51 protein-coding genes (2 of these 51 running past the window's edge) are annotated in these 57145 nt (G+C 71.7%); 22 read left to right on the forward strand and 29 right to left on the reverse strand.

The genetic code is table 11. The features are described 5' to 3' along the window. Positions 1 to 2064, forward strand: partial view of a DUF4132 domain-containing protein gene (locus tag HD596_RS09005; RefSeq protein ID WP_185068820.1) — the 3' portion only. It extends 30 nt beyond the left edge of the window; only the last 2064 of its 2094 coding nucleotides appear in the window; the start codon falls outside the window, past its left edge; the stop codon is at positions 2062 to 2064. Between the two features lie 286 nt (positions 2065 to 2350). Here HD596_RS09005 and HD596_RS09010 read toward each other — a convergent pair whose 3' ends face one another. From HD596_RS09010 to HD596_RS09035, 6 genes are all read right to left on the reverse strand, one after another. After that, positions 2351 to 2731, reverse strand: coding sequence for a hypothetical protein (locus tag HD596_RS09010; protein ID WP_185068821.1), 381 nt, complete (start codon positions 2729 to 2731; stop codon positions 2351 to 2353). Next, positions 2728 to 3978 (reverse strand): DUF8832 domain-containing protein, encoded by a 1251-nt coding sequence (locus HD596_RS09015; RefSeq protein WP_185068822.1) that lies wholly within the window; start codon positions 3976 to 3978, stop codon positions 2728 to 2730. Before HD596_RS09015 ends, HD596_RS09010 begins: the two co-directional genes overlap by 4 nt. After that, entirely contained in the window at positions 3975 to 5063 is a 1089-nt protein-coding gene (locus HD596_RS09020) for a hypothetical protein (RefSeq protein ID WP_221519242.1), read from the reverse strand. The genes HD596_RS09015 and HD596_RS09020 overlap by 4 nt, the downstream gene beginning before the upstream one ends. A gap of 95 nt (positions 5064 to 5158) precedes the next feature. Further along, positions 5159 to 5806, reverse strand: coding sequence for a response regulator transcription factor (locus HD596_RS09025; protein ID WP_185068824.1), 648 nt, complete (start codon positions 5804 to 5806; stop codon positions 5159 to 5161). Next, positions 5797 to 7494: a sensor histidine kinase gene (locus HD596_RS61490; RefSeq protein ID WP_185068825.1), complete on the reverse strand. Its 1698-nt coding sequence runs from the start codon at positions 7492 to 7494 to the stop codon at positions 5797 to 5799. Before HD596_RS61490 ends, HD596_RS09025 begins: the two co-directional genes overlap by 10 nt. Before the next feature lie 59 nt (positions 7495 to 7553). Further along, positions 7554 to 9839 carry a glycosyl hydrolase family 95 catalytic domain-containing protein gene (locus tag HD596_RS09035; RefSeq protein ID WP_221519243.1) on the reverse strand — a complete coding sequence of 762 codons (2286 nt, stop codon included), beginning with the start codon at positions 9837 to 9839 and terminating at the stop codon, positions 7554 to 7556. 156 nt (positions 9840 to 9995) lie between these two features. Here HD596_RS09035 and HD596_RS09040 point away from each other — a divergent pair, with 156 nt between their 5' ends. Further along, entirely contained in the window at positions 9996 to 11255 is a 1260-nt protein-coding gene (locus HD596_RS09040) for an ABC transporter substrate-binding protein (protein WP_185068826.1), read from the forward strand. 13 nt (positions 11256 to 11268) lie between these two features. On the opposite strand, the gene HD596_RS66240 is transcribed toward HD596_RS09040, so the two are convergent. Next, positions 11269 to 11397: a hypothetical protein gene (locus HD596_RS66240; protein WP_512699269.1), complete on the reverse strand. Its 129-nt coding sequence runs from the start codon at positions 11395 to 11397 to the stop codon at positions 11269 to 11271. Between HD596_RS66240 and HD596_RS09045 the strand changes: the two genes are divergently transcribed. After that, a complete protein-coding gene (locus HD596_RS09045; protein ID WP_512699270.1) occupies positions 11384 to 12121 on the forward strand; it encodes a carbohydrate ABC transporter permease in 738 nt (245 codons plus the stop codon). The two genes, HD596_RS66240 and HD596_RS09045, sit on opposite strands and share 14 nt — an antisense overlap. Next, positions 12111 to 12941, forward strand: coding sequence for a carbohydrate ABC transporter permease (locus HD596_RS09050; protein WP_185068827.1), 831 nt, complete (start codon positions 12111 to 12113; stop codon positions 12939 to 12941). Before HD596_RS09045 ends, HD596_RS09050 begins: the two co-directional genes overlap by 11 nt. A 2-nt stretch (positions 12942 to 12943) precedes the next feature. On the opposite strand, the gene HD596_RS09055 is transcribed toward HD596_RS09050, so the two are convergent. The 3 genes from HD596_RS09055 to HD596_RS09065 all read right to left on the reverse strand — a co-directional run bounded on the left by HD596_RS09055 (position 12944) and on the right by HD596_RS09065 (position 15026). After that, on the reverse strand, positions 12944 to 13393 hold the full coding sequence (locus HD596_RS09055) for a nitroreductase family deazaflavin-dependent oxidoreductase (RefSeq protein WP_185068828.1): 450 nt from the start codon (positions 13391 to 13393) through the stop codon (positions 12944 to 12946). An 8-nt stretch (positions 13394 to 13401) separates the two neighbouring features. Continuing rightward, a complete protein-coding gene (locus HD596_RS09060; RefSeq protein WP_185068829.1) occupies positions 13402 to 13812 on the reverse strand; it encodes a VOC family protein in 411 nt (136 codons plus the stop codon). A gap of 62 nt (positions 13813 to 13874) precedes the next feature. Beyond that, positions 13875 to 15026: an ROK family transcriptional regulator gene (locus HD596_RS09065; RefSeq protein ID WP_185068830.1), complete on the reverse strand. Its 1152-nt coding sequence runs from the start codon at positions 15024 to 15026 to the stop codon at positions 13875 to 13877. A 129-nt stretch (positions 15027 to 15155) separates the two neighbouring features. On the opposite strand from HD596_RS09065, the gene HD596_RS09070 reads away from it, so the two are divergent. From HD596_RS09070 to HD596_RS09080, 4 genes are read left to right on the forward strand one after another with little or no spacing between them, the layout of a single operon-like run. Next, the gene (locus HD596_RS09070; protein ID WP_185068831.1) at positions 15156 to 16397 is read left to right on the forward strand and encodes an ABC transporter substrate-binding protein; all 1242 of its coding nucleotides are present in this window, start codon (positions 15156 to 15158) and stop codon (positions 16395 to 16397) included. Positions 16398 to 16410: 13 nt separating this feature from the next. Continuing rightward, entirely contained in the window at positions 16411 to 17349 is a 939-nt protein-coding gene (locus tag HD596_RS09075; RefSeq protein ID WP_221519244.1) for a carbohydrate ABC transporter permease, read from the forward strand. Then, complete coding sequence (locus tag HD596_RS60300) at positions 17342 to 18205, forward strand: carbohydrate ABC transporter permease (protein WP_221519245.1); 864 nt, start codon at positions 17342 to 17344, stop codon at positions 18203 to 18205. Before HD596_RS09075 ends, HD596_RS60300 begins: the two co-directional genes overlap by 8 nt. Positions 18206 to 18228: 23 nt before the next feature. After that, positions 18229 to 19497: an alpha-L-fucosidase gene (locus HD596_RS09080; protein WP_313043347.1), complete on the forward strand. Its 1269-nt coding sequence runs from the start codon at positions 18229 to 18231 to the stop codon at positions 19495 to 19497. Here the strand turns inward: HD596_RS09080 and HD596_RS09085 are convergent. The 11 genes from HD596_RS09085 to HD596_RS09135 all read right to left on the reverse strand — a co-directional run bounded on the left by HD596_RS09085 (position 19487) and on the right by HD596_RS09135 (position 29844). Further along, complete coding sequence (locus tag HD596_RS09085) at positions 19487 to 19918, reverse strand: DoxX family protein (RefSeq protein ID WP_185068833.1); 432 nt, start codon at positions 19916 to 19918, stop codon at positions 19487 to 19489. The genes HD596_RS09080 and HD596_RS09085 overlap by 11 nt on opposite strands. A 276-nt stretch (positions 19919 to 20194) precedes the next feature. Continuing rightward, positions 20195 to 21445, reverse strand: a complete 1251-nt coding sequence (locus tag HD596_RS09090; RefSeq protein ID WP_185068834.1) for a serine hydrolase domain-containing protein — start codon at positions 21443 to 21445, stop codon at positions 20195 to 20197. A 307-nt stretch (positions 21446 to 21752) separates the two neighbouring features. Further along, positions 21753 to 22160 (reverse strand): cellulose binding domain-containing protein, encoded by a 408-nt coding sequence (locus HD596_RS09095; RefSeq protein WP_185068835.1) that lies wholly within the window; start codon positions 22158 to 22160, stop codon positions 21753 to 21755. Positions 22161 to 22323: 163 nt separating this feature from the next. Then, positions 22324 to 22737, reverse strand: coding sequence for a hypothetical protein (locus HD596_RS09100; RefSeq protein WP_185068836.1), 414 nt, complete (start codon positions 22735 to 22737; stop codon positions 22324 to 22326). A 292-nt stretch (positions 22738 to 23029) separates the two neighbouring features. Further along, positions 23030 to 23554 (reverse strand): hypothetical protein, encoded by a 525-nt coding sequence (locus tag HD596_RS09105; RefSeq protein ID WP_185068837.1) that lies wholly within the window; start codon positions 23552 to 23554, stop codon positions 23030 to 23032. Between the two features lie 90 nt (positions 23555 to 23644). Next, positions 23645 to 24331 (reverse strand): response regulator, encoded by a 687-nt coding sequence (locus HD596_RS09110; RefSeq protein ID WP_185068838.1) that lies wholly within the window; start codon positions 24329 to 24331, stop codon positions 23645 to 23647. Then, a complete protein-coding gene (locus tag HD596_RS09115; protein ID WP_313043356.1) occupies positions 24328 to 25509 on the reverse strand; it encodes a sensor histidine kinase in 1182 nt (393 codons plus the stop codon). Before HD596_RS09115 ends, HD596_RS09110 begins: the two co-directional genes overlap by 4 nt. Positions 25510 to 25518: 9 nt before the next feature. Next, the gene (locus HD596_RS09120) at positions 25519 to 26358 is read right to left on the reverse strand and encodes a CPBP family intramembrane glutamic endopeptidase (protein WP_185068839.1); all 840 of its coding nucleotides are present in this window, start codon (positions 26356 to 26358) and stop codon (positions 25519 to 25521) included. 174 nt (positions 26359 to 26532) lie between these two features. Continuing rightward, the gene (locus HD596_RS09125; RefSeq protein WP_185068840.1) at positions 26533 to 27453 is read right to left on the reverse strand and encodes a hypothetical protein; all 921 of its coding nucleotides are present in this window, start codon (positions 27451 to 27453) and stop codon (positions 26533 to 26535) included. Beyond that, positions 27450 to 27983 (reverse strand): RNA polymerase sigma factor, encoded by a 534-nt coding sequence (locus HD596_RS09130; protein ID WP_185068841.1) that lies wholly within the window; start codon positions 27981 to 27983, stop codon positions 27450 to 27452. Before HD596_RS09130 ends, HD596_RS09125 begins: the two co-directional genes overlap by 4 nt. Before the next feature lie 85 nt (positions 27984 to 28068). Continuing rightward, positions 28069 to 29844, reverse strand: a complete 1776-nt coding sequence (locus HD596_RS09135; protein ID WP_185068842.1) for a DJ-1/PfpI family protein — start codon at positions 29842 to 29844, stop codon at positions 28069 to 28071. Between the two features lie 168 nt (positions 29845 to 30012). On the opposite strand from HD596_RS09135, the gene HD596_RS09140 reads away from it, so the two are divergent. After that, positions 30013 to 30519 carry a GNAT family N-acetyltransferase gene (locus HD596_RS09140; RefSeq protein ID WP_185068843.1) on the forward strand — a complete coding sequence of 169 codons (507 nt, stop codon included), beginning with the start codon at positions 30013 to 30015 and terminating at the stop codon, positions 30517 to 30519. Positions 30520 to 30587: 68 nt separating this feature from the next. Continuing rightward, on the forward strand, positions 30588 to 31787 hold the full coding sequence (locus HD596_RS09145; RefSeq protein ID WP_185068844.1) for an FAD-dependent monooxygenase: 1200 nt from the start codon (positions 30588 to 30590) through the stop codon (positions 31785 to 31787). Positions 31788 to 31837: 50 nt separating this feature from the next. Here the strand turns inward: HD596_RS09145 and cydB are convergent, their stop codons facing one another. Genes cydB through HD596_RS61505 form a run of 4 tightly spaced genes read right to left on the reverse strand, consistent with a single transcriptional unit; the run spans position 31838 to position 36035 of the window. Beyond that, positions 31838 to 32821, reverse strand: coding sequence for a cytochrome d ubiquinol oxidase subunit II (gene cydB / locus HD596_RS09150; protein WP_185068845.1), 984 nt, complete (start codon positions 32819 to 32821; stop codon positions 31838 to 31840). 15 nt (positions 32822 to 32836) lie between these two features. Beyond that, entirely contained in the window at positions 32837 to 34213 is a 1377-nt protein-coding gene (locus HD596_RS09155; protein WP_185068846.1) for a cytochrome ubiquinol oxidase subunit I, read from the reverse strand. Positions 34214 to 34248: 35 nt separating this feature from the next. Next, positions 34249 to 35346: a Gfo/Idh/MocA family protein gene (locus HD596_RS61495; protein WP_185068847.1), complete on the reverse strand. Its 1098-nt coding sequence runs from the start codon at positions 35344 to 35346 to the stop codon at positions 34249 to 34251. Beyond that, positions 35331 to 36035 (reverse strand): ThuA domain-containing protein, encoded by a 705-nt coding sequence (locus HD596_RS61505; RefSeq protein WP_185068848.1) that lies wholly within the window; start codon positions 36033 to 36035, stop codon positions 35331 to 35333. The genes HD596_RS61495 and HD596_RS61505 overlap by 16 nt, the downstream gene beginning before the upstream one ends. Positions 36036 to 36232: 197 nt before the next feature. On the opposite strand from HD596_RS61505, the gene HD596_RS09170 reads away from it, so the two are divergent. Then, positions 36233 to 37195, forward strand: coding sequence for a hypothetical protein (locus HD596_RS09170; protein ID WP_185068849.1), 963 nt, complete (start codon positions 36233 to 36235; stop codon positions 37193 to 37195). An 85-nt stretch (positions 37196 to 37280) separates the two neighbouring features. On the opposite strand, the gene asnB is transcribed toward HD596_RS09170, so the two are convergent. Continuing rightward, positions 37281 to 39125, reverse strand: a complete 1845-nt coding sequence (gene asnB / locus HD596_RS09175) for an asparagine synthase (glutamine-hydrolyzing) (RefSeq protein WP_185068850.1) — start codon at positions 39123 to 39125, stop codon at positions 37281 to 37283. 142 nt (positions 39126 to 39267) lie between these two features. On the opposite strand from asnB, the gene HD596_RS09180 reads away from it, so the two are divergent. Further along, positions 39268 to 39735: a PPOX class F420-dependent oxidoreductase gene (locus HD596_RS09180; RefSeq protein ID WP_185068851.1), complete on the forward strand. Its 468-nt coding sequence runs from the start codon at positions 39268 to 39270 to the stop codon at positions 39733 to 39735. 16 nt (positions 39736 to 39751) lie between these two features. On the opposite strand, the gene HD596_RS09185 is transcribed toward HD596_RS09180, so the two are convergent. Then, positions 39752 to 41158, reverse strand: a complete 1407-nt coding sequence (locus HD596_RS09185; protein WP_185078370.1) for an MFS transporter — start codon at positions 41156 to 41158, stop codon at positions 39752 to 39754. 59 nt (positions 41159 to 41217) lie between these two features. Between HD596_RS09185 and HD596_RS09190 the strand changes: the two genes are divergently transcribed. The 5 genes from HD596_RS09190 (at position 41218) to HD596_RS09205 (ending at position 48762) form a co-directional block, all read left to right on the forward strand. Next, positions 41218 to 41862: a TetR/AcrR family transcriptional regulator gene (locus HD596_RS09190; protein WP_185068852.1), complete on the forward strand. Its 645-nt coding sequence runs from the start codon at positions 41218 to 41220 to the stop codon at positions 41860 to 41862. Between the two features lie 124 nt (positions 41863 to 41986). Continuing rightward, on the forward strand, positions 41987 to 42784 hold the full coding sequence (locus tag HD596_RS09195; RefSeq protein WP_185068853.1) for a hypothetical protein: 798 nt from the start codon (positions 41987 to 41989) through the stop codon (positions 42782 to 42784). Between the two features lie 87 nt (positions 42785 to 42871). Next, entirely contained in the window at positions 42872 to 47155 is a 4284-nt protein-coding gene (locus HD596_RS09200) for a cation-translocating P-type ATPase (protein WP_185068854.1), read from the forward strand. Positions 47156 to 47255: 100 nt separating this feature from the next. Further along, positions 47256 to 47381: a hypothetical protein gene (locus HD596_RS63645; protein ID WP_281398188.1), complete on the forward strand. Its 126-nt coding sequence runs from the start codon at positions 47256 to 47258 to the stop codon at positions 47379 to 47381. Between the two features lie 103 nt (positions 47382 to 47484). Further along, positions 47485 to 48762 carry a serine hydrolase domain-containing protein gene (locus HD596_RS09205; RefSeq protein WP_246554232.1) on the forward strand — a complete coding sequence of 426 codons (1278 nt, stop codon included), beginning with the start codon at positions 47485 to 47487 and terminating at the stop codon, positions 48760 to 48762. A gap of 9 nt (positions 48763 to 48771) precedes the next feature. On the opposite strand, the gene HD596_RS09210 is transcribed toward HD596_RS09205, so the two are convergent. Further along, positions 48772 to 50319, reverse strand: coding sequence for a glycoside hydrolase family 140 protein (locus HD596_RS09210; protein WP_185068855.1), 1548 nt, complete (start codon positions 50317 to 50319; stop codon positions 48772 to 48774). Positions 50320 to 50469: 150 nt separating this feature from the next. On the opposite strand from HD596_RS09210, the gene HD596_RS09215 reads away from it, so the two are divergent. Beyond that, positions 50470 to 51444 (forward strand): sugar-binding transcriptional regulator, encoded by a 975-nt coding sequence (locus HD596_RS09215; protein WP_313043370.1) that lies wholly within the window; start codon positions 50470 to 50472, stop codon positions 51442 to 51444. Between the two features lie 37 nt (positions 51445 to 51481). Continuing rightward, the gene (locus HD596_RS09220; RefSeq protein ID WP_185068857.1) at positions 51482 to 51730 is read left to right on the forward strand and encodes a cell division protein CrgA; all 249 of its coding nucleotides are present in this window, start codon (positions 51482 to 51484) and stop codon (positions 51728 to 51730) included. On the opposite strand, the gene HD596_RS09225 is transcribed toward HD596_RS09220, so the two are convergent. Then, entirely contained in the window at positions 51727 to 54450 is a 2724-nt protein-coding gene (locus tag HD596_RS09225; RefSeq protein WP_221519248.1) for a helix-turn-helix transcriptional regulator, read from the reverse strand. The two genes, HD596_RS09220 and HD596_RS09225, sit on opposite strands and share 4 nt — an antisense overlap. 121 nt (positions 54451 to 54571) lie before the next feature. Between HD596_RS09225 and HD596_RS09230 the strand changes: the two genes are divergently transcribed. The 3 genes from HD596_RS09230 to trpB form a co-directional block, all read left to right on the forward strand. Then, a complete protein-coding gene (locus HD596_RS09230) occupies positions 54572 to 55039 on the forward strand; it encodes an SAM-dependent methyltransferase (protein ID WP_185068858.1) in 468 nt (155 codons plus the stop codon). Positions 55040 to 55058: 19 nt separating this feature from the next. Then, complete coding sequence (locus HD596_RS09235; RefSeq protein ID WP_185068859.1) at positions 55059 to 56237, forward strand: FAD-dependent oxidoreductase; 1179 nt, start codon at positions 55059 to 55061, stop codon at positions 56235 to 56237. Between the two features lie 71 nt (positions 56238 to 56308). Further along, positions 56309 to 57145, forward strand: the 5' portion of a protein-coding gene (gene trpB, locus HD596_RS09240) for a tryptophan synthase subunit beta (protein ID WP_221519249.1). The gene runs 357 nt beyond the window's last position; the window shows 837 of its 1194 coding nt (coding positions 1–837); it begins with the start codon at positions 56309 to 56311; the stop codon falls past the right edge of the window.

A 57145-nucleotide genomic window follows, 5' to 3' on the forward strand; every position in this document is an offset into this window, starting at 1 on the left:
CTCAATCTGATCCTCGGGACCGCGAACGATCCCACGCGCTGGCCCGACGCCTCCCAGCTGAACGTCGGGCTGACCGGCGTCGCCGGCTCGGCGCCGGGGCGGTACGCGGTCGACGAGCGCGCCAGGCAGCAACTGGCGGCGCCGGCCCGCGAGCTGGTCGGGTTCCTGCTGCCGGAGGACGGGCCATGGCGGCACGGGCGTTTCCCGGTGCTGGTGGCGGCGGGGCTGGCGGGCATGGACGCCGAGGTGGGCGCCCGGCTCGCCGAGAGGTGCGGGCCGATCGCGGTCGCCGAAACGGAGGTGCTGCTCGGCTGGGACGTGGAGCGCCGGGCGCTGTTCGCCGAGGCGGAGCGGGCACGGGGGGCGGAGCGGGCACAGTGGGACGGGCCGCCGCCCGTCGTGATCGAATGGCTCGGCGGCCTGCCCGGCTACCTCGACTTCGCCCGGACTGCTCTGGAGGCGGCCGGGGCCCGCGTCGCGGCGATCCACGCCGGCGAGATCCCCTACGAGGCGGAGAAGGCGTTCGACGACGAGGAGAAGTCGGCGCTCGGCCGGGCCCTGCGGCTGGCGCTCTTCCTGGACGAGCCCTGGCTGCCCGCCCTGCTCGACCCGCTGGCGCGCGGGATCGCGGTGGCGCCCACCCAGGCCAGGACCCTGCCCTCCCAGGCGCTGCTGTTCGAGATCGCCCGCGCGGTGCGGGACCATCCGACGCCCGAGGCGATCTCCGCGCTGCGCGCCGCCCGCCAGGTCACCCGGCACGCCGGGGTGCCCAAGCAGCTGGATCGCATGTTCAAGCGCATCGAGCCCGCCCTGGGCGAGCGGCTGGAGGTGGCGTTCAGGCTGCCCGACGGGCGCGTACGGCAGGCGTTCGGCGAGCACACGGCGGTGATCTCGACCGACGGGGAGGTCGAGCTGTCGTGGTGGCACGGCGACAGGAAGCTGAAGGCGGTACCGGCGGCGGTCAGGCGGGAGCACCCCGACGAGGTCAAGCGGCTGCGCGAGCTGGCCAAGCAGACCATGCAGCAGCAGGCGACCCTGTTCAGGGCGCTGGAAGCCGGATACACCGGCGAGACGCCCGCGCCCTACCGGCAGCTGGAGGGCCGCTCCGTCGTCGACCGGCTGATCTGGGAGTTCGAGGTCTCGCCCGGCGTGTGGCGCGCCGAGCTGGGGATGAGCGTGCCGGACGTGCCCGTACGGCTGTGGCATCCGGCCCGCGCGTCGGTGGCGGAGGTCCGCGCCTGGCGCGAGGTGGTGCAGGGCAAGGAGCTGCGCCAGCCGTTCAAGCAGGCCTTCCGCGAGGTCTACCTGATCACCCCCGCCGAGGAGGAGAGCGGGAGCGACTCCTTGCGGTTCGACGGGCACGTGGTCGACTACCGCAGGCTCCGGGCGCTGTTCAAACAGCGCGGCTGGCAGTCGCCCTTCCTCGGACAGTGGGACGACGGCTACCAGGGCGAGGCCCACCGGGTGCTGGCGAGCGGACGGTGGCGGGTGTCCCTGGACCACGGCCTGTACGACGAGGTCCACGCGAGCACCGGCCGGATCCACTTCCAACGGCTGACCGAGGGCAGGTGGCGGCACGCGCCGTTGACGGAGGTCCCGGCGCTGGTGTTCAGCGAGGCCATGCGGGACGTGGACCTGTTCGTGGCCGTCGCCTCGATCACGAGCGATCCCCGGTGGGCCGACCAGGGGCCGGACCACCTGCGGGACTACTGGCGGACGGGCTCGTTCGCGGCCCTGCCGCCCTCCGCCGAGGTGCGCCGCGACGCGCTGTCCCGCCTGATCGGGCGTACGGCCATCGCCGACCGCTGCACCGTGACCGACCGTTTCCTGGTGGTACGGGGTGATCTGCGGACGTACAAGATCCACCTGGGGTCGGCGAACATCCTGATGGAGCCCAACGACGCCTACCTGTGCATCGTCGCCGCGAGAGTCCCCCAGGCCGGGCTGTTCCTCCCGTTCGAGGAGGACGGCCGGTTGGCGCTCATCCTCAGCAAGGCCTTCCTGCTGGCGAACGACACCGCCATCACCGACCCCTCCATCACCCGCCAGCTTCAGGCGATATAGACCGATGAAGAGACCGCATCACCGATCAGGGCGCCGGCCTGGCCCGGCGGGCCGACGTCGAATCTTCCGGGCCGTGCCCGAAACGGCCGGCCTCGTCACCGTCCTGCGAGTGCGTCGAGGCGGGTGCGGTGAGGCGGGTGCGTTGAGGCGGCTGTGGCGAGGCGACTGTGGCGAGGCGACTGCGGCGAGGCCGGTGCGGCGAGCCCGAGCTGCGCGCGGCGGCCGAGCGCTACGGACCCTGGCAGGGCGGACCCTGGCAGGGCCACTGGGCCCACTACCTCGAGAGCTAGTCGGTGACGAGAGTGTTGAGCGTGAGGGTCTCCTCGCCGGAGCGGCCGGCCAGGCGGACGGACAGCTCCCACGCCCCGTTCATGAGGAACAGGTCACCCTCGGCGACGAAGTGACCGGGGGCGGCCTTCTTGGCGGTGACCTCGGGCACCGCGTGACCCATCGCCGGCATCACGGCGGCGACGGTGACCGTGTCGGCCTCGCCCCTGTCCACCCGGATGCCGACCGCGCTCCGGTCGGCGGTGACGGTGACGGCGTAACGGGCTCCCGTCGTGGTCACCGGGTCCGGGCCCGAGGTGCGGGCGATGACGAACGCGGCCACCACGACCGCCACGAGCCCGCCCAGCACCAGCAGCCTCAGACTCTTGACCTGCTTCATCGGGGGACCTCCACGGTGAAGGGGACGGTGGTGATGCCGCGGTCCGTCGCGTACTGCGCCCAGGCGAGGTAGCGGCCCGGCGCGGGGAAGCTGAACGTGAAGCGCAACCGGTTGCCGGGCGTCCCCATCTCGTGGACGTGGCCGAGGAACTCGCCGTCCGCGCCGCGCACGATGAGGTGACCCGCCATCCCGAGCCACGGCCGCGGCGTGCCGCTGGTGGCCACCTCGACGGTGGCCGCCCGGCCCGCCTGCGGTGCGGCGGGCATCACCGTGACCGTCCCGGCGGCGGTGTCCTGGATCGCCGGGTCGGGCGAGAGCGTAGGAGACCCGGTGACCGTGAACGAGCCGGTGAGGAGCTGGCCGCCGGAGTCGGTACGTTCGAGCTCGACATAGGTGAGATAGCGGCCGGGACGGTCGGCGCGCAGGCGTACCTCCAGGCGGCCGGGCGCGGTGCGCAGCGGATGGACGTGGCGGAAGTAGCGGCCGTCCTCGCTGGTGACCACCAGGTGGGCCATGGCCTCGTGGTGGATGGTGAGGTCGTCGACGGGACGCCCAGTGGACCCGTCGAACAGCTCGACGCGCGCCACGAACTCCTGGCCCGCGGCCGGGGCGGCGGGGACCGTGGTGACCACCCGCTGCACGTACGGCCGGCCGATCATCGTGTCCGTGGGACGTGGCTCGGCGCCGTCCGGCGACCGGGCGGGCAGCCAGGGGTCGAGGATCACGATCAACGCGGCCACCGCGAGCCCCACCGAGGCGACCGCGGTCACCACGAACGCCGACCGGCCGCGCCGGTTGAACGCGCCGGTCAGCAGGCCGCCCACCAGGAGCAGGCCGGCCACGAACAGGCCCCCGTAGATCAGGAACTCCCACCCGGAACCCCGGTCCACCAGCACGCGGAACGGGATCACCGCGCTCTCGCCCCCGGCGCCGACGGTCAGCTCGTGCGGCCCGGTCTCCTCGACCCGCAACTGGGCGGGGCGGCCCGGCGCCACCGCGCCGGTCACGACCCGCCCGTCGGTCACCGACCGGAGCCGCAGGTCCAGCGTCGGGGCGGACGGGAACCCGATCACCTCGACGCGCAGCGGCCCCGGCACCCGGGTCGTGGCCTTGATCACGAGGGTCAGCTCCGCGCCCGCGATCGTCTGCGCGATCCGCAGGTCCGCCCCCGCCTTGACGTCGTGCGCCGCCGCCGGCGACGCCAGCATCACCACCAGCAGGCCGACCAGGAAGAGAAGCCGGATCATGCCCGCCGGGCGCCGGACTCGCCCGCCTGCGCGGGCATCGCGTTCGGCAGGAACAGTGCGCCGAGGGCCAGGCCGACCAGACCGGCCACGATCGGGGCGCCGGTCCAGAGCTCGGGTACGACGGGCAGCCGCCCGGCGGCCACGGAGGCGACCGCGATGTAGAGGGACCAGGTGGCGAACGCCGACAGGCCGGCGAAGGCCCAGTAGGCGCCCCGGCGCTGCCCCGAGGGCCGCAGCCACCGGATCAGCAGGTCGCTGACCAGCCCGGCGGCGACGAACGTCAGCAGGATCGGCAGGTTGCGGAAGGCCGTCTGCGCGCCCGGCATCAGGATGCCCACCGCGGACAGCACGGTCACGCTCCCGAAGGGCAGCTGCCAGCGCCGCTGGAGGAACAGCACGGGAGCGAGCACCACGATGTTCGTGATGATCATCGAGGCGGCCAGCACGCCCGCGCCGTAGTCCTCCAGGGCGGAGAAGTCCCGGACGATGCCGTCCGCGCTGCGCTGCATGGCGTTGCCGTACGACACGAACAGCGACACCAGCGTGGTGCCGAAGCCCAAGCCGATCAGCGCCGGCAGCAGCCGCGACAGCCGGGGCCGCTCCCCGATGTCCGGGGCGTTCCAGGCCGAGCGGAGCGGCGTCGTGATGATGAGCATCATCGTCACGATCAGCCCCAGGTGGGACGGGCTGAACAGGATGTCGATGGTCTGCTCGATGCCCAGGAACGTGTGCCACATCATGTCGACGAACCCGAACGCGGCGAACCCCGGGATGGCGAGCAACCCCGCGAGGTACCCGTTCGGCACCGCGGCCAGCCCGCTCCGGCCGGCGCGCACGTTGCGGTAGACCTGCCAGATGATCCACGCCGACACCGCGGCGAACCCCGAATAGAACGCCGCGTGCCACGGCGTGAAGAACGTCTCCAGCTGAGCCAGGTTGCTGTGCGCCCAGGCGTCGATCATCAGCCCGACGCCGAACCAGACGCCGAGCAACGCCATGACCAGGTCCGCCCGAGGACTCACCCATGTACGCGCTTCCCCGGAGTCCGCCAGCACCCGCCGCACCCCAGCGTCCACTGCCACCATGAGCATGCTCCTTCCCGTTGATCCGATCCTTCGCGACGGCCGCCGGAAGCGGAACCCGGCTGGCACCCACCGGAAGGTACGGTTATCCGCACCCCTCAGGCGTTCAGGTAGCGCAACACCGCGAGCACCCGCCGGTGGTCGTGCGGGCTGGCCTCCAGGCCGAGCTTGGCGAAGATGCTGGTGCAGTGCTTCTCCACGGTGCGCTCGGCGATGACGAGCAGCTCGGCGATCGCCATGTTCGTGCGCCCCTCGGCCATCAACCGCAGCACGGCGCGTTCCCGCTCGGTGAGCATGCGCAGCGGGTCGCCGGGCTGCCGGTGGCGGCCGACGAGCTGCTCCACCACGACCGGGTCCAGCGCGGATCCGCCCGACCCCACCCGGCGGATGGCCGCGGCGAACTCGGCCAGGTCCGACACCCGGTCCTTCAGCAGGTAGCCCACGCCCTCCGTGTGGCCGCCGAGCAGCTCGACCGCGTAGCTCACCCGTACGTACTGCGACAGCACCAGCACCCCCACCTCCGGATGCCGCTCCCGCAGCGTGACCGCGGCGCGCAGCCCCTCGTCGGTGTGCGTGGGGGGCAAGCGGATGTCGAGCACGGCCACGTCGGGCGGGTCCTTGGCCACATGAGCGAGCAGCTCGTCGGCGTGCTCGACGCACGCCGCCACCGCGAACCCGGCCTCGGTCAGCAGCCGGGCCAGCCCCTCGCGGAACAGCGTGGAGTCCTCGCAGATCGCTACGCGCACGGCAGGATCACCTTCAGCACGGTTCCCTTCCCCGGTGGGCTGTCGATCGTGAGCCTGCCGCCGTTGGCCTCGGCGCGGTCGGCGAGCCCGGCCAGCCCCGAGCCGAGCGCGGGATCGGCCCCGCCCACGCCGTCGTCGCCCACCTCGACCAGCAGGCGGCGGCCGCCCTGGGCGAGCCGGACCCACGCCTTCGACGCGGCGGCGTGCTTGGTCACGTTGGCCAGGGCCTCGTTGACGATGTAGTAGGCCGCGCTCTCCACGGCCTGCGGCAGCGGCTCGTCCAGCGCCAGGTCGCAGGTGACGGCCATGGGGGCGACCGCGGCCAGCTCCTTGACCGCGCCCGACAGGCCGCGCTCGGTCAGCACCGGCGGGTGGATGCCGTGGCTGACCGCGCGCAGGTCGTCCAGCGCGGCCAGCACCGCCGTCTTGGCCTCGCCGATCAGCGGCGCGGCCCGCCCGGGGTCGGTGCCGGCCTCGGCCAGCCCGAGCGTCATCGCCACCGACAGCAGCCGCTGCTGCACGCCGTCGTGCAGGTCGCGTTCGATCCTGCGGCGCTCGGCCTCGCCCCACTGCAACATCCGCCGCCGCGAGGCCGCGAGCTGCCGCAGGCGGGCCCGCAGGTCCGCGGTGAGCCGCTCGTTCTCCAGGGCGAGCGCCGCGGCGGCGCACGCGGCCTCGACGAGAAGGGGCTGTTCGAGGAGGGCGACGTCGTGCACGAGCACGGCGAGCGGCGCCTCGCCCTGGTCGACGCGGGTGACGACCCTGCTCGGCCCCGGGTCGAGGTCGACCGGGCGGCCGTCGGCGTCCACGTACCTGCCCTGCTCGGCCGTCCAGTAGCCGACGGTCAGCCCCGGGTCCCGCAGGGTGGCGGCCAGCTCGTCCCGCAGCTTCCCCGGCCGTTCGCGCCGGCTCAGCCGTACCACGAGGTCGGCCACGCGGCCGTGGTCCATCCGGCTGCGCATCAGACCCGCCAGGTACGCCAGCGGCACCGCCATGAACGCCACCAGCATGACGATCGCGAGGGGCAGCCGCAGCGGGCTCGGATCGACCAGGTCGGCCAGGCGGTCCGCGGCGAAGGTGACCGTGGCGACCATCGACGCGCCGGTGACCGGCGCGACCGCCCGCCGCTGCGCCATGCTCGCCTGGCGCCAGCGCTTGACCGTGAGGGCGAGCACCGCGCCCGCGAAGAGCACGGTCACCTGCCAGGACGAGGCGTCGAGCGCGACGACGAGCTGCCAGAGCGGCGGGGGCAGCGGCAGGTAGGTGAGGGCCTGGGCCGAGGGCAGCACGAGGGAGGCGGCGTACGCCAGGCCGGTCACCACCCGGTACGAGACGAGGCCCAGCCTGCCGGTGGGGAAGGCGAGGAACAGGTGGCAGGCGACCCCCGCCCACGCGCCGCACAACGCCAGCGCCCACAGATTCCTGCCGGGCAGGAACAGCAGCTGCTGGGGAATCCAGGCGATCCCGAGCACGGCCATGAGCGGGCCGACCCGGTTACGCGGATGCTCCCGCCAGGCCACGACCCCGGCCGCGAGAAAGGCCACGCCGACCAGCGCGCCGAGCGTCATGATCGGGCCGTGCCGCCAGATGGCGACCTGACCGGCCCCCAGAACGTCGGCGACCAGCAGCCAAGCCCCTCCCGCCGCGACGGCGAGTAACGCGGTGGTGCCCCTGGAACGTGTCGCCATCGCCCACCCCCGAGGGGGATTGTACGGGCGAACCATCCGGAACGCGGCCGGACCGGATCCTATGCCGGCAGACCCCAGCGGGCCTGGTTCGCCGGGGTCACCGGGCGGATCACGGCGTCGCCCCGGGCCTGGATCAGGACCTCCTCGCCACGGCGCAGGTCGAGCTCGAGGTCCCCGCCGGGCAGCGTCCGCCACGGCACCTTGCGGCCGTTGCTCCGTACGGTGAAGGGGCCGTCGATGCCGGTGCGGACCCGGCACGGCGCCCCGGCCAGGGAGAGCAGCCGGACGAAGTCGGTACGGCCGCCGCGGCGGGCGGCCGACAGCAGGAACGCCCCCTGCGTCAGGAAGTTGTGCACGGTGACGTCGGGCCAGGCGGCCGGCATGGCGGGCAGGACCCTGATGACGCCGTCCCAGCTCTGGCAGATCATGTCGTGCACGGACTGGGCGGCGGACAGCGGCGTCTCGATGACGGGGCCGCTCTCCTTGTACATCGTGTTGGGCTGGACGAAGCGGCGCAGCAGCTCGTCGAGGTAGAAGTGGGCGTCGTCGCCGCGCAGCATCTGGGCGGAGATCGAGGCCGCGCCGGTGAAGCTGTAGCCCTGCAGGGCGCCCTCGAAGCTGATCCAGTGCTTGAGCGACCTCTCGATGAGCGCGCGCTGGTCCTCCTGCTCCCACGTGACCAGGTACAGCGGATAGATCATCAGGAGGTGGGAGTAGTGGCGGTGCGACTTGGCGAAGGGCGCGCCCGCTCCGATCATGAAGCCGTTCGCGTCAACGGGGTAGGCGGCCAGGTTCGCCAGGACCTCCTGCCACTTCGGCAGCAGCGGGTCGCGCACGCGCAGCAGGCGCGCCGACTCGACCAGCGTCCGGCAGCCCCAGCGGATCAGCGCCAGGTCGTAGTTCGTGTCCGGCGCGTCGACCCCGTACTCCGGGGAGAACGTGGCGGGCAGGTGCAGCCTGCCGTCGGGGCCCGGCTCCAGGAAGTGCAGGTAGTAGTTGATCGCCCGGCGCAGCAGCGGGAACAGCACGTCCCGCACGATCCGGACGTCCATCGTGTGCCGGTAGGAGAGCCAGACGTTGTGCAGCGCCCAGGTCAGGTTGCCGACCTCGGGCACGGGGGTGGCCTGGCCGGGGACGCCCACCGGGTAGCCGCTGTTGCCGAGGCCGGCGCCGTTGTCGAGCGTCATGTCCGTGGTACGCGGGACGCCCGCGGAGTCCTCGGGGAACTTCACCTGGTCGACGAGGTTCTGCCGGTACTGCGACAGGCTCCTGGTGACCGCGTCCAGCTCCAGGTGGTTCGAGCCGTGGATCAGCCAGTATTCGAGCTGCACGTTGAGGTTCCACCAGGTGGCCGGCCACGGCGTCGGCTCCAGCCACGGGCCGGTGGTCGCCATCGGCGGCGCGTCCCGGCGCGCGGCGGCGGCGACCTTGTAGAGCTGGATCCAGTAGAAGCTCTGCGTCCGCTGGTCGGGCAGCGACAGGAAGCTCTTGCGGTAGTAGCCGTGCCACCATCGCCGGTGGTCGGCGGCCAGCGCCTCGACGGGCAGCCGGGCCGCGGAACGTACCGATCTGACCGCCTCGTCCCCCGCCGTGTCGCGCGGGAACGACCAGGCGACCGCGGCGTAGAGGGTACGCCGCGCGCCGCGCCGCACCTCCTGCCAGGCCGTCGCGTGCCCGCCGCCGGACAGCAGCGGCTGGGTGACCAGCTCCAGGTCGCCGTGGCGGGTCACGGACGGGGCGGGGTTGGCGGTGTAGCCGGGCGGAGGCGGCCGGTTGAAGATCGGGTCGGCCCGGGGGCTGACGGCCTCCTCGGGGTGGAAGGTCCAGCGGAAGTCGCGCTCGCCCTCGCTGGGCAGGACCTCGACGGCCAGTACGGAGCGGTCGTTGTGGATCAACGCCCTGATCTCCAGGCTGCCGGAGGAGGTGGTGATGGCGCCGGTCAGCTCGGCGTTCCACAGGTCGAGCCGCCAGTCGACGCCGGTGATCGCGCCGACAGGCTCCAGCGTGAGGTGGCCGATGGGCAGCCGGGCGAGGCCGAACAGCGCGCCGTACTCGGGACGGTGGTCCTGGACCTCGCTGTGCTGCACGTTGAAGCGCACGGCGTTGGCGCCCTGCTGCGCGTAGACGCCGGAGCCGAGGAAGCCGTTGCCCAGGAACGGCCCTTCGTACCAGGTCTGCGGCATCCGCTTCCACACCAGGTCGGCGTCGGCCAGGAAGCGCTGCCAGTCGATCTCGTCATGGACCAGCGGACCGCTGCCGCCGAGCGCGGGAGCGGCCAGAGCGGCGCCGAGGAGTTCGCGCCTGGACGGCTCGCTCGCGGCAAATAGATCCGACGTATCAGGCACCAATGCACCGTATTTCGGCACAGCGGGATGGTCAAGAGCTCCAGAGGTCGGGTCGTATCGAAGCTGCAACCGATTGACGAGAGGCGTTGACGTCGTGTTACCAGGCAATTAACGTCCCCAGTTAACTATTTGATAGACGGGATGGACACCCCCCGCATGAGAGATCTCAGCAGACGTGGATTCCTCCAGGCCGGCGTCGCCGCGGCCGCCCTCGCACTGACCGGCTGCGCCGGAGGCGGCGGCTCGGGCGCCGGCCTCCAGTTCGCCTGGTGGGGCAGTACGACGCGGCACACCGCGACGCAGAAGGCCATCGACGCGTTCAAGAAGAAGAAGCCCGGCATCCAGATCAAGACCCAGTTCTCCGGCTGGGAGGGCTACTGGGAGAAGCTGGCCACCCAGACCGCGGGCGGCAACGCCCCCGACGTGATCCAGATGGACTACTCCTACCTCGGCGAGTACGCCAGGCGCGGCAGCCTGCTGGACCTGGGCCCGTACGTCGGCAAGGGCCTGGACCTGTCCGGCTTCGACGCCGACGTGGTGAACGCCGGCAAGATCGACGGCAAGCAGTACGCCGTGACCTTCGGCATCAACTCCATGGCCCTCATCGTCAACAAGACCCTGGCGGCCGAGCGCGGGGTGGAGATCCCCGAGACCTTCACCTGGCCCGAGTACGGCGAGCTCGCCAGGAAGCTGGCCGGCAAGGACGTCTTCGGCACCGAGGACGGCGCCCAGGACGGCGGCGCGCTGGAGAACTGGCTGCTGGAGCGGGGCAAGATGTTCTTCACCGCCGACGGCGGGCTGGCCTACGACGAGGACGACCTCAAGGAGTGGTTCACCTTCTGGGACGGCCTGCGCAAGGCGGGCGCGGCCACGCCGCCGGACGTCCAGGCCACCGCGGCGGGCGACGTGCAGAACAGCCTGGTCGCCACCCGCAAGGCGGTCATGGACTTCGCCTGGTCCAACCAGCTCACCGCCTACATGTCGCTCACCAAGGACGAGGTCGGCGTCCACACCTTCCCGACCGGCGACAAGCCCGGCCAGTACTACAAACCGTCCATGCTGCTGACCGTCAGCTCCGGGAGCAAGGCCAAGGACGACGCGGTGGCCCTGGTCAACGCGCTCGTCGCGGACCCGGACGTGGCCGGTCAGCTCGGCTCGGAGCGCGGCATCCCGCCCGCGACCCCGATCCGCGCCGCGCTGCGGCCCAAGGCGTCGCCGGCGGAGCGGCTGGTCTACGACTACATCGACTCGATCAAGGACCAGGTCGGCCCGCTGCCGCCGGCGCAGCCGCTCGGCGCCGGGGAGCTGCACAACAAGGTGCTCACCAACATCAACCAGCAGATCGGCTTCGGCAAGCTCACGATCGAGCAGGGGGTGTCCCGATTCTTCGAAGAAGCTCGACGAGTGCTCAAGTAGAGGGACGCGCGGCCTACCTGTTCCTGCTGCCGTGGTTCGCCGGGCTGCTCCTGCTGACGGGCGGGCCGATCCTGGCCTCGCTGGCCCTCTCGTTCACCGACTTCGACCTGCTCACCGCCCCGTCCTTCGTGGGGCTGGACAACTACGCCAGGATGCTCACCGACGACCCGCACTTCGTCAACGCCGTACGGGTCACGCTGATCTACGTCGTGTTCTCCGTGCCGCTGTCCGGCGCGTTCGCGCTGCTGGTCGCCGTGCTGCTGAACAGGCCCGTACGGGGCGTCGGGGTCTACCGCGCCGCCTACTACCTGCCGTCACTGCTGGGCGGCAGCGTCGCGGTGGCGATCCTCTGGCGGCAGATCTTCGGCGCGGACGGCCTGATCAACGACGCCCTGCGCTCTTTCGGGATCGTGGGGCCGAGCTGGATCTCCACGCCCCAGTACGCGATCTACACGCTGGTCGTGCTGCACATCTGGCAGTTCGGCTCCCCCATGCTGATCTTCCTGGCGGGGCTGAAGCAGATCCCCGCCGAGCTCTACGACGCCGCCGCGGTGGACGGCGCCGGGAAGGTGCGCGCGTTCTTCCGCATCACGCTGCCCATGCTCAGCCCGATCATCTTCTTCAACCTCGTGCTGCAGACCGTGAACGCCTTCAAGGCCTTCACCCCCGCCTTCATCATCAGCGGCGGCACCGGCGGGCCGGCCGACTCCACGCTCTTCTACACGCTCTTCATCTACCAGGAGGGGTTCGGGAACTTCCGGATGGGCTACGCCTCCGCGCTGGCCTGGGTGCTCCTCCTGGTGACCGCGGCCTTCACCGCGCTGGCCTTCCGCTCCTCGAAGTACTGGGTGCACTATGCCGACTAGCCGCCGCTGGGCCCTCCACCTGCTGGTCGTGGTGGGGGCGCTCGTCATGCTCTATCCGCTGTTCTGGCTGATCAGTTCCTCGTTCAAGCCCAACGACGAGATCTTCACCGATCCCGGGCCGGTGCCGCAGACCGTGGTCGCGGACAACTACGCCACCGGGTGGACCGCGCTGGGCGTGCCCTTCGGCGGGTTCTTCGCGAACTCGTTCATCATCGCCGCGGCGGCCGTGGCCGGGAACGTGATGTCGTGCTCGATGGCGGCCTTCGCCTTCGCCCGGCTGAGCTTCCGGTTCAGGAAGCTCTGGTTCGCGATCATGCTGGTGTCGATCATGCTGCCGATCCACGTGCTGATCGTGCCGCAGTACACGCTGTTCAAGTACCTGGGCTGGGTGGACACGTTCCTGCCGCTCATCGTGCCGAAGTTCCTGGCCGTGGACGGGTTCTTCATCTTCCTGATGGTGCAGTTCATCCGGTCGCTGCCGCGCGAGCTGGACGACGCGGCCCGCATCGACGGGTGCGGGCCCGTCCTGGTGTACTGGCGGATCATCCTGCCGCTGTCGCGGCCCGCGCTGATCACGACCGCGATCTTCACCTTCATCTGGACCTGGGACGACTTCTTCAGCCAGCTCGTCTATCTGAGCGACGTGTCCACGTACACGGTGCCCCTGGCGCTGCGGGCGTTCCTCGACTCCAGCGGCGGCTCCACCTGGGGGCCGATGCTCGCGATGGCGGTGCTGTCGCTGATCCCCATCCTGGGCTTCTTCCTGATCTTCCAGCGACGCATCACCGAGGGCATCTCGACCACCGGCCTCAAGGGGTGACGTCACCGGGGGGTGAGCCGGATCACCGGGTACTCGCGGTCGGATTTGGCCTGGTACTTGGCGTAGCGGGGCTGGGCGGCGGTGATGCGCTGCCAGGCCTGCGCCAGCTCGGCGCCGTCGAGCCGGTGCGGCCTCACCGGCACGGCGTCGCGGCCGGGGAACTCGACCGACGCCCGCTCGGGATGCGCCATCAGATTGGCGTGCCAGTCCGGATGCCGGCTCCCGCCGCCCGACGCGACGATCAGCCAGGCGTCCTCGCCGTCGGCGAACCACGCCAGGGGCGACTGCCGCGGCTGCCCGCTCAGGCGGCCCACCGTGTTCAGGATCAGCACGTCCATGCCCATGAACGAGCCCTGGCCGCGCCGGATCTTGCGGGTCATCCGGGCGTTCATCTTCCGCTGGATCCACCGTGACACCGGCCCGGGGGTGCCGCTCTGGCGCTGCTGTGCCATCGGTGACCTCAGCTCAGCTCGTTGATACGGATCATGTTGCCCGCGGGGTCGCGGAAGGCGCAGTCGCGGATCCCCCACGGCTGCTCGGTCGGCTCCTGGACGACCTCGGCCCCGCCGTCCCTCAGCCGCGCGAAGGCGCCGTCGAGGTCGGGGGTGGCCACGATCATGCGAGCGTAGGTGCCCTTGGCCATCATCTCGAGGATGGTGCGGCGCTCGTCCTCGGTGATGCCGGGCTCGGCACCCGCCGGATGCAGGACGATCGACGTGCCGGGCCGGCCGGCGGGGCCGACCGTGATCCAGCGCATCGTGCCGTCGCCGACGTCGTTGCGGACCTCGAAGCCGAGATTGTCGCGGTAGAAGGCCAGGGAGGCCTCCGGGTCGGTGTGCGGGAGGAAGGTCTGGTGAATGGTGAAGTCCATGGCGACGACGCTAGTTGCGGCCCGGCGACCGGCGCTTCTCCATTCCTGACCGTTCGCCGTGGTCAGCCGAGGGTTTCCGGGGCGGCCAGGGCCAGGCCGGCGGCGCCGAGCGCGTGCTGGACGTCGCTCCACGGGCGGACGATCACCTGAACGCGGTGGGCGGCGGTGACCTGGCTGGTCCGCATCGCGGCGAGGAACCCCGGCTCCAGCCCCGGCCAGAGGACGTGGTTCTCGCCGATGACGGCGATGGTGGGCGTGCCGAGCAGGTTGACGACGCCGGCGACGGCCCGCCCGAGCACGGTGCCGATCCGGGCGAGGACGTCCGCCAGCCCCGGCTCGCCGCCGGAGACCCAGCGTGCGCGGAGCTCCTCGATGGTGGTGCCCGCCCCGGCGAGGCCGGCGCGGCGGGCGGCGCGCAGGATGCCGTCGTCGCTGGTGAGCGTCTCCAGGCAGCCCCGGGCGCCGCAGGAGCAGCGCGGTCCGGTGGCGGCGACCGGCGTGTGGCCGAACTCGCCGGAGAGCCCGCTCGGGCCGCGGTGCACCCGCCGCTGCAGGACCGCGCCAAGCCCCACCCCGTCGCCGATGCCGAGCACCAGGAAGTCGTCGTGCTCGCGGCCCGTCCGGTACAGCAGCTCGGCGGTGGTGCTCGCCCTGAGATCGTTGTCGACCAGTACGGGGATCGGCAGCTCGGCGCGCAGCCGTTCGCCGAGGGGAAGTTCGCTCCAGCCGAATCGGGGACATACACGTATATAGCCGGTGGCCGAATCGACAGAGGACGGAGTGACCACTCCCACGGCCCTCAACCTGGGCGCCAAGGTGGGGTCGGCGAGCCGGTGCTTGATCACCGCGAGCAGCTGAGGGATGGGGTCGGAACGGCAGTCGAAGGCTGATACATCGGATGTGATCACCCGACCGTCCAGACCCGCGACGACGGTGACGACGTGGTCGGTGGCGACCCGTACGCCCATGGTCGCGGCGGCCTCGGGGACGACCTGGAGCGGGATGCGGGGCCTGCCGACGGCCCCGGCCTGCGGAGCGAGAGCCCGCAGGTAACCGCAGGCCAGAAGGCGTCGCGTGTGCTCGTGTACGGTCGCGTCGCCGAGCCGGAGACGGGCCGCGATCTGGCGGCGGTCCAGCGCGCCCGCGGTGCCGAGCAGCGCCAGGATCTCGACGCGGGTCAGATCGCCACGAGGGGCGACTCGACGAGCAGTCATCGGATATTTCCACCTCGATCTCATTGACACTACAGAGGGCGACGCTTAAGTTTCACAATTATTAACTCGGCCCCGAGCTTATTGAGTGGAGCTGCGATGGGCAGGCAGATGCATGGCGGTCGACGATCATTGGCAGTCGTCGTAGCGGTGGTCATCGCGGGGGGATTCACCGCCGGTTGCGGGGACAACGGCGGTCAGCAGTCATCAGGCGGCAGCAAGGCGACCAACGGAGCGGTGACGCTCACCTGGTCGATGTGGGCCTCCGGCACGGAGGACCGCGACGCCTGGCAGAAGGTGGCCGACGAGGTCACCAAGAAATACCCGAACATCAAGATCACGCTGGAGACCTCTCCGTTCAACGACTACTTCACCAAGCTCGGCACCCGCCTGGCCGGCGGCAGCGCGCCGTGCATCGTCTCCATGCAGAGCCTGCGCACCGGCGGCTACGTCAACGGGATGCTCCCGCTGGACGAGCTGATCAAGAAGAACAGCCTGGACACAGGCGACTTCGACGCCTCGATCATGGCCGGGCTGGCCTCCGGCGGCAAGCAGTACGCCCTGCCGTACGACGTCGGCTCGCTGATCGTCACCTACAACAAGAACCTGTTCAAGGCGGCCGGGGTGCCGGCGCCGAAGGTCGGATGGAGCATGGCCGACTTCGAGGCGACGGCCAAGAAGCTGACCACCGGCGGCAAGTACGGCTTCGTGGCCTACCCCATCGACCTGCCGATGTTCTCGATGATCCTGTCGCAGACCGGCGCGGAGCCGGTGGACGCGGCCGGCAAGCTCACCCTCACCTCCGAGCCGATGAAGACCGGCTTCCAGTGGTACGCGGACCTGGTCGCCAAGGCCGGGGTCGCGCCCAAGCTGCCCGGCGTGGACAACAACTTCCCCGACACCCAGTTCCTCAACGGCAACGTGGCGATGCAGGTGAACGGCCCCTGGGCCGTCCTGTCGCTCAAGCAGCAGGCCAAGTTCGACGTGGGCCTGGCCACCATCCCCGCCGGTCCCGGCGGGTCCAAGACCTACTCGGCCGGCTCCGGCTTCGGCATCTCCCAGTCGTGCCCGTACCCGGACGAGGCGTTCAAGGCGATCAGCGTGATGACCAGCGCCGACGTGCTGGGCCAGCTCGCCACCATCGGGCGCGCCTACCCGGCGCGCAAGTCCGTCCAGAACAAGTGGTACGAGAACGCCTTCGAGGGCGCCAAGGAGGTCCTCGACGCCGCCAACGCCTCGGCGACGCCGTTCCGGGCGACCGCCGGCTGGGACCAGGTGTCCAAGCTGCTGGCCCAGTACGGCGTGCCGGTCTTCAACGGGCAGGGCACGGCGACGAGCGTCCTCGACCAGGTGCAACAGCAGGCACCGGCGTAGGGAAGGGAATCACGTGCCGGGCTCCACCATCGACGCCATGCCCCGGCGGGCGGCGCCGGCCCGCGGACAGCGTGCCCGCCGCCTGCGCGGCGACGGAAGAGTCGCCGCCCTGTTCGCCGCGCCCAGCCTGATCGGATTGACGCTGTTCACGCTCTTTCCGATCGTGATGTCCCTGGTGATCGCCTTCTTCCGGTGGCCCGCGGTGGGCGAGCAGGTCTTCACCGGGCTGGGGAACTTCACGCAGCTGTTCGGCGATCCGGTGTTCCGGCGGACGCTGTTCAACACGCTGCTGTTCGTGGTGCTCTACCTGCCGCTCAACCTCATCGTGTCGGTGGGGCTGGCGGTGTGGATCTCGCCGCGCATCAAGGGCCGCCAGGCGCTGCGGGTCGTGTTCTTCCTGCCCGTGGTCACGCCCATGGTGGCCAACGCGATCGTCTGGCGGATGATCTACCAGCCCAACGGCTTCATCGACGGCACGCTGCACGCCGCCACCGGCGTGCACGCGCCGAACTTCCTCGGCGAGCAGGGCTGGGCCATGTTCGCCGTCGTCGCGATGAGCGTGTGGCAGGGGTTCGGGTACAACATGCTGGTCTTCTCGGCCGCCCTGGACGCCATCCCGCGGCAGCTCGTGGAGGCGGCGCAGATCGACGGGGCGGGGCCGTGGCGGCTGTTCTTCCGCATCACGCTGCCGATGATCTCCCCGGCGATGTTCTTCGCCACGACCATGACGCTCATCACGTCGTTCCAGGTCTTCACCCAGCCGTTCCTGATGACCGGCGGCGGGCCCGGCATCGACACCGAGACCCTCATGATGTTCGTCTACAACCAGGGCTTCTCCGTCTACCAGTTCGGACTGGCGTCCGCCGCGGCCTGGATCCTGTTCGTGCTGATCCTGGGCGTGACCGCGATGCAGTTCGCCGGCCAGCGCAGATGGGTCACCTACGATGTCTGAGCACGTGCACGCCGCCCCGGTCTCCCCATGGGCGCGCAGGGTCCGGCTGGTCGTCTCGCATGCCGCGCTCTACCTGGTGGCCGCCGCCTTCGTCTCACCGCTGGTCTACATGGTGGCCACGTCGCTGAAGCGCGCCGACGAGGTGTTCGGGTCGCCGCCGAGCCTGTTCGGATCGGTGATCCGGTGGGAGAACTACAGCGAGGCGTTCGAGTTCCTGCCGTTCGCGCGGTTCATCGTCAACGGGCTCGCCGTCGCCGTCTGCGGCACCGTCGTGGTGCTGGTGGCGTCGAGCATGTCGGCGTACGCCTTCTCGCGGCTGCGCTGGCGCGGTCGCGACGGCGTCTTCCTGGTCTTCCTGGCCACCCTGATGATCCCCCAGGAAGTGCTGGTCGTGCCGATGTTCATGCTGATGCGCTGGTTCGGGTGGGTGGACTCGTTCCAGGCGCTGATCTTCCCCTGGGCGTTCACCGCCTTCGGGACGTTCATGCTGCGCCAGTTCTTCCTGACCATCCCCGAGGAGCTCGCCGAGAGCGCCCGCCTCGACGGCGCCGGAGCGGTGCGCGTCTTCACCAGCATCATGCTGCCGCTGATCAGGCCCGCGCTGGCGGTGCTGGCGGTCTTCACGTTCATCAACTACTGGAACAGCTTCCTGTGGCCGCTGATCATCATCAACTCGGTGGACGAGAAGGCCACGGTCCCGCTGGGTCTGCAGCTGTTCTTCGGGCAGCAGGGCACCCAGTGGAACCTCATCATGGCCGCGGCCGTGATCTCCATGGCGCCGACCACGGCGCTGCTCATCATCCTGCAGAAACATCTCGTACGCGGGATCGCCACCAGCGGTCTCGGCGGACGCTGAATCATACGAAGAAGAGGGACATCGTGCAGCACCACGCCTGGTTCGCCGAATCCCGGTTCGGCATGTTCGTGCACTGGGGTCTGTACTCTCTGGCGGCCCGGCACGAGTGGGTGAAGAACCGCGAGCGCCTGACCGACGAGGACTACCAGCGCTACTTCGACCACTTCGATCCCGACCTGTACGACCCGGCGCAATGGGCGCGGCTGGCCAAGGAGGCCGGCATGCGCTACATCGTCCTCACGACCAAGCACCACGACGGCTTCTGCCTGTGGGACTCGGCGCAGACCGACTACAAGGCGACGCGCACCCCCTGGGGCAAGGACCTGATCGCGCCGTTCGTGGAGGCCGTCCGCGCCGAAGGGCTGAAGGTCGGGTTCTACCACTCGCTGATCGACTGGCACCATCCCGAGTTCCCGGTCGACTCGTTCCACCCCCAGCGCGACGACGAGGCGTACAAGGCGGCCGCCGCCGGCCGTGACGTCTCCAAGTACGCCGACTACCTGCACGCCCAGGTGCGCGAGCTGCTCACCGGTTACGGCAGGATCGACTACCTGTTCTTCGACTTCTCCTACCGGGGCAGGCCGGGGACCTGGAGCGGCAAGGGCGCCGACGACTGGCGCTCGGAGGAGCTGCTCGCGATGGTCAGGGAGCTCCAGCCGGAGGTCATCGTCAACGACCGGCTCGACATCCCCGGCGACTTCGTCACCCCCGAGCAGTACCAGCCCGCCGGGCCGATGGTCGTCGACGGCCGCGAGGTGCCGTGGGAGGCGTGCCAGACGCTCAACGGCAGCTGGGGGTACGACCGGGACAACCTCGACTACAAGTCTCCGGACCTGCTCGTACGGATGCTGGTCGACAGCGTCGCCAAGGGCGGCAACCTGCTGCTCAACGTGGGCCCGGACGGGCGCGGCCAGATCGATCCCCGCGCGCGGGGGACGCTCGCCGACATCGGCGCCTGGATGCGGGTCAACTCCCGCTCGATCTACGGCTGCGGGCCCAGCGGCTTCGCGGCGCCTCCCGACTGCCGCTACACCCAGCGCGGCGACCGGCTCTACCTGCACCTGTTCGCCTGGCCGTTCGGCCACCTGCACCTGCCGGGGCTGGCCGGGCGGGTGAAGTACGCCCAGTTCCTGCACGACGCGTCGGAGATCCGCACCCGGGTCATCGACCCCGGCCAGCAGGCCGGCCTCACCACGATGGGCGCCGTGGCACCGGACGTCCTGACCCTCGACCTGCCCGTACAGCGTCCCGACGTCGCCGTGCCCGTCGTCGAGCTGTTCCTTACCGAGTGACCTCAGCCCCGTCGTGGGCGAGCTGCCGCGAAGGCGTCAGCAGGGTGGACAGCGCCCAGCGGCCGGGTCCGAGGACGGCGACGAGCAGGAAGCCCCAGCAGAAGAGGACGGCCTTCTCGCCGCCGTTCTCGATCGGGAACAACGCCTGGGGCTGGTGGACGACGAAGTAGGCATAGGCCATGGTGCCCGAGCAGAGGACGGCGGCGGCGCGGGCACCCAGGCCGAGCAGGACGAGGATGCCGCCGACCAGTTCGATGGCCGCGGCCCACCAGCCGGGCCACTGTCCGAAGCTCGGCGCCGGGCCCTGTGGCCCGCCCAGCACGTTGAAGAGCGTCGCCGCGCCGTGGCAGGCGAACAGCAGTCCCAGCACGAACCGGTAGAGGGCCAGAAAGAGCCCCTGATTCTTGTCCAACAGATCCACGGCAAACGGCCTTTCCCGCTGTTGAAAAATATGGGAGCGCTCCCAAACAGATTCTTCAAGTCACGCTCATATGTCAATGTCGCATCACTTGTAGGATCGGTCCAAAACGCGCTGTACACGCATAACCTGCCCGGACATCGAGGGTATAAAGTTTCGCATTCGTGAAATTTTCATCAGTGCCCGACGAGAAAATTGACACGAATGACTGAAGCACGGTAAATCTCGACATACGAAAGCCGCCCGGATCCTGCTCCGGGCGGCCCTCTCAGGAATCGGCTACCGCTTGGCGCACAGCGCGGTGTCCATGGCCTCGATCACGTGCTGGTGGGCCTCCTCGCCGGGAGGCAGCGCCGTGACGGCGACGGTGGCGGCGCGGCCGTCCTCGGTCACCCCGTTGCGGGTCTCGTAGCCGTCGATGTCACCGCCGTGGCCCCAGATGACGCCGCCGCAGCTCAGCGGCATCTTCATCAGGCCCAGCCCGTACTCCCAGCCGGCCGGGAAGCCGGGCGCCTTCATCGTGTGCTTCATCGCCGCCAGCTGCTCCGGCTCGAGCAGCTTGCCGCCCATCAGGGCGGTCATGAAGCGGTTGAGGTCGCTCGGGGTGCCGATCAGCTGGCCGGCCGCCCATCCCCACGACGGGTCCAGGTTCGTGATGTCCTTCAGCTTGCCGCCGGGCTTCTCCGAGCCGTACCCCTGCGGGTGACGCCCGCGGATCGTCCTGTCCCCCTTGCCCGGCCAGTACGTGTCACGCAGCCCGATCGGCTCGATGATGCGATCGGTGATCACCTCGGCCACCGGACGACCGGTGACCTTCTCGATCAGCAGGCCCGCCAGCACGTAGTTGGTGTTGCTGTACTCCCAGCTCGTGCCCGGCGCGAACGACGCCTTGTGCGCGAACGCCATCTCCAGGAGGTCCTGAGGCGAGCGGTAGACATTGCGGCTCTTGAAGATGCTCGGCATCCAGCGGGTGTAGTTCGGCAGGCCGCTGGTGTGCTGCAGCAGCTGCCGCACCGTGATCCTCCTGCCGTCGATGCCCTTGCCGCGCACCACCTTCGGCAGGTACGTCTCGATCGGCTCGTCCAGATCGACCTTGCCCTCGCCGACCAGCTGCAGCACCGCCACCGCGGTGAACATCTTGGTGTTGCTCGCGATCCGCACCCGGCCGTCGACCGGGACCTCCTCCTTGGTCGTCAGGTCCGCGACCCCGGCGGTGTAGTGGCGGGTCCGGCCCCTGCCGTCCCGCACCGCGGCCAGCGCCGCCGGGAACCTGTCCTTCTCCACCAGCCCGTCCAGCTTGCGCTGCAGGGCGTCGGGCCGGTGGTTGCGCTTGAGCTCGTCCCGTACCTCGGCCAGTTCGGCGGACAGGCTCTCGTCGGGGCTCTGCCGCACGACGTTCGCGGCGCGGCCGGGCCCGGTGGCCGCGGCGGCCGGCGTCCCCGCCACGACCAGCCCCGACAACGCCGCCAGCGCCGCCGCGAGAACCCGCACGCGCCGGGAGGACTTCGACTCGGAAGAGGTAGGCGACATGGGAAACGCTCCTGATTTCTGGGTGGGGGTCGTCCGCTTCGGACATCACCCAGCATGTCGGCGAACGGCATCCCTGATCGATCCCGTGCGCTGGAGCGTCCGGGTACAGCCAGCTGTACCGGGGGCAGGACGGGCAGGTCCCGTCCAGGGCGCTGATCACCCCGTCGATGACGTCATTGCGCGTCTCGTCGAGTGAGCTCGCCAGGAGCGTGTACCCGACGGTGCCGGGCGTCGGGTCCTACGCCCGCACGCTGGAGCACGACCTGACCTGCGGCCTGCCCTGACAGCCGCGTCGAGGTGCCCGCATTCAGGACACGGTGCAGGGGACGCCGTTGAGCGTGAAGCCGGTGGGCTGGTCGTTCGAGCCGCTCGCGTTGAAGCCGACCCCGAAGCTCGTACCGGGGTCGATGCTCTTGTGGAAGCTCGGGCCGGTGGCCTGGACGCTCGGCGGGGTCGCGGACCAGGTGGCGTTCCAGCCGGTGGTGAAGGTCTGGGCCCCGGGGAAGACGAACTGCAGGATCCAGGGGCTGAACGTACGCGTACCGGTGTTGCTGATGGTCACGTCGGCCGTGAACCCGGTGCCCCACCCGGTGCTGGCGTAGGTCACCGCGCAGGCGTAGCCGGGGGGCGCGTCCGCCTGGGCCGTTCCGGCGGGCAGGGCGGCCAGGAGGAGCCCGGCGATGAGGATCCCTGACGAGCGCCGCAGAAAACGCATCGATCCCCCTTGTGTCATGGAACGACATTCCGAGGTGATCGTCAGCCGTGCGGCACCTGTTGTCAAACATTTGTCGGCCCGGTGGCTGAAAGTTTCACCGGCGGGCGTTTGTGACGCATTTCCGGCGCCGATCATCGCCCGCCGGAAACAGCCGGTCGCAGGTTCAGCACGTGTCGATGTAGCGCTGTTTCTGGATGTTCTCGCGGACGCGGTCGCGGGCGGTCCGGGCCGCGCTCGAGTCGTTGGACATGGCGGTCACGGTGAAGTGGACCCTCGCGAACTGGTTCGGGTGGTAACTGGTCTGCGCGGGCGCGTAGGACACCTCCACCAGGGTGCTGTCGTCGCTGCCCAGAACGGCGTTGGGCGGGGTGGCGACGGTCTTGTAGCCGTTGCGGCTGAGCGCGCTCTGGGCGAACGAGCGGGTGTCCTTGTAACACATGGTCTTGACGAACCAGCCCGAGTGCCAGGAGAGCGCGGCCCGGGTCGTGGCGGCTTCGGTGGCGGCGCCGGTGACGGTCGCGACGACCGTGGCGGCCAGTACCAGCCCCAGGCGGGCCTTCCGCTGGATGTCCATCATCGTTTCGTCCTTTCGGTGTCCCGTACGGACTGAGGGGTGACAATTCATGGGATCCGGGAAGGGCGCGGACGAGCCTCTGCGGCGCCTACTCCTTCATTACGCACGCGGGCACCTAAAGCCGAAAAGACGGAAAGGGTAAAGGCACGCCCCGCCGGCCGGCACGCCCGGGACGGGGGCCGACCGCAGGGCTCCGTTCGGGGAGTCATGGCGGCGCTCGCCGCGGAGGTGCGCGGTGGTCGCGGCGAGGTCGAGGGAGAGGGCCGCTGATGACGGCCGGGGACGGTGTCAGCGCTCACCTGGAGGTGAGGCGCAGGACGGCGTGGTCGGCGGAGGCGTAGGGCAGCTCCAGCCGCAGGTTGTTGATGCGGGCGGACCTGCCGGGAGCCAGGGACAGCTTGCCCTCGTCGCGGCAGCGCCCGTTGACGCAGCTGCTGGAGATGCTGACGTTCGCCCCCTCGGCCCGCAGCCCGCCGGTGAAGCCCAGGAGCGCGATCGTGACCTCGTCCGGGTCGAGCGCGCTGATGGTGAGCCGCTGCACGCCGAACCGCTTGTCGATCCGGAGCCGGTCGCCTGCCCGGACCTCGACCTCGCAGTCGGCGTCCCTGCAGGAGGCCAGGCTGCTCCCGTCGGCCGGGCGATGCCCGGTGGACGAGGGCCGGACGGAGACGGTCGGCATGGGTGACAGCGGGTCCGCCGCGGACGGCAGCGGGTCCGTCGCCACCGACTGAGGCGTCGACGGCGCGGTACGCGAGTCGGCGCAGGCGGCGGCGAGCACGGCCAGCAGAGCGGCGGCGGTGAACCGGACGAGGGTCGGCATTGGGCTCCTCCAGGCGGACACTCCTCACGTTGTGCCCGCCCGAACTACGAAAATAACCCTGCGTAATCGCCCGACCTCGGAGCCCGCAGCTCAGTCCGTGCCGGACACCAGCCCGACCCGGTAGGCGAGGACGACGGCCTGCACGCGGTCGCGCAGCTCCAGTTTGGCCAGGATCCGCGACACGTAGGTCTTCACGGTCTCGGCGGTGATGAACAGCTTTTCGGCGATCTCCGCGTTCGACAGGCCGCCCGCGATCTGTTCGAGGACCTCGAGCTCGCGGCGGGTCAGCGCGCGCACGATCTCGTCCCTGGCCGGACGGGACGTGTCGGAGGGACGGAGCCGTTCGGCGAAGTGGCCGATGAGCGTGCGGGTGACGGCGGGCGCCAGGAGGGAGTCGCCGCGGGCGATGGTCCGCACGCCGTTGACCAGCTCCGCCGGTGGGGCGTCCTTCAGCAGGAAACCGGCGGCGCCGGCCTTGAGCGCTTCGTAGACGTACTCGTCGACGTTGAAGGTGGTGACGACCAGCACTTTCGCCGGGGTCTCGGTGCCGGGGCCGGACAGTAGCCGGGTGGCCTCGATGCCGTCCACGATGGGCATCCGGATGTCCATCACGATGACGTCCGGGCGCAGCCGCCGGGCCGCCTCGACGGCCGCGCGGCCGTCCGCGGCCTCCCCGACGACCTCCATGTCCGGCTGGGCGGAGAAGATGGTGATGTAGCCGGCGCGTACCAGTGCCTGGTCCTCGCAGATGAGCACCCGGATCGGCGTGTCGGTCATGGAGTGCTCCTGTACGGGATGAGGGCCCGGACGCCGAACCCGCCGCCCGGGCGGGGGCCGGCCGCCAGTTCGCCGTCGAGCATGCGTACGCGTTCGCGCAGCCCGTCCAGACCTCGCCCGCCCGACGGCACGGCGGGCGCGGCGTCGGCGGGCCCGTCGGTGATCACCTCGATCTCCAGGTGATCGTCGTGGTGGTGGACCGTGACCGCGGTGAGCTGCCCTGTCGCGTATTTGATCGCGTTGGTGAGCGCCTCCTGCACGACCCGGTAGGCGGCCAGCTCCACGTCCACGGGCTGCGGCCGCTGTTCGCCGCGCTCGGCCAGCTCGACGGGCTGGCCTGCCAGCCGGGCCTGTTCGACCAGGTCGCCGACCTTGCCCAGGGTGGGCGCGCGGCCCGCGACCGCCGAATCGCCGGTGGCCTCCAGCACGCCGAGCAGGTACCGCAGCTCCGTCAGCGCCCGCCGGCCGGTGTCGCTGATGGCGGCGAGCCCGGCCCCGGCGCGCTCCGGCGCGCTGCCGACCAGGAACTGCGCCGCGTCGGCCTGGACGACCATGGCGGTCACATGGTGGGTGACCACGTCATGCAGCTCGCGGGCGATCCGCGCCCGTTCGGCGGCCGCGGCCACCTCCGCGCCCAGGCGCCGTCGCTCGGCCTCGTCAGCCCGCCACCGGCGCATCCCGGCCCCAGCCATCCAGATCACCGCCAACGTCAGGTAGAACGCCACGAACTCCGGGACTCCGTTGGGCGACCCCAGGCTGTGCAGCACGACGGCCAGCAGGACATAGCCCGCGGTCGACACCGCGACGAGGCCGCGGCGGAAGCGGGCCTGATAGGCGCCGGCGGCGTACAGGGCCAGGTAGAGCCCGACGCCGGCGAACGTCTGCGGACAGCTCAGCGCCTGATGGAGGGCGAAGGCGGCGCCGATGATCGCGAGACAGGCCGCCGGCCATCGGCTGCGTACCACCAGCGGCGCGGACTGGGCCGCGGCCAGCGCCACGGCCAGCGCGTCCGGCGGGCGCTTGGGCAGGTCGCCGAGCTGCACCCCGATGGCGGACATCGTCGGTACGGACGCCAGCAGCATGAGCGCCGCCGCGAGCGCGGCGTCCTTCACGGACAGGGGGCGGGCTCGCCACCAGTCTGACCAGATGCGGGCGGAACGGGCGGCGTTCGCGAACACCGGGCAAGCCTAACGACCCCCACGGCGCGCGGGGAGCAGTCCACCGCGCCGGTGCGCCCTGACGAGCATCGGCACGGCGAGCAGCAGGCTCAGCAGGACGGGCACGATCGACGCCTCCAGCCCGAACTCGCCCCCGGTCAGCACCGCCGGCCCCGAGACCTCGGCGGTCAGCAGACCGGGCGACACGTGGCCGGAGACCGGGATGCCCAGCAGGTTCTCGGTGGCGTTCCAGGCGAAGTGGAGTCCGGCGACGAACCAGATGCTGCGCCGCCAGAGGTAGGCGGCCCCGAGCAGGACGCCGGCCTCGATGGCGATCGCCAGCGAGCTCCACACGGTGGCTCCCGGGTTGCCCAGGTGCATGCCGCCGAACAGCAACGCGGTGACCGCCAGCGCCACCCGGCTGCCCCACAGCGCCTCCAGGGCCTGCAACGCCAGGCCCCGGAACATCAGCTCCTCGGTGACCGCCGCGCCGACCGCCGTGGCGGCCGCCGCGAGCACGACCGGCAGGAGGTTCCCGGACGACCAGGAGAACGAATAGCCGCCGGCCGCCGCGATCAGGAGCGCGGAGCCGAGCACGAACCCCAGGCCGATCCCGGCGCCGGACAGCGCCTCCCTTCCGGCCCCGGCTCTGGCGATCTCCGGGGTGGGCCGCCCCGCGACGAAGCGCATGACCGCCCGGTAGACGACCACCGCGGCGACCGCGCCCACCACGGCGAGCACCGGCGCTCCGCCCCCGGTGAGCGCCGACACCACGCTGAGGCCGAGCAGCCCGACCAGCATCCAGGTGAGGGGGAAGCGGGCGATCCTGCGCATCCGGCCGTCGCCGGGGATTGCGGCTGGCGTGCTCATGGTGACCTCCGTTGACGTCGGCCGCGCGTTCGGCGGCCCGGCGACGACGCTACGAGGGCGGCGGTGTCCGGCGAATCACCAATGAGCGGACGATTCAGGTAGCTCTCACGGGGGATGGCCCGACCCGAGCGCCGCCCATGACGCAGATTCCGGTCTGAACCGATATCACCGTGGCTACTCGTCCACGATCTTCGTGTCGCCGTAGACGGGGTTCTTCGGCAGCCGCTCCTTGGTCACCATCAGGCGCACGACGCCGGCCTCCTCCGACTGGACCTCCCAGACCATCCAGTCGTCACCGACCTCGGCCGACTGCCGCTTCGACTCCACACCGTAGCCGCCGTTGTCCGGCGCGGGGGTGATGATCTGGAAGACCGCCTTGAGGCCGCGCCGGCGGACCTCGGCCATGACCTCGCCCACGGTCTTCCCGTCGGCGCGGTAGCCCTCCAGCATCTCGCCCTTCTTCATGGCCGAGCGCCAGTTCTGGTACTTCTCCCCCGGCCGCGCCGCCCGCCCCAGCTGGACCGAGGCCCAGCCGGTCCAGCCGCGGGCCACCTCGACGGTCATCGCGCAGCCCTCGCTGCCGAGCCTGCAGCCCTCGGGCGTCGTGCCGTTGGCGATGGACTGGCCGTTGGGGGCCAGCCGGCCGCTCAGGCGCATGCCCGTGAGCTGACCCACCTGGGTCGGGGGCACCGGCACGACCTCCAGGTTCACGTTCAGGCCCACGGCCTTGAAGCCCTCGGTGTACCTGGCGTGGTCGGCGAGCGGGTCCTTGATGGTGGCCACGTACGTGTCGCCGCGCAGCTCGATGTCGATGGCGGAGTTGGCGTAGGAGGAGGCGGGGCCGCGCGGGCCGAGGACGGCGGGGGCGATCACGGCGGCCGCGGCGAGCCCGGCGACGGCCACGCCGCCCACGGCCAGGCGGGCACGCCACCGGGAGCTCCGGCGGCGGGCGCGCCCGGCGATGGGCTCGACGGCGGGCTCGACGGCGGGCTCCTCGGAGGTGATCGAGGCGAGGAGCGCCCGCGCCCCCGCGCCGGACGCCTGGCCCGTCAGGTCCTCGTCGCGGACCCTGGCGAGGTGCTGCAACTCGTTCACGCGGACTCCATGATCAGATGGTTGACGGTCACACCTGCCGCGGCCAGCGCCTTGGAGAGGCGCTTGCGCGCCCGGTGGAGGCGGATGCGGACGGCGTTGCGGGAGCAGCCGAGGACTGTGGCGATCTCGGCGCGCTCCAGGCCCTCCCAGGCCACCAGCGCGATCAGCTCCCGGTCGTCCTCGGGCAGCGCGTCGAACGCCCGCGCTATCGCGCTCAGTTCGAGGCTGGTCTCGGGCGCGTGGGCGTACAGGTCGGCGAGATCGGTGTCGAGCTCCACGCTTCTGTGCCGGTGCCTGGCCTGGCCCCGGCGGTGGTTGGCCAGCACGTTCCTGGCCACTCCGTACAGCCAGAGCCTGGCCTCGCCGCCCGCCGGCAGCGCGTCCATGCGGCGCCAGGCGATCGCGAACGTCTCGGCGACCACGTCCGCCGCGTCCTCCGGCGAGTCGCAGCGGCGCGTGGCGTAGCCGAGTATGTGCTCGTACGTCTGCTGGTAAACGGCCTCGAACCGGGTCTTCCGGTCGTCATCCACAGGCGGTCCCCATGGTCGGCCTCCTCGGGTCTCAGGGCAGGACACCCCGTACATGTCGGAGGCACCATGAGCATTTCAGGTGTTTTCACCCGAGCGTGGCCGGCTCCGTCATGACCGGCGGTCCCAGTCGCCGGGCGCGGATCCGCCGGAACACCAGACTGGTCGCGACGGCGGCGGCGCCACCCAGCAGGGCGAGCAGCACGGGGACGAGGGTGGCGGACCACGGCCAGGCGCTGCCGGTCAGCTTGACGTCGAGCACCGGGTACTCCAGCGTCTTGGCGGCGAACCGGGCGGTCTGCACGTCGTAGGTGCGGGCGAGGTCGCGCAGCACCGGGTCGAACGCGAACTCCGGATTGACGTGGAGGTACTCGGGCCGCGGCCCGCCGGTGGCCGCCGGGTGGCGGCGCGCCGCGTCCAGCCCCGGCACGAGGAGGCGGTCCAGGCCGGCCGCCGCGACCGTCGAACGCGGGACGAACGTCAGGCCGTGCCTGGAGTGGATCGGGCCGTCGCCGACCGCGACGGTGCGCCCGACCATGGAGTACTCGGTGTAGGAGACGAACGCGGAGGCGAGCTCCAGCTCCCCGACGCCCTCCGTGAGCTGGACGCCGATGGTCGACGGCCCGGTCTGGTAGGAGGCGTTGAGGGCGACGACCACGTCCGACGGCTCCAGAACCGACTCGGGGATCCGCGCGGGGGTGCCGGGCACGTAGTGGCGCCAGTGGACCCGCTGCGCCGCCGCACGAGCCGTCTCGGGGTCGAGCAGCCGCTCGATGATCCGCAGGCCGCCTTCTATTCCGGACAGCACGCCGGCGGCGGTGATCACGTTTCCGTCGTCGACGTACCGCGTGCCCCTCGTCCACCTGACATTGGGGAAGTCCTTCCGCAGCCCGGACAGCCGCAGCCAGTGGGAGGTGGCGGGCCTGCCGTCCAGCAGCCCGCTCGCGGCGAGCGTACGGGCCCCGACGCAGACGCTGACGGTCAGCGCGCCGGCGGCCGACTGCTGCCGCAGCCAGGCGCTGATCGAGGCGGACTCGGCCGGGTCGGGTGGCTGCAGGGCGGGGATCACCACGGCGTCGAGGCGGTCGCCCCGCTCGCTCATCAGCCGCGTCAGCTCGTCGAACGTGAGGTCCGGCACGATGTCCAGGCCGCCGGTCAGGGGCACGAGCCGGGGCCCCGCCGAGACGACGTAGGTGTTCACCCGGCCGGTGCCGGCCAGCACCTCGTACGGCCCGAGCAGGTCGGCCGCGTTGGTGCCCTTGCCGCCGACCAGGAAGGCCACCGTGGGCTTGGCCGGGTCATGGGTCCTGGCCACCGGCCGGGCCGAGACCGCGTCCGCGCGCGCCCGGTACTGGTCGCCGAACTTGCCGATGGTGTTCACCGCGGAGACCGAAGCGGGGATCAGCAGCACGGCCAGCACCACGGCCGCCCTCCTGACCCACGTCCACGGGACGCGCAGGCGGTGGTGACGGTGGAGGTACTCCTCGCGCCGCCACAGCATGGCCACGGCCATGAGGACGAACATCAGCGTGTGCCCGATCGACATCACCAGGTGGCCCGGCAGCGCCCCGAACCAGTACGGGACGAGCAGCACGAGGAACGGCGCGAACATGGCCAGGCTCATCTCTCCGATGGCGGCCCAGCCGTGGCGGCGCACCCGCATCCAGACCGCCATGCCGACGGTCATGTCGGCGGCCATGATCAACGTGCTGACGTCGAACCGGGTGTCCCCCGGCAGGACCGCGCTCCACACCAGGCCGAGCAGCAGCATCCCGAGGATCATGGCGATGACCATCTCGAGGTAGTGCCAGATGAAGCGCCCGGCCAGGCGCGCTCTTCCCGTGTGTGGCCCGTGAACAGTCATTGCCGGATTCCTGAACGTCGTTGATGGGGGTGTGCCGCCCTGGCTGACCGGTGCCAGTTCAGCCCGGCGGCCGGAGGCCGGGCAAGCGGTGACCGGCCGGCTCGTCCGAATAGCCGGGCATCGTGTCGCTTTTGCCTGGCGTGCCCGCCGCATCGATACCGTTCTTCCATGAACGGTGCATTCAACGTGTTCCCAGCCACACGCGACGATGGGGACGCGGTGGGCGAGATCCACGCCGAGTCCTGGAAGGCGGCCTATGCCGGGTTCTTCCCTACGGAGTTCTTCGACGCGGCGGTGAGCCACCGGCGTGGCAAGTGGCACGGCGTGCTCGCCGAGGGCAAGGACACCATCCTGCTGGCCACGCTGGACGGGCGACCGCTGGGGTTCTCCTACTTCGGCACCTCGCCGGCGCACCCCGGCTCGGCGGAGATCTTCGGCTTCTACGGCCACCCCGACGGCTGGGGCACCGGCATCGCGGGCGCCCTGATGGCCGCGTCCCTGGACAGGATCCGCGAGGAGGGCTTCGGGCGGATCCACCTGTGGACGCTGCGTGACACGCCCCAGTCCCGGCGCTTCTACGCCAAGAGCGGGTTCACGGAGTCCGGCGCGGTCCGCGGCCACGACTTCGGCGACGGCAACCCGATCGAGCAGATCGAGTACGAGCTGATCCTCTGAGGTGTCCCGCTCCCCGTCTGTTACACTTAGTGAGCAATAGGTTACCTTGTGTAAATTCGGGGGCTGTTGTGAAGGTCGCCTGCGTCGGTGGCGGACCCGCCAATCTGTACTTCTCCATCCTGATGAAGCGGGTGGACCCGTCCCACGACATCACCGTCTATGAGCGAAACCCGGCCGGATCGACGTACGGCTGGGGCGTGACCTACTGGGACGAGCTGCTCGGCTACCTCCTCGCCGCCGACCCCGAGTCCGCGAGCGCCATCCGTGCGAACTCGGTCCACTGGGACAGCTGGGTCGCGCACATCCGCGACCGCGCGACGGTGACGGTGGACCACGGGGACGAGGGCTTCGGCATCGGCCGGCACCTGCTGCTCGACATCCTCGTCGAACGGGCCCGCGCGCTCGGCGTACGCGTCGAGTTCGAGCGCGAGATCACCGGCGAGCACGAGCTGCCCGAGGCCGAGCTCATCGTCGCCGGCGACGGCGTCAAGAGCACGCTGCGCCAGCGCCACGCCGACCACTTCGGCCCCGAGTTCGCGGTCGGGGACAACTACTACACCTGGCTCGGCACCACCCAGATCTTCAAGGCCTTCACCTTCGCGTTCGCCGAGACGCCGCACGGCTGGATCTGGTGCTACGGCTACGGATTCAGCCGGACGCACAGCACCTGCGTCGTCGAGTGCTCCCCGGCGACCTGGCGAGGGCTCGGGCTCCACGAGGCCAACGAGGCCGACAGCCTGGCCCTCCTGGAGAAGCTCTTCTCCGAGATCCTGGACGGGCACCCGCTGATCGGCCGGGCGCACCCCGACGGCAGCTCGCACTGGCTGAAGTTCCGCACCCTGACCTGCCGCACGTGGCACCGCGACAACGTCGTCCTGATCGGGGACGCCGCGCACACCACGCACTACTCCGTCGGCGCGGGCACCGCCCTCGCGCTCGGGGACGCCGCCGGCCTGGTCAACGCGCTGCACGAGGAGACGACGCTGCCGGCCGCCCTGGCCCGCTATGAGCGCGACCGCCGAGCCGCGATCCTCGGCACCCAGAAGGCGGCCCGCCGCAGCGCCCAGTGGTACGAGAGCCTGCCGCGCTACATCGACCTGTCGCCGCGGCAGATGTTCACGCTGCTCGGCCACCGGCACTCGCCGCTGCTCCCGTACGTGCCGCCGAGGCTGTTCTATGTGATCAGCCAGGTGGTCGAGTCGGTGCCCGGGCTCGTGTCCTGGCTGGGCTCGAAGGTCACGCGCACCCCGGACGCGCCCGCGAAGTGATCGCGGGGCTCTGGTCAGGCGAGCAGCGACCGCCGGCAGGTGGACGCACGTCAGCCGGCGCTGATCCGGTGGCGGAAGACCCAGTACGTCCAGCCCTGGTAGAGCAGCACCAGCGGCAGGAAGATCACCGCGACCCAGGTCATGACGACGAGCGTCTTCGGGGTCGCGGCCGCGTTGCCGACGGTCAGGCTGTAGGCGGGGTCGACGGTCGAGGGCAGGACGTTCGGATAGAGGACCGCGAACAGGCTGATCACGGCCAAGCCGATGGCGACCGCCGACAGCAGGAACGCCCAGCCCTGGCGCCCCTTGCCCACGGCGGGCAGCGAGCAGGCGAGGGCGAGGACGGCCAGGGCCGCCAGGACGACCGTGGCGAGGCTCCCGCCCTGGAGCTGCGTCCAGGCCAGGAAGGCCACCGCGAGCACCACCGCGACGACGCCCGCTCGCACCGCCACCGCGACCGCGCGCCGGCTGATCTCCCCGGTGCTCTTCAGCGCCAGGAACATGGCCCCGTGCGTGGCGAACAGCGCCAGCGTCGTCAGCCCGCCGAACAGCGCGTACGGGTTGAGCAGGTCCGCCACCGTGCCCACGTACTCGTGGCGGGAGTCGAGCCGCACGCCCCGCACGATGTTCGCGAAGGCGACGCCCCACAACAGCGCGGGCACGAACGAGCCCACCGCGAGGCCCGTGTCCCACCGCCGCCGCCAGGTCGGGGAGTCGCGCTTGCCGCGGTACTCGAAGGCCACCCCGCGCACGATCAGCGTCACCAGGATCACCAGCAGCGGCAGGTAGAACGTGCTGAACAGCGAGGCGTACCACTCGGGAAAGGCGGCGAACGTGGCCGCCGCCGCGGTGATCAGCCACACCTCGTTGCCGTCCCAGACGGGTTCGATCGTCTCGATCATCGCCCGGCGTTCCGCGTCGTTCCCGGCGACGACGGGCAGCAGCAGGCCGACGCCGAAGTCGAACCCCTCCAGGACGAAATAGCCGAGCCAGAGCACGGCGATCGCCACGAACCAGACGTCGGTGAGCTCCATGCCGCGATCTCTCCACTAGTAGGCGGGCGACGGCTCGCCTGGCTCGGTGCCGGTGCTGTCGCCGGACGGCGGGGCCATCCGGCCGTACTTGATCATGAGGCCCGCCTCCACCACGGCCAGCACGCCGTACAGGAGGGTGAAGACGATCAGCGAGGTGAGCACGGTGCCCACGCCGACGCTGGGCGAGACGCCCTGAACGGTCTTCATCTGGCTGAAGACGACCCACGGCTGCCTGGCCGTCTCGGTGAAGATCCAGCCGAAGCTGTGCGCGAGGAAGGGCAGCACGACGGACCACACGGCGGCCCGCCAGATCCAGCCCTTGCCGCGTACGCGTCCGCCGCGGGTCAGCCAGAGCAGGACGAGCGCCACCAGCCCCGCCAGCATGCCGAAGCCGATCATCAGCCGGAAGGACCAGTAGGCCAGCGGGATGTAGGGACGGTAGTCCCCCGGTCCGAACCTGCGCTGGTACTCCCTCTGGACGTCGTTGACGCCGTGCACCTTGCCGTCGAACGAGCCGGTGGCCAGCTGTGACAGCAGGCCCGGGACCTCCAGCGCGAAGATCGGCCGCGTGCCGTCGAGCGTCCCGATGGTGAACAGGGAGAACGGCGCCGGCTGCCGGGTGTCGTAGAGCGCCTCGGCGGCGGCCATCTTCATCGGCTGCGTCTGCGTCATGATCTTGCCGAGGACGTCGCCGGAGACGAGGGTGCCGGCGGCGCCCACCAGCACCGCGACCGCGCCGAGCCGGAGGGACGGGCCGAAGACGTCGGCGTCCCGCTTCCTGGCCAGGTGCCAGGCGGAGACGGCCATGAGGATCACGCCGCCGGACAGCCAGCAGCCCAGGACGGTGTGCGGGAAGGTGGCCAGCAGGACCTTGTTGGTCAGCACGGCCCCGAAGTCGGCCAGCTCCGCCCGCCGGCCGACGGTGACGCCCACCGGCCACTGCATGAACGAGTTGGCGGCCAGGATGAAGTAGGCGGACACCATGCTGCCGATCGCGACCGTCCAGATGCACGCGAGGTGCACCAGCTTGGGCAGCCGGTCCCAGCCGAACATCCACAGCGCCAGGAACGTCGACTCCAGGAAGAACGCCAGCAACGCCTCCAGCGCGAGCGGGGCGCCGAAGACGTCACCGACGAACCTGGAGTAGGAGCTCCAGTTCATCCCGAACTGGAACTCCTGCACGATCCCCGTCACCACGCCCATGGCGAAGTTGATCAGGAAGAGCGTGCCCCAGAACTTGGTGGCGCGCAGGTAGGCCGGGTTGCCGGTGCGTACCCAGGCCGTGTTCAGGACCGCCACCAGCACCGACAGCCCGATCGTGACCGGCACGAACAGGAAGTGGTACACCGTGGTGATCCCGAACTGCCAGCGCGCGAGATCCACGGTGTCCATGCTCCAACGGTAAGTGCCCGATCGGGCACCCTTGGTTACGACACGCTCGGATGGAGAGCCACGGGACGAGGCCGTTCGCAGGTGCTCGTGACGGTCACCGCCGTGCCCGAGCCCGCCGCGGCCAGCAGCGACTCCATGACGTCGAGCACGTGGAAGGCCAGCGAGCCCCCCGCGCGGAGCTGCTGGCCCACGTTCTGGTCCACCGGGGTCGCCGCGAAGTCGAGCAGCCCCACCCCGCGCCCGGCCCCCACGTAGCCGGCCGACTCGGGAAGCTCGCGCCAGCCGTCCGGGCCAGAGATCAGGACCGGGCCGTCGAAGCGGTTCGGGTCGGGTACGACGAGCGAGCCCTTCTCCCCGTGCACCTCGATGTTGGGCGCCTTGGTCGCCACCCCGTCGAAGCTCATCACCAGCGTGGACAGCGCTCCCGAGGCGTGCACGAGCACCCCGGTGACGTGGGTGTCGACCAGGACCGGGATCTCCTCCCCCTGGCGGGGGCCCGAGCCGATGGTGCGCTTGGGACGCGTACGGCTGGCCGCGCCGATGACGCTGGCCACCGGCCCGAGCAGCGTCACCAGGCTGCTGATGTAGTACGGCCCCATGTCCAGGAGCGGGCCGCCGCCGGGGACGTAGTAGAAGTCGGGGTTCGGATGCCAGCGTTCGTGGCCGGGCGTCATCATCGTCGCGGTCGCCGCGATCGGACTGCCGATCAGGCCGTCGTCGATCGCGTTGCGCGCGGTCTGCGTACCCGTGCCCAGCACCGTGTCGGGCGCGCACCCCACGCGCACGCGAGCGGCGGCGGCCGCCTCCAGCACGCGGGCGGCGTCCGCGGCCGTCGCGGCGAGGGGCTTCTCGCAGTAGACGTCCTTGCCGGCCGCGATGGCCTGCAGCGCCACCTCGGCGTGGGCGGCGGGAACGGTGAGGTTGAGCACGACGTCCACGCGCGGGTCCGCCATCAGCTCCGCCACGCTCAGCACGTCGACCCCCGCGTACGGACGCACCGCCTCCCGGGCCCGGTCGAGGTCCAGATCGGCCACGGCCACCAGCCGCAGCTGCGGCAACCGGTCGATGGTCTGGAAGTACTGGGCCGAGATCGCCCCGCACCCCACGACGCCGACGTTCACCGGCTGGCCCACAACATTCCCCTTTCGATGATGGTGCGCACGCTGTCGTCCTGCAGGACGTCGAGGCTGTGCCCGGGGGTGGTGACGAAGATCTTCCCGTTCCCCCACCGGCGGGTCCAGATCGCCGGCGAGGTGACCTCCCGGTGCCAGGGATCCCACGGACGGACCTGCTGCGTCGTCGTCGCCAGCACGTCGATGTAGTCGTCGGTCAGGACCCAGTACTGCTCGGTGACGAGGTCGAAGTCGGCGATGCCCTCGGTGATGGGGTGCGTGGCCGCCTCGGGCAGCATGTTGACGGTGTACGGCACGAAGTTGTCGGCCTGCGAGCCTTCCCGCTCGGCCGGGTCCTTGCCGGGATGGCAGGCGAACTGCCCGCCGATGAGATGCAGGTAGTCGGAGGAGTTGCGGTAGGAGTCGGCGATGCCGCCGTGCCAGCCGGCCATCCCGGTGCCCGCGCGGATCGCGGCCTCCAGCCCGCTCAGCTCCTCCCTCTCGATCGTGCCCATCGTGTAGCACTGCACGATGAGGTCGATGCCGGACATGAACTCGGAGTCCGCGTACGGCGCCGGAGACTCCGCCCGATGCACCTCGAACCCCTGCTTCTCGAGGAAGGGCACGAAGAGCTCGGTGGCCTCGACCGGGGCGTGCCCTTCCCAGCCACCGCGCACCACCAGAGCCTTCCTGCCGTGTTCGTCTGTCATGCTCCCGCCTATCGCTTAAGGGACAAACGACTCTGATAGTCGCATTTCATGCCTAACTATCTGAAGGGGTGTCCACCATCTGGCGCATGAAGGCAACGGATGTGGGCAGCGCTGTGCGGGCGGATCCCCCGACGCCGGCTTACACGTGGCTTAGTCCGTCGGGGTTGTAATCGGACGAACCCGATGTGGAGGACAAGGTGCCACCAACTGACCAACCACACGAGGAACTGTCATTCGAACCGGACCGTCCGCGCAGGCGCGTCCCCCGACCGCTGATCGTCGCCGCCGCCGTCGTGCTGGCGACGACGGGCGGGGTCGGAGCCGCCTCGGCGGCGTCGGGAACGACGCCGACGGGCACGCCGACCCCCACGCCGACGATCAGCGAGACACCCACGGAGACACCGACCGAAACACCAACCGAAACGCCGACCGACCCGCCGGCCGAAACACCTACGGATACGCCCACCACGGCCCCTCCGGACATAGCGCCGATCAACCCGTGGGGGTTCGTCGGAACCATGCACGGCGAGTTCGCGGTGGCGACGAAGGACGGCTGCGGCACCGTGACCCTGTTCGCCCAGACCGGGCAGGCGACCGCCGTCGCGGAGGACTCGATCACCGTGCGCAGCCAGGACGGCTTCGAGCGCACGTACGCGATCGACGACAACACGCACACCATCGCCGGACGGCGCGGCAACAGCGCGGTCAAGCAGGACGACTGGGTGTCGGTGACCGCGATCGGCGCCGACCAGACGTCCACGCCCACGCCCACGCCCACAGCCACGGCCACGCTTCCGTCCACGCCCACAGCTACAGCCACGACCACAGCTACAGCCACGACCACGGCCACAGCCACGGCCACGGCCACGGCCACGGCTGCCACCGTCTACGACCTGTCGCGGCCCATCAAGCGGATCTGGTCGTACAAGGGCTGGAAGCAGGCATGGCAGTGGTGGCAGGGCCCGCCCGCGTGGCAGACCCCGACCGCGTGCCCGACCCCGACCGAAACCCCGACCGAAACCCCGACCGAGACCCCGACCGACACTCCGACCGACACTCCGACCGACACTCCGACGGAAACGCCCACCGAGACCCCGACCCCCGATCCGTCGTCATCGGTCTCGGAGACCCCGACCCCGACGCCCACGCCGACCTCGTGATCGGCAGGTAGCGCCGTCCTCGTCCCGAGCGGCTCCCCTCTCACTCGGGAATCGAACGGCGTGCCGCCCCGCGTCCGGCCGGCGGTCAGAGAGCGAGATGGACCCGGTACTCCCTGAGCCACGCGTCGAGCTGCAGCAGCCGCTCCAGCGAGGCGCGGGCCGCGAGGGAGCTGGAGTCGCCCACAGGGCGGTCGATGAGCGCACGCGCCTTGCCCAGGTCGAGCAACTGGGCACAGGGCGTGTCGCGCTCGACCAGGGCGCGGGCCTCCTCGCGCAGGGCCTGCTCGTAGGCGGGGTCCTGGGTGGCCGGGTAGGGGCTCTTGACGCGCTGGAGCACGGACTCCGGCAGCAGGTCGGCGGCGGCCGCGCGCAGCAGGCTCTTCTCCCGCCCGTCGAAGGTCTTCATCGCCCAGGGGGCGTTGAAGACGTACTCCACCAGCCGGTGGTCGCAGAACGGCACCCGGACCTCCAGCCCGACGGCCATGCTCATCCGGTCCTTGCGGTCGAGCAGGATCTGCACGAACCGGGTGAGGTGCAGGTAGCTGATCTGGCGCATGCGCCGCTCGTGCCCCTCCTCGCCGGGCAGCTCGGGCACCTCGGCGATGGCCTGGCGGTAGCCGGCGTCCTGGTAGCCGGAGACGTCGAGCGTGCGCTCCAGGTCCTCCTTGAACAGCTGCTCCACCCCCAGGCGGTCGGTGAGGCCGCCGATGAACCACGGGAAGGTGTCGGCCGCCACCGCCGCCGGGTCGTGGAACCACCGGTAGCCGCCGAACACCTCGTCGGCCGACTCCCCGGACAGCGCCACCGTGGAGCGCCCCCTGATCGCCTCGAACAGCAGGTAGAGCGAGCTGTCCATGTCGCCGATGCCGATCGGCAGGTCGCGGGCGCGCAGCACGGCGGCCCGCACGGCCGGGTTCATCAGCTCCCGCGAGTCGAGCACGATGTCGGTGTGCTCGGCGTCGACGTGCCGGGCCACCTCATGGACGTACGGCGCGTCGGGCGTCGAACGGGTCTGATCGGGCTTGAAGTGCTCGGTGTAGCCGGCGAAGTCCACCGCGAACGAGCGGACCCTCCCCAGGTCCTGCTCCGCCAGGCCCCTGGCGGCGAGCGCGGTGATCGTGCTGGAGTCGAGCCCGCCCGACAGCAGCGCGCACAGCGGCACGTCGCTGATGAGCTGGCGGTGGACGATGTCCTCCAGCAGGCCGCGCACCGTCTTGACCGTGGAGTCGACGTTGTCCCGGTGCTCGTGGGACTCCAGCTGCCAGTAGCGGCGCTTGCGGCACCCGTCGCGGTTCACCCGGACGAGCTGGCCGGGGCGCACCTCGTACATGCCCTTGAAGATCCCGTGCTCCGGCGTCTTGACGTACGCCACCAGCTCGCGCAGCCCGTCGGCGTCGAGCACCGGGTGGGCGAGCGGGTTGGCGAGGATCGCCTTGGGCTCGGAGCCGAACAGCACGCCGTGGGCGGTCGGGTAGTAGTACAGCGGCTTGATCCCCATGCGGTCGCGGACCAGCAGCAGCTCCTCGCGCTCGGCGTCCCAGATGGCGAAGGCGTACATGCCGTTGAGGCGGGCGGCCAGGTCCTCACCCCACTCGACGTAGGCGCGCAGGACGACCTCGGTGTCGCTCTGGGTGCGGAAGCGGTGCCCGCGGGCGGCCAGCTCCGCGCGCAGCTCGCGGTAGTTGTAGACCTCGCCGCTGTAGGTGAGGACGGCCGGCTCCAGCCCGTCCCCGTCGGCGACCATGGGCTGCCGGCCGCCGGGGAGGTCGATGATGGCCAGCCTGCGGTGGCCGATGGCGGCGTGCGGCGCCATCCAGAGCCCTTGGTCGTCGGGGCCGCGGCAGGCCATCGTGTCCGTCATGGCCTGCGCGGTGGCCCTCTCGCCCAGCAGGTCCCGCTCGAAGTCAACCCACCCGCAGATGCCACACATGCCCGACTCCTCCCGATTTCCCCGACGCCCCCCTGATGCCCCGACCTGGGGGGTTATCACGCCGGGGCGCGCCTCCCGCCCGGCAGCCGCCGCTCCGGATGAAAGGATCGAAGCGTTTTCGTATGACCGAAAGGCACATGAGATGGCTCCGAACATCGCCACCGCCCGCCACGTCGACCTGCCCGAGCTGCTCGAGTTCCTGCGCCCCAGGCACCACGGCCTGCTCTCGACCACCCGCAAGGACGGCCGCCCGCAGCTCTCACCCGTCAGCTGCGGGGTCGACGCGGACGGCCGGATCGTGGTCTCCACCTATCCCGACCGGGTCAAGGCCCGCAACGCCCGCCGCGACCAGCGGGTGTCCATCTGCGTGCTGTCCGACGACTGGAACGGCCCGTACGTCCAGGTCGACGGGCACGCCGAGGTGCTGGACATGCCCGAGGCCCTCGAAGCCCTGGTCGAGTACTACCGGTGCATCGCCGGCGAGCACCCCGACTGGGACGAGTACCGGGCCGCCATGCGGCGCCAGGACAAGTCGCTGATCCGCATCCACATCGACCGCTGGGGGCCCATCGCGACCGGTGGCTTCCCCGCCCGCCTGCTGTCGGAGTGACGCCTTTCGCCGCCGGTCAGCCCTTCCGGGCGGGCAGCAGGTACACCAGCACCGCCGCCACGGTCGCGACGGCGAAGGTGAACACCGACGACATCCCCAGGCCGTGGGCCGCCGCGGCGGCCCGGCCTGCGGTGGCGGGATCGAAGGCGTGGAAGAACACGACTCCGATGAGCGCGACGCCGAGCGCGTTGCCGACCTGCTGGGCGGTGGACAGCACGCCGGAGGCCATGCCCGCGTCGGCGGGGTCCGTCCGGGCCAGCACCGCGTTGAGCGACGGCGTGATGAGCAGCCCTCCCCCGACGCTCTGCAGCATGAGCGTCGGGATGACGGCCGCCGGCGTGAACGGCAGGCCGCCGAGCAGCACGGCCGCGGTGAGCGCGTACCCGATGGCCAGCACGACGGCCCCGGACTCCAGGACGCGGCGGCCGTACCGGGGCACGAGCCGGCTCGCGACCATGCTGAAGACGAAGAAGGTGAGGGCGGCCGGGGCATAGACCAGCCCCGCCCCGAGGGCCGGCAGGCCCAGCCCGTCCTGCAGGGAGATCGACAGCACGAGGTAGTACGACGAGAGCAGCGCGTAGATCGTCGCCACGAGGGGAATGCCGACGGCGAACGGCCGCGCGCGGAACAGCGAGATCCGCACCAGCGGATCGGCGGTCCTGCGCTCGACGAGGACGAACAGGGCGAAGGCGGGGACGGCCGCGGCCAGGCAGGCCCAGGTCCACCAGGGCCATCCCGCCTGCCGGCCCTGGATGAGCGGGAAGGCCAGGAGGAACAGCGCGACGCTGAGCACGACGACCCCCGGCAGGTCGAGCCGGCGCGCCAGCGGCGCCCGTGACTCCGGCAGGAGCCTGGCCGCGAGCAGGATCGCGACCAGCCCGATGGGGACGTTGATCCAGAACACGGGGCGCCAGCCGGAGCCCAGCAGGTCGGCGCCGATCAGCAGGCCGCCGACGAGCTGCCCGCCGACCGTGGCGAGCCCCATGACGGCGCCGAGCACCCCGTACGCGCGGTGCCTGCCCTGCTCCGGGACCAGCACGGTGATGACCGCGTAGACCTGCGGGAGCATCAGCGCGGCGCCCAGGCCCTGCAGGAGACGGGCCGCGATGAGGGCGAGCGCGGCCGGGGCGAGCGCGCACGCGACGGACGCCAGCGTGAAGAGGGCCATGCCGGCGACGAAGGTGCGCTTGCGGCCGTACAGGTCACCGAGGCGGCCGCCGGTGACGAGGAACACCGCGTAGGTGAGCTGGTAGCCGACCAGGATCCACTGCAGCTCGCCGCCGGAGGCGCCCAGGTCGGCCTGGATCGCGGGTCCCGCGACGATGACGATGTACGAGTCCAGAAGCGCCATGAACGCGCCGACCAGCACGATCGACACTGCGCTCCACGGCGTGGCGGCCTCGGTGCGAGGCGTTGTTGTCATAGTCACGAACAAAACGTACGATCGTTCGTACTTATTGGCAAGTGACATGATGAGGGCTCATGAGCGAGCTAGAGCGACCCGCCCCGGCGACGGCCGGGATCTCCGACCAGCGCCTGCTGCGCGGCGCGCGGGCCAGGCAGACGATCACGCGCCACGCCGTGGACGTCGCGTCGCTGGAAGGGCTCAACGGGCTCAGCATCGGCCGGCTGGCCACCGACCTCGGGATCAGCAAGAGCGGGGTCGCGACGCTCTTCGGGACGAAGGAGAAGCTGCAGCTCGCCACCGTCGCCTCGGCGCGCGAGGCGTTCCGCGAGGCCGTCATCCGGCCCGTTTCGGACGTGCCGCACGGCGTGGCCCGGCTGCGCGCGCTCACCGAGCGCTGGATCTCCTACGCCGAGACGCCCCTGTTCGCGGGCGGCTGCTTCTGGGCGGCGAACCTGCCCGACTTCGACAGCCGGCCAGGGCCGGTGCGCGACGCGCTCGTGGGCCACCACCGCGACTGGCTCGCGCTCATCGCCGGCGAGCTGCGCGGCGCCGCGGACGCCGGCGAGATCGCCGACCTGGACGCCGAGCTCGCCGCCTTCCAGATCGACGCGGTGCTCATGGCGGCGAACACCGCGCTGCGCCTCGGCGACCACGAGGCCGTGGGCAAGGTCCGCCGCGTCGTCGAGGCGTTCGCGGGCACACGATCGCCCTCGTCCTGACCTGGGCTTTGCCAAAGGAACGGATAAGGGACAGCAAAAATCCCCAAATCTCTCCCGCCCGGAATATAGAGCCCACGCCGTGGATAGGGACATATAAGGAATTAGCGTCCTGCTAGGAGGGATCATGGCCGTCACCCAGCCGCGAGGGCGCACGACCGCCGGACACGACGGGAATGGCGCCAAGCGGTTCAGCCTGGACCTGCCGATGCTCGGCATCCAGGTCCGGCAGCCCGAAATGCGGATGCCACACATAGAAATGCCAAACATCGAGATGCCGCGCATGCAGATGCCGAACATCCCGATGCCACGGATCAGCAGGCAGGAGCTGGGCCACTACGTCGACGTCGCCCGGACGTTCCTCCCTCCGCCCGAACGCATGGCCTATTACGGAGCCCTCGGCGCGCTCGCCGCGGTAGGGGTGCTCGAATGGCCCGTCGCGGCCGCCATCGGCGCCGGGACGATGCTCGCGCGGCGAGGACTGCCGCGGACCGCGTTCGGCCAGCCACGCGCGACCACCACGCCGGCCAGGGAGCCCGCGGCGCGGGAGACCACGACCCCGAGCAGGCGGACCACGGCCGGGACGACCAAGCGGGCCACGGCCGCCACCCGGCGCGGCACGGCCGGGACCACGACCACCGGCACGACCACCGGCAGGCGCAGGGCCGCCACGACCGGCGCCGCCAAGAGCACGACCGAAGGCACCGCCGCCAAGAGCACGACCGGAGGCGCCGCCGCCAAGCCGTCGACCAGCGGCACGACCAGAGGCGCCGCCCGAGGCACCAGCAGGGGCACCAGCAGAGGCACGGCCGCCAAGTCGTCCGCGACGACCGGCCGCACCACCGGCAGGAGCACCGGCACCACGAGAAGCACCACGAGAAGCACCACGAGCAAGCCGGCCGAGACCTCCGGCACCACCACTTAGACCACCTCGACTTCGAGGTCGACAAGCAGGCGAAAGAGCACCGCACCGAGCAGGTGACCACGACGCCGTAGACGGACGGGAGACGACATGGCGTTGTTCGGCCTGCTCAACGCTGGCACGCTGCTGAAGATGTTCCCGGAGCCGGTGCGGAGCGTCCTCCCGCGCTCCCGCCGGGTGCAGCCGTGCCCGGGCGGAGCTCGTATCGAGCTGCGCAACATCGGCGGCCCGCGCACCGAGCGGCTCGCCCGCGAGCTGGAGGACCGCCTCAGAGCGGTGGGAGTGCCGCGCGCCGAGGTGAACGGGGCGCTCGGCTGCGTCTTCGTGGCCTGCGACGTCACGACGGACGACATGGACAAGCTCGTGGCCGTCGTGGAGGAGTTCGACGAGGACGGGGACGGCGCTCCGGCCCCCGCCCAGGACGGCGCGGAGCAGCGCGACCGCTCCGTGGTCAGCCTCGGTCTGCACCTGGCCGGCACCGGGCTCGCCCTGGCCGGCCGGCTGGCCGGCGTCCCGCGGCTGTCCACGGCCGTGCCCGGCTTCCTCACGCTGGCCGAGCACACCCCGCTGGTACGCAGGGAGCTGGAGGAGCGCATCGGCAAGCCCGGCGCGGACGCGCTGGTCGCGGTGACCCGGGTCGTCTCCCACACGCTGGCCATGCGGCCCATGTCCCTGCTGATCGACTCGGTCGCCGCGGCCGGCCGGTACATCGACTCGCGTGCCGGGCTCAAGGCGTGGGAACAGCGCGAGGAGCAGTTCGCGGCCGTGACGGGGGCGTACCGCCACATCAGGGCCGCCACGCCGCCGCGGCCGGGCCGGCTCCCCCGCGGGCCCGTGGAGCGGTACGCCGACGCCGCCAGCGCGTTGTCGCTGGCGGGGCTCGGCCTGACCACGGTGCTCAGCAGCGACCGCGAGCGGGGCCTGTCCGTGCTGATCGCCGGCATCCCCAAGGCCGCGAACCTCGGCAGGGAGGCCTTCGCCAGCGCCGTCGCCCGCGGCCTCGCCGGGCGCGACACGATCGTGCTCAACCGCCACGTCCTCGTCCACATGGATCGCATCGACACCGTGGTCCTCGACGCCGCCCTGCTCACCACGGGCGCGTGGACGATCGACGACGTCACCCCGCTCGTTCCCGACGTGGACAGCGACGATCTGTACACCCGGCTCTACGCGTTGATCGACCTCGCCGACCCTTCCGCCCGGCGCGAGCGCGACGGGTGGAGCGCCGAACCCCATGAGGCGCAGGACGGCACCGCCGTCATGGTCAAACGCGACGGGACGCCGATCGCCGTGGTCCGCCTGGTCCCCGAGCTGCATCCGCTCGCCGAGGCCCTGGTCGCGGCGGCGCGGGACACCTGCGAGGTGGTCCTGGCCGGCGGGGAACCCGCCCTGGCCGAGCGGCTGCGCGTGGACCGCGTGGTCCAGAACGGGCAGCGGCTGGGCGCGTCGGTGCGGGCGCTGCAGTCGGAGGGCCACGCCGTGGCGGTGGTCTCGCAGCGGGGGCGCAGCGGGCTGCGCCAGGCCGACCTGGGCATCGGGGTGATCGAGGGGGCCCGGCGGGTCCCGTGGGACGCCGACGTGATCGGCGGGTTCGAAGGCGTGCACCTGCTGCTGCAGTGCCTGCCGTCGGCCAGGAAGGCGAGCGTCCGCGGAGTGCTCGTGGCGGCCGCCGGCTCGGTCGTCGGCACCGGCCTGGCGCTCATCGGCCCGGCCTCGACCGCCGTCGGGCGCGCCAACCTGGCCCGCGACTGCACGGCGCTGGCCGCCCTCGCGGTCGGCGAGTGGGCGGGGCGCAGCGCCGGGAGCAGGCCCGCGCCGATCCTCGCCGACCACACGCCCTGGCATGCCATGGCGGCCCGCGACGTCCTGGCCCGGCTCGCCAGCTCGTCCGACGGGCTGAGCGAGGCCGAGGCCGCGCACCGCAGGACGGGCCTGGCGCGGCCCGCGGCGGCCGGCCCCGAATCCCTGCTCAGCGCGACCCTGCACGAGCTGGCCAACCCGCTGAGCCCGGTCCTGGCCGCGGGCGCGGGCGTGTCGGCCGGGCTCGGCTCCGCGCTGGACGCGGTGCTCATCTGCGGCGTGATGGTGGTGGACGCCGTGCTCGGCGGGGCGCAGCGGCGCAACGTCGCGCGGGCGCTGCACCGCCTCACCGAGACCACGGCCATCCAGGTACGGATCCGCCGTCCCACGGGCTCCGTGGCGGGCTTCGCCGACGACCTGGTGCCCGGGGACGTGATCGAGCTGCGGGCCGGCGACGCCGTACCGGCCGACGCGCGGCTCATCCAGGCGGCCGGGCTGGAGATCGACGAGTCCACGCTCACCGGCGAGTCGCAGCTCGTCACCAAGACGGACACGCCGACCGCGGCGCCCGCCGTCGCGGACCGCACCTCGATGGTCTACGAGGGCACGACCGTGGCGGCGGGCCACGGGTTCGCCGTGGTCGTGGCCACCGGGGCGGCCACCGAGGCGGGCCGGACGGCCAGGCTCGCCCAGGAGGGCCCGCCGCCGAGCGGGGTCGAGCTGCGCCTGCGCACGCTGAGCCGCCGGATCCTCCCGGCGGCTCTCGGTTCCGGCCTGCTCCTGATGGTCGTCGAGCTCGTACGCGGCTCGCCCCTGTCGCAGGCGCTCGCCCCGGCGGTGAGCATGATGGTGGCGGCGGTCCCCGAGGGGCTGCCGTTCGTCGCCACCGCGGCCGAGCTGGCCTCGGCCAAGCGGCTGTCGGCCCACAACACGCTGGTGCGCAACCCGTCCACGATCGAGGCGCTGGGCCGCGTGGACGTGCTCTGCTTCGACAAGACGGGAACGCTCACCGAAGGCCACATCAGCCTGCGGCGGGTGTCGGACGGCCGGGCCGAGCAGTCGGTGGAGGAGGCCACGCCGCAGCTGCGGGCCATCGTGGGCGCGGCGCTGCGGGCGGGGCCCAGGTTCGAGGGCGGGCGGGCCATCCCGCACCCCACGGACCGCGCGATCGTGGAGGGCGCCGGCAAGCTCGGCGTCACCCCGAGGTACGGGCTGCGTACCTGGCACCGCGTGGACGAGCTGCCCTTCGAGCCGGCCCGCGGCTACCACGCCGTACTGGGCCGGTCGGAGGCGGGACAGCTGCTGAGCGTCAAGGGCGCCCCCGAGATCGTGCTCACCAGCTCCACGAGCATCACCATCGACGGGGAGCGCGTGCCGCTGGACGACCGGATGAGGCGGCAGCTCGAGGAAGAGGTGGACCGGCTCGCCCTGCGGGGCTACCGCGTGCTCGCCGTCGCCGAGCGGCCCGCCTCCAGCCGCGCCGACCTCGACGAGTCGCGCATCGAGAACCTGTGCTTCCTCGGGTTCCTGGGCCTGGCCGACCCGGTGCGCCCGACGGCGAAGCGCAGCGTGGAGGACCTGGCGCGGGCCGGCGTGCGGGTCGCCATGCTCACCGGCGACCACCCCAGCACGGCGGAGGCCATCGCCGCGGAGATCGGCGCCCTGAACGGGCTGCGCGTGATGACCGGCCCGGAGCTGGAGCAGCTCGACGACGACGCGCTGGCCGAGGCGCTGCCGAAGGTGGCGGTGTTCGCCCGGGTCACGCCCGAGCACAAGGCCCGGATCGTCACCTGCTGGCGCAAGGCCGGCAAGGTCGTGGCCGTGACCGGCGACGGCGCCAACGACGTGCCCGCGATCCGGCTCGCCGACGTGGGCGTCGCCCTGGGGTCGCGCGCCGCGCCGGCCACCAGGGCCGCCGCGGACATCGTCGTGGTGGACGACCGCATCGAGACGATCATCGACGCGATCGTGGAGGGCCGGGCGATGTGGACCTCCGTGCGCGACGCCCTGGGCATCCTGCTCGGCGGCAACGTCGGGGAGATCGCCTTCACCCTAGGCTCCAGCCTGCTCACCGGGCGCAGCGCCCTCAACGCCCGCCAGCTCCTGCTGGTCAACCTGCTCACCGACATGCTGCCCGCGATGGCGGTGGCCATCAGGCCGCCGAGCGCCGGCAGCCCGGACAAGCTGCTGGCCGAGGGCCCGGAGGCGTCGCTGGGCGCCGCGCTGACCAGGGACATCTATCTGCGCGCCGTCACCACGGCCGTGGCGGCGGGCGCGGCCTGGGTGCTGGCCCGGATGACCGGGACCCGGCGCCGGGCCGATACGGTGGGGCTCATCGGCCTCGTGGCGGCGCAGTTGCTGCAGACCCTGGCGCTGGGCGGCGGGGATCGCACGGTGGTGCTCGCCTCGGTGTCGTCCTTGGCGGCGCTGGGAGTGATCGTCTCGGTGCCCGGTCTCAGCCAGCTCTTCGGCTGCCAGCCGGTGGGGCCGCTGGCGTGGGGGATCGCGCTCGGGTGCGCCGGGGCCACGACCTGGCTGGGGGCCATGATCGAACGGTCGGCCACCCAGGGATAGTCACCTGCTGTTCACCCTATGGACATCCGGTTTCTTACCGTATATACATCTTTCTACCCAAATATGACTTGAAGCGTAGTTTCGAGGAAAAGGTAGAGAGTTGTCCGAATTCCTGGCCTCCCTGCTCGCCAAGGCCGCAATGATGCTCCTTGAGGCGCTGCTCGCCCGGTTCGTCCAGAGCCTCGTCGCGTCGATCTTCAGCCCGGCGGGCCTCCGGATCGCCTGACCGCCCCGCGCGCCCATCCGGCGTCCCTTGTTGCGCACACCGTTCCGCATGAGTACAGTGTTCGCACATCGGGAACGCCGTACGCAGCGCGGGGAGAATGACGATGTCCAAGAGCACGAGCTGGGACATGAAGGGCACCTGGGACGCCAAGGGTGCCTGGGACACGAAGGGCCGGTGGGAAGAGCACGAGCGGCCCGTCCTGTCACAGGCGGGGCTGGACCGGATGCGTCAGGTCCTGGCCGGACACGTCGGGTCGGGAGCCGTGCCCGGGCTGGTCGCCCTGGTCGGCAGGGGCGACGAGACGCACGTCGAGGCCCTGGGGACCCTGCACGCGGGCGGCACCGAGCCGATGCGGCGTGACACGCTCTTCCGGATGGCGTCGCTGAGCAAGCCGATCACGGCCGCCGCGGTGATGATCCTGGTCGAGGAGTGCCGCCTGCGGCTGGACGACCCGGTCGACGAGTGGCTGCCCGAGCTGGCCGACCGCCAGGTGCTCAGGAGCATCGACGCCCCGCTGGACGACACGGTCCCCGCGGCCCGGCCGATCACCGTGCGCGACCTGCTGACGTTCACCTTCGGGTTCGGGGTGGTGCTGGCGGCGCCGGACACGTACCCGATCCAGACCGCGATCCGCGAGCTCGGCCTGGACACCACCGCACCGGACTTCGGGCCGGACGAGTGGATCCGCCGGCTCGGCACGCTGCCGCTGATGCACCAGCCGGGCGAGCTGTGGCAGTACCACGTCGGCTCCGACGTGCTCAGCGTGCTCGTGGCCAGGGTGAGCGGGCAGCCGCTGGAGGAGTTCCTGCGCGAGCGGCTGTTCGGGCCGCTCGGCATGAAGGACACCGGCTTCCACGTCCCCGCCGACCGGATCCACCGCCTGCCCACCAGCTACGCGCACAACCCCGAGAACGGCGAGCTGGTCGTCTGGGACGAGGCCGCCGGCGGGAAGTACAGCCGCCCGCCGCTCTTCCAGGCCGGCGGCGACGGGCTGGTCTCGACCGTCGACGACTACCACGCCTTCTTCCGCATGCTCCTGAACAAGGGCACCTTCGGCGGCACGCGCGTCCTGTCGCGGGCCTCGGTCGAGCTGATGACGATGGACCACCTGACGCCGGGGCAGAAGGTCGAGAAGGACGCGTTCGGCGACCACTTCGGCCGGCACGGCGGCTACGGGTTCGGCCTGGCGGTCCGCACCCACCGCCGCGACCTGGCCTCGCCGGGCCAGTTCGGCTGGGACGGCGGCCTCGGCACCACCGGGTACGCCGACCCGGCCGAGGACCTGGTCGGCATCCTGCTGACCCAGAGCGCGATGGACTCCGTCCACACGCCCCGCCTCCACAAGGACTTCTGGACCACCGCCTACCAGGCGATCGCCTGATCCCCTGTTTCACTCGTCGCAGAAGATGACCACGCGGGCCACCTGCCGCTCGTCCTCGACGGCTTCGCCGGGGCGGCGCCGGCCGCTCGCGACGACGTCGCCGGTGCGCGGGTCGACGACCCGGTAGGCGGCCGGCAGCCCGTCCTCGCGCGTCGGGCGCAGCGCGCCGCCGTTCTCCTGGTAGACCACGTGCAGGCGGCCGGGCACGCGCAGGGCGCGCGGGCTGATGAACGTCTCCCAGTCCGGCTCCATGTCGGTCGTGGGCAGCCCGTCCAGGATCTTGCCGAGCAGCCCGACGTACGTGGAGCCCTCGAAGTCGAGCGCTTCGCGCCAGCCGCCCGACGGAGCCAGGAAGTACGGCGCGTGACCGGGCTCGTCGGCGTGCAGCTTCCACTGCCAGATGTTCGCGGCGCCGTAGACGACGCCCATGGCCCCGCCCGCGCACAGGTTGCTCCACGCCTCGTGGCCCTGCCACCAGCCGGCGGCGTTGGTGACGCTGCGGGTCTGCTCGTAGGTGGGCTCGCCGTTGGCGACGGCCTTGACGGGCGTGTCGCGCCGCATGACCGCGACCCGCTCGGGGACGTGCTCGCCGCCGTGGCCGGTCTGGCACCACTGGAAGTCCAGCCAGTCGGCGTCCTGGCAGGCCCGGTTGTCGGCGTGCGGGCGGTAGTGGATGCCGGTGGGCTGGGCGTAGCAGTCCCAGGCGTGGACCTCGGCGCCGCCGGCCGCGATCTGCGGCTCGCGGCCGGAGCCGTCGGCGCCGACCAGGTAGATCGCGGGGCGGGCGCCGTAGCGGGCCACCAGGTAGCGGCAGTAGCGGGCGTACTCGGCGGGCGGCACGACGGTGCCGGCCGCGTCGAGCCCCTTCCAGCCGAACCCTTGGAAGACCGGCTGGAGCACGGGCACGATCTCGTGCTCCACCAGGATGTCCAGGAGCCGGTCCAGGTACTGGAAGTAGGCCGGGTCGAGCGCGTTGAGGTAGCCGGTGGGCAGGTCCTCGAAGGCGACGTCGAAGCCCTCGTCGGCGCGGCGGTCACGCGGGCCGACGGCGCGCATGTCGGGCTGGACCGACATCAGCAGCACCGCGTTGAAGCCCTTGGCCTGCCGGTCGGCCGCGTACGTGCGCACCTGCTCCTCGGTGGCCCGCCAGGGCAGGCCCCAGGCGGTGTCGGCGACCATGATCGCCGGGGTGCCGTCGGCGTGGACGAGGCTGCGCCCGCCCGGCGACATGGTCCAGAAGCCGTGCCGCCGGAAGCGGTGCGCGGGCGGTTCGACGGCGTCCACCTCGATGGTCCCGGACGCCCCGCGGAGCCCGCGGTCGTCGAGGGACGCTCCGGTGGTCCAGTGCCAGCGGCCGTGTGCCAGCGGCGAGCTGAACCGGATCCGCCACGTGCGGCCGCCGTCGTAGAACGCGGGCCTGCGCAGGGCGAGCCCGGCGTCGTGGGTGAAGTCGGCCCACACCTCGACCGCGGTGTAGGCGTCGGGGAGGTCGGCGGAGGCGGTGAGCGTGATCTCCACCTCGCGCCAGGCTCCCCCGACGCGCGTCACGTCCCCCATCAGCCGTCCACACCCATCCCTTGATCGCGCCTTGGCTTCAGAATACGCCTAGTCATAATGGAATATATATGCAAGAACCCCGCCGGAGTCTCCGCGACGGCGGTTCGGACAATAGGCTTTCATTCAGGAGTGAATAGAAAGGGGTGCGCGGTGGTCCAGAACGCGGAACGTAGGCGCGACACGACCAAGGATCACCTGCGCCTCCTGGCCCGGGTGGCACGCATGTACCACGAGCAGGGTATGCGCCAGCCCGAGATCGCCGCCACGCTCAACATCTCGCAGCCCCGCGTGTCCCGCCTGCTCAAGGAGGCGGTCGCGCAAGGCATGGTCCGCACGGTGGTCACGCTCCCCGAGGGGGTGCACACCGAGCTGGAGGAGGAGCTGCAGCGGCGCTACGGGCTGCGCGACGCCGTCGTCGTGGACGTCGAGGACTACCAGGACGACGTGATCCCGCCGCTGGCCTCGGCGGCCGCGGCCTACCTCGGCGTCACCTTCACCGGCGGCGACGTGATCGGCATCTCGTCCTGGAGCGAGACCCTGCTGGCCACGGTCGAACGGCTGCCGCAGAAGAACTCCCAGGTCGCCGACCGCGTCATCCAGCTGGTCGGCGGGGTCGGCAGCCCCGAGGCGCAGGTGCACGCCACCCGGCTGGTCGCCCGCCTGGCCAACCTCACCTACGCCCGGCCGATCTTCGTGCCCCTGCCCGGCGTGGTCGCGACCACCGCGATCCGCGACGCGCTGCTGGAGGACCCCGGCGTGAAGGACGTGCAGGCGCAGTGGCACGACCTGACCGTCGTGCTGGTCGGCATCGGCAGCCTGGAGCCCTCGCCCCTGCTGCTCAGCAGCGGCAACGCGGTCAGCCAGGCCGACCAGGAGGAGCTGCGCGGGCTCGGCGCCGTCGGCGACGTCTGCCTGCACTTCTTCGACGCCACGGGGAAACCCGTCGACTCGGCCTTCGACCAGCGCGTCATCGGCATCGACGCGCCGACCTTCCGCGCCGTCGAGCGGCGGGTGGGGGTCGCGGGCGGCATGCGCAAGCTCTCCGCGATCAGGGCCGCGATCGAGGGCGGCTGGGTCAACGTCCTCGTCACCGACCTGACGATCGCCCGCCTGCTCTGCGCCTGATCGCGTTACGCTGGATCACAGAACAGGGGTGATGCCGGTGTCCGATCTCCAAGCCCGGGTAGCGCCGAACAATCGCCTGGCCCGCCGCCTGGCCGCGGCGATGGGCGTCTCCTGGTTCCTCGGCGTCGCGTGGATCGTCCTGTACTACGTGGACCCCACTCTCCCGTTCCTGTCGGAGCTGGGTAACTGGAACCTGCTGGTCGGGTTCGGACTCTTGCTGCTGGGCGCGGCGTTCGCCCTGGCCCTGCTGGTGACGGTGATCGTGCGGTCGGGGCGCCGGCACTAGGCGGGACGGCCCAGGTCGAGGCCCGCCAGGTCGGCGCGCGAGGAGATCCCCAGCTTCGGGTACGCCTTGTACAGGTGGAATCCCACCGTCCGCGGGCTCAGGAAGAGCTGGGCGCCGATCTGCCGGTTCGTGGCACCCGTCGCGGCGAGCCGGACGACCTGGAGCTCCTGAGGGGTCAGCGCGTCGAGCGGTTTGGCCGCCACGCCGAGCTCGGGCAGGTCGGCGCGGGCGCCGGTCGCGGCCAGCTCCGTACGGGCCCGTTCGGCCCAGGGAGCGGCGCCCAGCGCGGCGAAGCGGCCCATCGCCGATCGCAGCTGGGCCCCGGCATCGGAGCGCCGGCGGGCCCGCCGCAGCCATTCGCCGTACAGCAGCTCCGTCCTGGCGTGCTCGAACACCCGCCCGCCCCGGGCGTGCCACTCCAGCGCCGCGCGGTAGTGGGGCTCGGCCTCGCCGCGCGGGGCGAGCAGGGCGCGGCAGCGATGCGCGACGGCGGCGCCGCCCGGCCGCCCGCTGGCCGCCGCCCAGGCGTCGAACCGGGCGGACGTCCTGGCCGCCCGGCCCGGGTCGCCCAGCCGGGCGCAGGCCTCGACGTGGTCGGCCATGGCGAAGGTGACGATCACGGTGTGGCCGAGCGGGCCGTCGAGGATCCGCTCCATCCGCTCGGCCGCCGCGTCGTAGCGGGCTCGTACCAGGTCGAGCAGGATCAGCGCGCAACCACCCCACCCCGATCCGTGGCGTTCCCGCGCGGCGCCGTCGGCCTGGCGGGCGAGCCGTACGCACGTGTCGTCCTCGCCCTCGACGGCGGCGAGCCACGCCAGGATGCCGTGCAGATGCCGCAGCCGGCCCGCCTGCCCGGTGTCGTGGGCGATCCGCCAGGCCTCGGCGCCCGACTCCGCCGCCTCCGCGTGCCTGCCCCGCAGGAGCTGCGCCTGGGTGAGGAGCTGCAGGGCGTGCGGCAGCGCGCCGATCAGGCCCTGCTCCCTGCAGGCGGCCACGCGGGCCGCGGCCAGCTCGCAGGCCGCCTCGTCGTCTCCGGTCATCAACGCGCTGAACACCGCGTACGTGCCGGCGACCGGATCCGTGGCGGCGCGCGGCGAGATGGCGGCGCGCATGAGCGGCAGCCCCGCGGCCGGGTCGCCGGCGGCCACCCGCTCCATGCCGCGTACGGTTCCGGCCACGGGGTCGTCGCCGGGCACGACGGATTCCAGCAGCTGCGCGGCCCGCCCCAGCGCGGCGTGGTCACCGGCGAACCAGGCCTCGGCGGCGGCGGTCGCGAGCAGGGACGCGGCGTCGGCCGGCGCGGTGCGGGCGATGCCGGCGGCCGCGTCGATCAGCGCCGCCGGCGTCGGGCTGCCGTGCTCGGAGTCGACCGCGGCCCGCACGGCGACCAGCCGGGCCAGCACCACGGGGTCCCCGGTCAGCCGCCGGCCCCGGTCGGCCGCGGCGCCGGCGCGGGCCAGCTGCCCGGCGCCCATCGCCGCCTCGGCGGCGGCCGCCAGCCGGCGGGCCCGCCGCCCCTGATCGACGGTCAGCTGCGCGGCCCGCTCGTACGCGGTCGCTGCCGAGGCGTGGCTGCCCCGCCGCCGGGCCCGCTCCCCGGCCGCCGCCAGCACGTCCGAGATCTCCTCGTCGGGACCGACGGCGGCGGCGGACAGGTGCCAGGCCCTGCGGTCCGCGTGCTCGTCGCCGTCGAGGGCGTCCGCCAGCGCGTGATGGGCGGCCACCCGCCGGGCGAGCGGCGCCTCGTGATAGGCGGCGGTCTTGACGAGGGGATGGCGGAAGCGCAGCCGGCCGTCGGAGACCTGCACCAGGTGGTGGCGCTCGCCCGGCTCCAGGTCGGCCAGCCCGGCCCCGAAGCCCTCCGCGGCCCGCAGGACGAGCTCCAGGCTGCCGGAGCCCTCGGCCGCGGCGACCAGGAGCAGCAGCTGCGTGGCTTCGGGGAGCCGCCGGATGGTGGCGCGCAACGACTGTTCGAGCCGTCCGGGCAGCGGGAGCCTGGGCGCCTGCAGGGGCAGCGGGGCCAGCCGGCCCGCCCGCTGCTCGGGGTCGAGGGCCGCGGCGAACTCCAGGAGCGCGAGCGGGTTGCCCTCGGCCTCCTCGATCACCCGGTCCCGCGCCTCCGGCACCAGATCGGCGGCCGACCCGGCGAGCAGCCGCTCGCAGTCCGCCCGGTCGAGGCCGGCGAGCCGCAGCTCCGGGACGCCGTCCACGGGCGGCTGCGCACCGTCGTCACGGGCGGCCAGGATCATCGTGATCCGCTCGGCCCCCAGCCTGCGCGCCGCGAACACCAGCGCGTCCGCCGACGCCCGGTCCAGCCACTGCACGTCGTCGATCAGGCACAGCAGGGGGCGCTCCTCGGCGAGCTCGGCGAGCAGGGTCAGCACCGCGAGCCCGACGAGGAAGCGGTCCTGGGCGCCGCCCTGGCTCTCGCCGAACGCGCCGAGCAGGGCCGCCCGCTGCGCCTCGGGGAGGCCCGCGACGAGGTGCCGCGCCGGCCGCAGCAGCAGGTGCAGGGCGGCGAACGGCAGCTCGGCCTCGGCCTCCACGCCGGTGATCCGCAGCACCAGCACGTCGTCGCCCGCCGCCCGCGCGGCCTGCGCCAGCAGCGCCGACTTGCCGATCCCGGCCTCTCCGTACACGACGACGGCATTGCCCCGGCCGGTCCGGGACTCGGCGATCAGCCCGCTGAGCAGGGCGATCTCGGCGTTTCGCCCGATCATGATGTCCCGACCTTACCTAAGCGGCCGCCGCCGCCCGCGAGCAACCCGGTCATCGTGACTTATTCGCCCGCGAGCCCCCGCCCGTACGGTCGTGAGCGGAAATCCGACAGTGGAGGAAGCCGTGGAACACGCCGTCACCCTGCAACCGGTGGGCACCGTCGTGGGCGGGCGCACCGAGGCGTTCGACGACGACTGGAACACCGAGGAAGCGCTGATCCGCCTCGACGGGACGCGCTTCCAGCCGGACTCCCTCGCGGGGCTGGACGCGTTCTCGCACCTGGAGGTGGTCTTCCTCTTCCACCTGGTGGACCCGGAGTCCGTGCACACCTCGGCCCGCCGCCCGAGGGGCAATCCCGACTGGCCGCCGGTGGGCATCTTCGCGCAGCGGGCCAAGAACCGGCCGAACCGGCTGGGGGTCTCCCGCTGCCGCCTGCTCGCCGTGGACGGCCTCGACGTGCGCGTACGCGGTCTGGACGCCATCGACGGCAGCCCGGTCCTCGATCTCAAGCCCTACATGGCGGAGTTCGGGCCGCAGGGCGAGACCGTACAGCCGGCCTGGGCGACCGAACTGATGCGCAACTACTACTGAGACAAGGGGATTTCGCGGTATGAACGCACAGCTTCCGGACAGCACGGACGTCCTGATCGTCGGCGCGGGCCCGGCCGGTCTGGCCCTGGCCACCTCGCTGGCCCGGCAGGGCGTGGACGCCGTCCTGGTGGACAGGGCGGCCGGCGGCGCCAACACGTCGCGGGCCGCGGTCGTGCACGCCCGCACCCTGGAGGTGCTGCGCGCGATCGACGTCAGCGACGAGCTGGTGTCGAGGGGCGTCACGGTGCCCCGCTTCACCGTACGCGACCGCGACCGGGTCCTGCTGACCGTGGCCTTCGACAAGCTGCCGACCGACTTCCCGTACACGCTGCTGGTGCCCCAGGACATCACCGAGCAGGTGCTGCTGGACCGGCTCCGGGCCGCGGGCGGCACGGTCCACCGCCCGTACGAGGTCACGGCCGTCGAGCAGACCGCCGCCGGGGTGACCGCCACGACGTCCGGCGGCCGCCTGATCCGGGCCTCGTACGCCGTCGGCACCGACGGCATGCACAGCACGGTGCGCGAGCAGGCCGGGATCGCCTTCACGGGCGACACCTACGCCCAGTCGTTCGTGCTCGCCGACGTCCGCCTCGACTGGGCGGGCCCCGCCGACGAGGTCGCTCTCTACTTCGCCCCCCAAGGGGTGACCGTCGTCGCCCCGCTGCCGGGCGGCCGCCACCGGATCGTCGCGACGGTCGACAAGGCTCCGGAGCGCCCCGGCGTCGCCGACGTCCAGTCGCTCCTCGACACCCGCGGGCCGCGTACCCAGCCGGCCACGGTCACGGACCTCGTCTGGAGCTCGCGGTTCCGCGTCCACCACCGCCTGGCCGAGCGCTACCGGGCCGGCCGGCTCTTCCTGGCCGGCGACGCGGCTCACGTCCACAGCCCGGCCGGCGGCCAGGGCATGAACACCGGCATCCAGGACGCCCTCTCCCTGGCCGGGAAGCTCACCGCCGTGCTGCGCGACGGCGCTCCCGAGTCGATCCTGGACACGTACGGGACCGAGCGCCGTCCCGTCGCCGAGGACGTGGTCGCCTTCACCCACCGGATGACGAAGATCGCGACGGTCGGCAGCGGCCCGCTGCGCTCCCTGCGCAACACCGCTCTGCGCGCGCTGGACTGGGTCCCCGCGGTCCACCACGCGATGGCGATGAACCTGTCCGAGCTGGCCACCGCCGACTCGACAGCTCCGGCGTAGCGCTTTCAGGCAGCCTGTGCCACACTCAACTGTTATAGAACAGTCTCGACAGTTATAGATGGGTGAGGCATATGGTGACAGGAGTCCTGGCCACGCGGCCAGGTGTGATGGCGGACCCCGGGGAGCGGGGCAGGTTCGGGGAGTACGGCGGGCTCTACGTGCCGGAGTCGCTGGTCGCGGCCTGCCGGGAGGTGGAGGCGGCCTTCCGGGAGGCCCGGACCGACCCGGCGTTCCGCGAGAGCCTCGCCGAGTCGCTGGTCCTGCACGTGGGGCGGCCGACGCCGCTGACCCCCGCGCGGCGGCTGTCCGCCGAACTGGGCGTGACCCTGCTGCTCAAGCGGGAGGACCTCGCCCACACCGGCTCCCACAAGATCAATAACGTGCTGGGCCAGGCCCTGCTGGCGCTCCGGATGGGCCGCACGCGGCTGATCGCCGAGACCGGCGCGGGGCAGCACGGCGTGGCCGTCGCGACCGCCGCCGCGCTGCTGGGGCTGCCGGCGACCGTGTTCATGGGGGAACGGGACGTCGAGCGGCAGGGGCTGAACGTGTTCCGGATGCGCATGCTGGGCACCGAGGTCGTACCGGTCGGCACCGGCAGCCGCACCCTCAAGGACGCCACCAGCGAGGCGATGCGCCACTGGGTGGCGGCCACCGAGGAGGCGTACTACTGCGTCGGCTCGGTCATCGGGCCCAACCCGTACCCGTGGATGGTGCGCGAGTTCCAGCGGGTCATCGGCGACGAGGCGCGCGAGCAGTGCGCCGGGACGCTCCCGGCCGCCGTGCCCGACTACGTCGTGGCCTGCGTGGGAGGCGGCTCCAACGCGGCGGGCACGTTCGCCGGCTTCGTCGACACCACCGCCCGGCTCGTCGGGGTCGAGGCGGAGGGCGGCGCCGGGGCGGCCAGGGGA

The organism is Nonomuraea jabiensis (genome assembly GCF_014204795.1).
Classification (GTDB): Bacteria; Actinomycetota; Actinomycetes; order Streptosporangiales; family Streptosporangiaceae; genus Nonomuraea; species Nonomuraea jabiensis.

Bases quoted from the DNA above. Each gene is read 5' to 3' on its own strand.
- HD596_RS09090 (WP_185068834.1), bottom strand. From the start codon at position 21,445: ATGTCGCCTACCTCTTCCGAGTCGAAGTCCTCCCGGCGCGTGCGGGTT.
- asnB (WP_185068850.1), bottom strand. From the start codon at position 39,125: ATGTGTGGCATCTGCGGGTGGGTTGACTTCGAGCGGGACCTGCTGGGC.
- HD596_RS09200 (WP_185068854.1), top strand. From the start codon at position 42,872: ATGGCGTTGTTCGGCCTGCTCAACGCTGGCACGCTGCTGAAGATGTTC.
- HD596_RS61490 (WP_185068825.1), bottom strand. From the start codon at position 7,494: ATGGCGACACGTTCCAGGGGCACCACCGCGTTACTCGCCGTCGCGGCG.
- HD596_RS09040 (WP_185068826.1), top strand. From the start codon at position 9,996: ATGAGAGATCTCAGCAGACGTGGATTCCTCCAGGCCGGCGTCGCCGCG.
- HD596_RS09020 (WP_221519242.1), bottom strand. From the start codon at position 5,063: ATGGTGGCAGTGGACGCTGGGGTGCGGCGGGTGCTGGCGGACTCCGGG.
- HD596_RS09100 (WP_185068836.1), bottom strand. From the start codon at position 22,737: ATGATGGACATCCAGCGGAAGGCCCGCCTGGGGCTGGTACTGGCCGCC.
- HD596_RS09135 (WP_185068842.1), bottom strand. From the start codon at position 29,844: ATGACTGTTCACGGGCCACACACGGGAAGAGCGCGCCTGGCCGGGCGC.
- HD596_RS09140 (WP_185068843.1), top strand. From the start codon at position 30,013: ATGAACGGTGCATTCAACGTGTTCCCAGCCACACGCGACGATGGGGAC.
- HD596_RS60300 (WP_221519245.1), top strand. From the start codon at position 17,342: ATGTCTGAGCACGTGCACGCCGCCCCGGTCTCCCCATGGGCGCGCAGG.
- cydB (WP_185068845.1), bottom strand. From the start codon at position 32,821: ATGGAGCTCACCGACGTCTGGTTCGTGGCGATCGCCGTGCTCTGGCTC.
- HD596_RS09225 (WP_221519248.1), bottom strand. From the start codon at position 54,450: ATGATCGGGCGAAACGCCGAGATCGCCCTGCTCAGCGGGCTGATCGCC.
- HD596_RS09120 (WP_185068839.1), bottom strand. From the start codon at position 26,358: ATGAGCACGCCAGCCGCAATCCCCGGCGACGGCCGGATGCGCAGGATC.
- HD596_RS09155 (WP_185068846.1), bottom strand. From the start codon at position 34,213: ATGGACACCGTGGATCTCGCGCGCTGGCAGTTCGGGATCACCACGGTG.
- HD596_RS09055 (WP_185068828.1), bottom strand. From the start codon at position 13,393: ATGGCACAGCAGCGCCAGAGCGGCACCCCCGGGCCGGTGTCACGGTGG.
- HD596_RS09180 (WP_185068851.1), top strand. From the start codon at position 39,268: ATGGCTCCGAACATCGCCACCGCCCGCCACGTCGACCTGCCCGAGCTG.
- HD596_RS09190 (WP_185068852.1), top strand. From the start codon at position 41,218: ATGAGCGAGCTAGAGCGACCCGCCCCGGCGACGGCCGGGATCTCCGAC.
- HD596_RS09065 (WP_185068830.1), bottom strand. From the start codon at position 15,026: ATGACTGCTCGTCGAGTCGCCCCTCGTGGCGATCTGACCCGCGTCGAG.
- HD596_RS61505 (WP_185068848.1), bottom strand. From the start codon at position 36,035: ATGACAGACGAACACGGCAGGAAGGCTCTGGTGGTGCGCGGTGGCTGG.
- HD596_RS09235 (WP_185068859.1), top strand. From the start codon at position 55,059: ATGAACGCACAGCTTCCGGACAGCACGGACGTCCTGATCGTCGGCGCG.
- HD596_RS09050 (WP_185068827.1), top strand. From the start codon at position 12,111: ATGCCGACTAGCCGCCGCTGGGCCCTCCACCTGCTGGTCGTGGTGGGG.
- HD596_RS09010 (WP_185068821.1), bottom strand. From the start codon at position 2,731: ATGAAGCAGGTCAAGAGTCTGAGGCTGCTGGTGCTGGGCGGGCTCGTG.
- HD596_RS09015 (WP_185068822.1), bottom strand. From the start codon at position 3,978: ATGATCCGGCTTCTCTTCCTGGTCGGCCTGCTGGTGGTGATGCTGGCG.
- HD596_RS09060 (WP_185068829.1), bottom strand. From the start codon at position 13,812: ATGGACTTCACCATTCACCAGACCTTCCTCCCGCACACCGACCCGGAG.
- HD596_RS09110 (WP_185068838.1), bottom strand. From the start codon at position 24,331: ATGACCGACACGCCGATCCGGGTGCTCATCTGCGAGGACCAGGCACTG.
- HD596_RS09210 (WP_185068855.1), bottom strand. From the start codon at position 50,319: ATGGGGGACGTGACGCGCGTCGGGGGAGCCTGGCGCGAGGTGGAGATC.
- HD596_RS09185 (WP_185078370.1), bottom strand. From the start codon at position 41,158: ATGACAACAACGCCTCGCACCGAGGCCGCCACGCCGTGGAGCGCAGTG.
- HD596_RS09095 (WP_185068835.1), bottom strand. From the start codon at position 22,160: ATGCGTTTTCTGCGGCGCTCGTCAGGGATCCTCATCGCCGGGCTCCTC.
- HD596_RS09105 (WP_185068837.1), bottom strand. From the start codon at position 23,554: ATGCCGACCCTCGTCCGGTTCACCGCCGCCGCTCTGCTGGCCGTGCTC.
- HD596_RS09195 (WP_185068853.1), top strand. From the start codon at position 41,987: ATGGCCGTCACCCAGCCGCGAGGGCGCACGACCGCCGGACACGACGGG.
- HD596_RS09205 (WP_246554232.1), top strand. From the start codon at position 47,485: ATGTCCAAGAGCACGAGCTGGGACATGAAGGGCACCTGGGACGCCAAG.